General features: G+C 49.0%; 39 protein-coding genes and 1 pseudogene (1 of these 40 running past the window's edge). 20 read left to right on the forward strand and 20 right to left on the reverse strand.

The features are described from left to right. Positions 1-499, reverse strand: the 5' portion of a protein-coding gene (locus L3556_RS13255) for a response regulator transcription factor (RefSeq protein ID WP_277867809.1). 179 nt of this gene lie to the left of the window's left edge; 499 of the gene's 678 nt are visible here — the first part of the coding sequence; its start codon is at positions 497-499; the stop codon falls past the left edge of the window. A gap of 207 nt (positions 500-706) precedes the next feature. Here L3556_RS13255 and L3556_RS13260 point away from each other — a divergent pair, with 207 nt between their 5' ends. Continuing rightward, on the forward strand, positions 707-1,210 hold the full coding sequence (locus L3556_RS13260; RefSeq protein WP_277867810.1) for a hypothetical protein: 504 nt from the start codon (positions 707-709) through the stop codon (positions 1,208-1,210). 171 nt (positions 1,211-1,381) lie between these two features. Here L3556_RS13260 and L3556_RS13265 read toward each other — a convergent pair whose 3' ends face one another. Continuing rightward, positions 1,382-2,677 carry an endo-1,4-beta-xylanase gene (locus tag L3556_RS13265; protein WP_277867811.1) on the reverse strand — a complete coding sequence of 432 codons (1,296 nt, stop codon included), beginning with the start codon at positions 2,675-2,677 and terminating at the stop codon, positions 1,382-1,384. A gap of 381 nt (positions 2,678-3,058) precedes the next feature. Here L3556_RS13265 and L3556_RS13270 point away from each other — a divergent pair, with 381 nt between their 5' ends. The 6 genes from L3556_RS13270 (at position 3,059) to aroB (ending at position 11,019) form a co-directional block, all read left to right on the forward strand. Next, complete coding sequence (locus L3556_RS13270) at positions 3,059-4,477, forward strand: NAD-binding protein (protein ID WP_277867812.1); 1,419 nt, start codon at positions 3,059-3,061, stop codon at positions 4,475-4,477. Positions 4,478-4,487: 10 nt separating this feature from the next. Next, positions 4,488-5,018, forward strand: coding sequence for a hypothetical protein (locus tag L3556_RS13275; RefSeq protein ID WP_277867813.1), 531 nt, complete (start codon positions 4,488-4,490; stop codon positions 5,016-5,018). 142 nt (positions 5,019-5,160) lie between these two features. Beyond that, positions 5,161-6,225, forward strand: coding sequence for an SLBB domain-containing protein (locus L3556_RS13280; protein WP_277867814.1), 1,065 nt, complete (start codon positions 5,161-5,163; stop codon positions 6,223-6,225). A 38-nt stretch (positions 6,226-6,263) separates the two neighbouring features. Then, positions 6,264-7,535 carry a glycosyltransferase family 4 protein gene (locus tag L3556_RS13285; RefSeq protein WP_277867815.1) on the forward strand — a complete coding sequence of 424 codons (1,272 nt, stop codon included), beginning with the start codon at positions 6,264-6,266 and terminating at the stop codon, positions 7,533-7,535. A 10-nt stretch (positions 7,536-7,545) separates the two neighbouring features. Further along, positions 7,546-9,903, forward strand: a complete 2,358-nt coding sequence (locus tag L3556_RS13290; protein WP_277867816.1) for a GumC family protein — start codon at positions 7,546-7,548, stop codon at positions 9,901-9,903. After that, a complete protein-coding gene (aroB, locus tag L3556_RS13295; protein ID WP_277867817.1) occupies positions 9,904-11,019 on the forward strand; it encodes a 3-dehydroquinate synthase in 1,116 nt (371 codons plus the stop codon). A 118-nt stretch (positions 11,020-11,137) separates the two neighbouring features. On the opposite strand, the gene L3556_RS13300 is transcribed toward aroB, so the two are convergent. From L3556_RS13300 to L3556_RS13340, 9 genes and pseudogenes are all read right to left on the reverse strand, one after another. Further along, positions 11,138-11,890: a phycobilisome rod-core linker polypeptide gene (locus tag L3556_RS13300; protein WP_277867818.1), complete on the reverse strand. Its 753-nt coding sequence runs from the start codon at positions 11,888-11,890 to the stop codon at positions 11,138-11,140. A gap of 44 nt (positions 11,891-11,934) precedes the next feature. Beyond that, on the reverse strand, positions 11,935-12,675 hold the full coding sequence (locus L3556_RS13305) for a phycobilisome rod-core linker polypeptide (RefSeq protein WP_277867819.1): 741 nt from the start codon (positions 12,673-12,675) through the stop codon (positions 11,935-11,937). A 4-nt stretch (positions 12,676-12,679) separates the two neighbouring features. Then, positions 12,680-13,513: a phycobilisome rod-core linker polypeptide gene (locus L3556_RS13310; RefSeq protein WP_277867820.1), complete on the reverse strand. Its 834-nt coding sequence runs from the start codon at positions 13,511-13,513 to the stop codon at positions 12,680-12,682. A 14-nt stretch (positions 13,514-13,527) separates the two neighbouring features. Next, positions 13,528-14,208 (reverse strand): HEAT repeat domain-containing protein, encoded by a 681-nt coding sequence (locus L3556_RS13315; protein ID WP_277867821.1) that lies wholly within the window; start codon positions 14,206-14,208, stop codon positions 13,528-13,530. Between the two features lie 2 nt (positions 14,209-14,210). Next, positions 14,211-15,029: a HEAT repeat domain-containing protein gene (locus tag L3556_RS13320; RefSeq protein WP_277867822.1), complete on the reverse strand. Its 819-nt coding sequence runs from the start codon at positions 15,027-15,029 to the stop codon at positions 14,211-14,213. 23 nt (positions 15,030-15,052) lie between these two features. Next, positions 15,053-15,289, reverse strand: a pseudogene (locus L3556_RS13325) (phycobilisome linker polypeptide); the annotation flags it as partial. 37 nt (positions 15,290-15,326) lie between these two features. Next, positions 15,327-16,190: a phycobilisome linker polypeptide gene (locus L3556_RS13330; protein ID WP_277867824.1), complete on the reverse strand. Its 864-nt coding sequence runs from the start codon at positions 16,188-16,190 to the stop codon at positions 15,327-15,329. A gap of 114 nt (positions 16,191-16,304) precedes the next feature. Further along, entirely contained in the window at positions 16,305-16,793 is a 489-nt protein-coding gene (gene cpcA, locus L3556_RS13335) for a phycocyanin subunit alpha (protein ID WP_277867825.1), read from the reverse strand. Between the two features lie 74 nt (positions 16,794-16,867). Then, positions 16,868-17,386: a phycocyanin subunit beta gene (locus tag L3556_RS13340; RefSeq protein WP_277867826.1), complete on the reverse strand. Its 519-nt coding sequence runs from the start codon at positions 17,384-17,386 to the stop codon at positions 16,868-16,870. A gap of 332 nt (positions 17,387-17,718) precedes the next feature. Between L3556_RS13340 and L3556_RS13345 the strand changes: the two genes are divergently transcribed. Continuing rightward, positions 17,719-18,474 carry a uracil-DNA glycosylase gene (locus L3556_RS13345; protein ID WP_277867827.1) on the forward strand — a complete coding sequence of 252 codons (756 nt, stop codon included), beginning with the start codon at positions 17,719-17,721 and terminating at the stop codon, positions 18,472-18,474. Between the two features lie 39 nt (positions 18,475-18,513). On the opposite strand, the gene L3556_RS13350 is transcribed toward L3556_RS13345, so the two are convergent. After that, complete coding sequence (locus L3556_RS13350) at positions 18,514-18,909, reverse strand: PadR family transcriptional regulator (RefSeq protein WP_277867828.1); 396 nt, start codon at positions 18,907-18,909, stop codon at positions 18,514-18,516. Positions 18,910-19,532: 623 nt separating this feature from the next. On the opposite strand from L3556_RS13350, the gene L3556_RS13355 reads away from it, so the two are divergent. From L3556_RS13355 to L3556_RS13375, 5 genes are all read left to right on the forward strand, one after another. After that, the gene (locus L3556_RS13355) at positions 19,533-21,077 is read left to right on the forward strand and encodes a serine/threonine protein kinase (protein WP_277867829.1); all 1,545 of its coding nucleotides are present in this window, start codon (positions 19,533-19,535) and stop codon (positions 21,075-21,077) included. A gap of 110 nt (positions 21,078-21,187) precedes the next feature. Beyond that, entirely contained in the window at positions 21,188-22,021 is an 834-nt protein-coding gene (budA, locus tag L3556_RS13360; protein WP_277867830.1) for an acetolactate decarboxylase, read from the forward strand. After that, entirely contained in the window at positions 22,021-23,757 is a 1,737-nt protein-coding gene (locus L3556_RS13365) for an ABC transporter ATP-binding protein (protein ID WP_277867831.1), read from the forward strand. The genes budA and L3556_RS13365 overlap by 1 nt, the downstream gene beginning before the upstream one ends. A 54-nt stretch (positions 23,758-23,811) precedes the next feature. Then, positions 23,812-24,468 carry a class I SAM-dependent methyltransferase gene (locus L3556_RS13370; protein WP_277867832.1) on the forward strand — a complete coding sequence of 219 codons (657 nt, stop codon included), beginning with the start codon at positions 23,812-23,814 and terminating at the stop codon, positions 24,466-24,468. Positions 24,469-24,773: 305 nt separating this feature from the next. Continuing rightward, on the forward strand, positions 24,774-25,850 hold the full coding sequence (locus tag L3556_RS13375; protein WP_277867833.1) for a chlorophyll a/b binding light-harvesting protein: 1,077 nt from the start codon (positions 24,774-24,776) through the stop codon (positions 25,848-25,850). A gap of 120 nt (positions 25,851-25,970) precedes the next feature. Here L3556_RS13375 and L3556_RS13380 read toward each other — a convergent pair whose 3' ends face one another. From L3556_RS13380 to hpf, 4 genes are all read right to left on the reverse strand, one after another. Continuing rightward, positions 25,971-26,198, reverse strand: coding sequence for a hypothetical protein (locus L3556_RS13380; protein WP_277867834.1), 228 nt, complete (start codon positions 26,196-26,198; stop codon positions 25,971-25,973). 584 nt (positions 26,199-26,782) lie between these two features. Continuing rightward, the gene (locus L3556_RS13385) at positions 26,783-27,178 is read right to left on the reverse strand and encodes a response regulator (protein WP_277867835.1); all 396 of its coding nucleotides are present in this window, start codon (positions 27,176-27,178) and stop codon (positions 26,783-26,785) included. Next, on the reverse strand, positions 27,171-28,622 hold the full coding sequence (locus L3556_RS13390) for a sensor histidine kinase (RefSeq protein ID WP_277867836.1): 1,452 nt from the start codon (positions 28,620-28,622) through the stop codon (positions 27,171-27,173). Before L3556_RS13390 ends, L3556_RS13385 begins: the two co-directional genes overlap by 8 nt. A 101-nt stretch (positions 28,623-28,723) precedes the next feature. Then, complete coding sequence (hpf, locus tag L3556_RS13395; RefSeq protein WP_277867837.1) at positions 28,724-29,347, reverse strand: ribosome hibernation-promoting factor, HPF/YfiA family; 624 nt, start codon at positions 29,345-29,347, stop codon at positions 28,724-28,726. A gap of 241 nt (positions 29,348-29,588) precedes the next feature. Between hpf and lipB the strand changes: the two genes are divergently transcribed. From lipB to L3556_RS13410, 3 genes are all read left to right on the forward strand, one after another. After that, positions 29,589-30,260 carry a lipoyl(octanoyl) transferase LipB gene (lipB, locus tag L3556_RS13400; RefSeq protein ID WP_277867838.1) on the forward strand — a complete coding sequence of 224 codons (672 nt, stop codon included), beginning with the start codon at positions 29,589-29,591 and terminating at the stop codon, positions 30,258-30,260. 233 nt (positions 30,261-30,493) lie between these two features. Further along, positions 30,494-31,477 (forward strand): RNA polymerase sigma factor, RpoD/SigA family, encoded by a 984-nt coding sequence (locus L3556_RS13405; RefSeq protein WP_277867839.1) that lies wholly within the window; start codon positions 30,494-30,496, stop codon positions 31,475-31,477. Between the two features lie 91 nt (positions 31,478-31,568). Then, a complete protein-coding gene (locus tag L3556_RS13410) occupies positions 31,569-32,081 on the forward strand; it encodes a cupin domain-containing protein (RefSeq protein WP_277867840.1) in 513 nt (170 codons plus the stop codon). On the opposite strand, the gene L3556_RS13415 is transcribed toward L3556_RS13410, so the two are convergent. From L3556_RS13415 to L3556_RS13430, 4 genes are all read right to left on the reverse strand, one after another. Next, on the reverse strand, positions 32,078-32,608 hold the full coding sequence (locus L3556_RS13415; protein ID WP_277867841.1) for a hypothetical protein: 531 nt from the start codon (positions 32,606-32,608) through the stop codon (positions 32,078-32,080). The genes L3556_RS13410 and L3556_RS13415 overlap by 4 nt on opposite strands. After that, the gene (locus L3556_RS13420; protein ID WP_479682448.1) at positions 32,608-33,258 is read right to left on the reverse strand and encodes a ParA family protein; all 651 of its coding nucleotides are present in this window, start codon (positions 33,256-33,258) and stop codon (positions 32,608-32,610) included. Before L3556_RS13420 ends, L3556_RS13415 begins: the two co-directional genes overlap by 1 nt. A 3-nt stretch (positions 33,259-33,261) precedes the next feature. Then, entirely contained in the window at positions 33,262-34,272 is a 1,011-nt protein-coding gene (gene pheS / locus L3556_RS13425; RefSeq protein ID WP_277867843.1) for a phenylalanine--tRNA ligase subunit alpha, read from the reverse strand. Between the two features lie 158 nt (positions 34,273-34,430). After that, a complete protein-coding gene (locus L3556_RS13430; protein WP_277867844.1) occupies positions 34,431-35,033 on the reverse strand; it encodes a plasmid pRiA4b ORF-3 family protein in 603 nt (200 codons plus the stop codon). 271 nt (positions 35,034-35,304) lie between these two features. On the opposite strand from L3556_RS13430, the gene L3556_RS13435 reads away from it, so the two are divergent. From L3556_RS13435 to L3556_RS13450, 4 genes are all read left to right on the forward strand, one after another. Further along, positions 35,305-35,409: a DUF4351 domain-containing protein gene (locus L3556_RS13435; RefSeq protein ID WP_277867856.1), complete on the forward strand. Its 105-nt coding sequence runs from the start codon at positions 35,305-35,307 to the stop codon at positions 35,407-35,409. A 95-nt stretch (positions 35,410-35,504) separates the two neighbouring features. Beyond that, entirely contained in the window at positions 35,505-40,877 is a 5,373-nt protein-coding gene (locus tag L3556_RS13440) for a beta strand repeat-containing protein (protein WP_277867845.1), read from the forward strand. A gap of 45 nt (positions 40,878-40,922) precedes the next feature. After that, positions 40,923-41,168, forward strand: coding sequence for a hypothetical protein (locus tag L3556_RS13445; protein ID WP_277867846.1), 246 nt, complete (start codon positions 40,923-40,925; stop codon positions 41,166-41,168). 261 nt (positions 41,169-41,429) lie between these two features. Further along, positions 41,430-41,873 (forward strand): nuclease-related domain-containing protein (locus tag L3556_RS13450; protein ID WP_277867847.1); only part of this gene is annotated, 444 nt, incomplete at its 3' end.

The raw sequence follows: 41,873 nt of genomic DNA on the forward strand, positions 1-41,873 counted from the left end.
GCCGCGATAGCAGATAACTCAACAAATCAAACTCCTTCACCGTTAGCTCAATCGCCCGATCTCCCCGATATACTTCCCTTGTTCGTGGATTGACCCGGAGATCCTCAAACTCTAGCCATTCACTTACTTCGTCGGTTTGTCGTCGCAGTTGGGCACGCACTCGGGCTAAAAGCTCCTCAATACTAAAGGGCTTAATCACATAATCATCAGCCCCTGCATCTAGTCCAGCCACGCGATCGCCAATCTCATCTCGCCCTGTCAACATAATAATCGGTGTTTTTTTGCCCGTTGAGCGCAACCGCCGACAAATTTCCACCCCCGTCAAACCTGGTAACATCCAGTCTACGATCAGTAAATCAATGGGCATTTCTCTGGCAACCATTAAACCATTGTGACCGTCATAACTGACACTAATGTCATAGCCTTCACTTTGTAGTTCTAGCTGAACAAAACGAGCAATTTTCTGTTCGTCTTCGATTAACAAAATTTTGGCAGACATAGGATTCTCGAAGGCATATAAACGTAGCGTAACAGCGTTACCTTAACCAATCCTGAAAATTTTCTAGATCAGGGGGCGGAAATTTATGAGTTTTATGTATAAAAATTTTAGTCCAGTCTCAAGGGTTTCTCAGTTTTTTTTAAGGTCGCTCTTCCATTCTGGAGACATCGACTGACTTCGGTCTTCACTCATTTAGAGATTAATGGTATGAAACACTTTCTGGCCACTGGCTCCTTCACTGCGCTCTCGTTTCTTTGCTTGACGACTGCTGCTTTTGCCTCTCCTGCTCCCTCCCTTGATTCCGACGGGACTCAATCTACCTACGTTACTGCATCGGTCAAATTTCCATCCATTGTCGGAGCTAAAATTTCTGGTAGTAACCATGTAATCACCATTTCGGGCAATGGTATGAGTCTGCGGGGATTGGCGATCGCCCTGCCCAAGCAAATGGAAAACTTTACAGATGTTACGATTCAAAATGGTTCGGGTGGATTCATTCCGGCAATGGTAGAGCGTCAGGATGGGCGACTGATGATTTTATTTGCTGCCCCCGTCGTGGCGAATAGCATCCTGAATGTGCAACTCAATGATGTGCAAATGCGGACAAAGGGTGGGGAGCAACTCCCCTACGGCGTTAAAGTGATGCAAACGGGAACTAATGGGGATATCAGTATTGGTACTGCCCTAATCAGTGTTCCCAATCGAGACTAAGACACAGATCGCTTGATCAAGGGGGCTTCTGCCCCTATGGGTTTATTCTTTTTGAGAATTTGCCAAACCTCAGGGAAGTTGGGCGACGGGGTTCGATGGGGCATGCCACCGGACTCACCAAGAGCATCAAGCAACCTGAAGTACTCTAGAGTCTTCAAGAGAGAGTGTTAACTAAGGTAGTCTAAATGTCAGGTTGGCACCTGATCGGGTTAACTCAATGTTCTCCCTTAATTCCTGGCCATTGGCAGTAATCCTAATCTGATACTGACCCAAAAAGCCGCGATCGCTCCAATGGCCCTCGTCATTGGTCTGCCCCTGAATCTCTGTCCACCACTCTTCAAAAATAAGACTTCGATAGGCTTCAGCCGCTGGCTTGGGCGAAAAATCTTGTCGATAAAGGGCCGCTTGGGGTCGCCAGTGATTGCCCTGCCAAAAGCCCCACAGTAAAATTTCTTCTACCGCAGGATGGGCAAAGGCAATGCGATAAATGTTCCGCAGCGTTTCCGCCTGCTCCGCTTCTGAGTCCAGACTAACGCTGATCTCCGTGAGTTTGATGGGTAGGTTGAATTGGGCCAAGGTATTTAGGGCCCGCTGCATTCGTTCCTCATTCAAGGGATACTCTAAGTGGGCTTGAATACCAATGCCACCAATGGGTACACCCTGATCCAGCAGATCACGAATGAGGGTAGCATAATCATCCAGGCGATCGCCCTCAATAATGCCAAAGTCATTCACATAGAGAACCGCATCGGGATTTCCTTGATGACACCATTCAAACATCTCTTTAATAATTCCTGGCCCCAGACGACTGCGGTAAAAATCGCCGTGAAGTAGCTCGTTATTTACATCAAACTCATCAATTTTGCCGCGATAGCGACGACACACCTCCATGGCACGCTTTTGAACAGCTACCCGTAGTTCCTGGGGCGGTAGATCCTTCAGCCAGGATTGATTAAACTGCTCATCTTCCCAAAATAGAGTATGGCCACGCATTGTCCAGCCTTGCCCCTGACTCCATGCAAGAATGCGATCGGCATCATCGTAACTCACCTGACCCCGCTCCGGTTCAGTGGCATACCATTTCAGGGCATTTTCATGAACCGCCGCATTAAAAAGCTCTTGGGCAATTTTCCTATAGGATTCTTGTTGGCTCTTATTGCCGCCATCCTCAAACATATCCGTACTCAGGGCAACCCCAAGGGGAAAATCATGGCTCAACTGTTCTAGATGAACTTGGGCTTGGCTGACAGGTTCATTTTGGCCATTGACAACGGTGATGTTGATGGGAGCCTTCCGCAATTGCTCAATAGCCACCCGCAGCCCATCCCCTTGGGCGAGTTCAGGATAAGAGCTTGTGACATTAGGGGCTGGGTCAGACGTACTAGAACTAGAATCTAGACAGGCTTGGGACGTTAGCAGCGTAAAAATTGTAACGCAGGTGATGGGTAAGGCAGAAAAAGACATCATAAACAAACGAGGGAATCCAACAAAGGGGCTGTCAATTCAAGAATGACTTACCACAATGGGGACAGCCCAACAAAAGTCAAAAAGCTATAGAAATGAAAAACCCTGGGAGTCTTGCCGTGTTTCGACCCCAGGGCTTTCGTTTGCGAATCACTCCTCACTGATATAAACGTAACGTGAACGCCACAGGATTGTCACACGACACATGACACTTTTATGACTGTCCCTAATGGGTTCCCTCACCTTTTCGGCAGATTCGGTTCTACCGTGAAGCTTTCCCCCAGAAAGGCTTCATCCCTGCACCCCGTCCTACAATAAGTCACGATAGTTATAAATAGTAGGGTGGGCTTGCAAACCCATCAGAGGTATTTTTGGAAACGATATATGGGTAAAGGGCATCTCAACCAACGCCTTGATCGCCTCATCCACTCTGCCCCGATGGAGCTAGCTTTAGTTGCTCTCATCCTCGTCATGGCTTTGCTGGTAGTCTTTCAAGTTATACTGGTTCGTCAGCAGGAAAGTATCTCCTGGGTCATTCTCCTAAAATTGCCGATTCGCATCTTCTTTATCATTGAACTTTTGATCCGGTTTAGCCTTGCCCGCAAGAAAAAACGGTTTTTCCGCCACTATTGGCTGGATTTAATTGCTATTCTGCCGCCCCCTCCCCAGATCAGCCTCCTTCAACTCCTGCCACTCCTCCGCCTACCTCGCGCCGCCATCCTCATTAATCGCAATCTATACTACCTATCTCCCCGTATCACCGGCACCTATAGCCTGCAAATCTCCGCCATCTTGATGATTGTTTTGATTATGCTGATGGGTGGATTAGCCATGTACATGCTAGAGGGACACATTAATCCTGAATTTGCCTCCCTCGGAGATTCCCTTTGGTATAGTTTTTTTTCCTTAATGTCATCGGAACCCATTGGCGGTTATCCTGAAACTCATCAAGGACGGATCGTCACCATGGTGATTGTCCTGTCAGGATTGACCCTATTTGCAGTCTTTACGGGAATTGTTTCTGCCTTAATGGTGCAACGCTTGCGAACTGCCATGGATATTAAAAACCTAGACTTGGACGAATTACGTCACCATATTATTATTTGTGGTTGGAATCGTAGTGGCGGTCTAGTCCTCCAGGAACTGCAAGTGGATCCGGCCATTCAGCATAGCCCTATCGTTGTTGTTGCCGAACTTGAGACAATCCCCATTCTGGATCTGCACCATGTTGATCAAAATCGTCTTTATTTTTACTCCGGTGACTATACCCGCATTGATGTCTTAGAAAAAATTGCCATCTACCATGCTGACCGTGCCATTCTCCTTGCGGATACATCCCACCCCCGTAGTGACCAAGACCGAGATGCCCGTACTGTTCTAGCCGCCCTAACCATTGAAAAGCTTAATCCCAGTATCTACACCTGTGCCCAACTTCTAGATCGCCATAATAATGTGCAATTGCACGTTGCCGGTGTGGAGGATGTGGTGATTGCCGACGAAATGGCTGGCCACCTAATTGGCAGTGCGGTGCGAAATCAAGGTGCTATGGATGTTTTTGCCGAGCTATTAACGGCCCAAGTGGGCAATCAGTTTTATCGCCTCCCCTTACCGGTTCACCTAGCCAATCAATCCTTTTGGGATGTCAATCACTACCTGAAGACCCACCATGATTCGATTCTGATTGCCATTGAGCGACGGGTGGATGGGCGTCGTCAAACCCTTGTTAATCCCCCGGAAAGCCATCCCCTTCTTTTGGGGGATTATATCGTTCTCATTGCCCGTAGTTGTCCTCACCTCACCTGAACCCACTATCATGCATATTTCCTCTTGGGTCAGCCTTCCCTTTCCCCGCAGCCTAGTGTACCCCACCTATCGGGATAAACTAGTTGAGCTAACTCCCTACCTCGGCAATGTTCGTGAGATTGAACTCAAAGAACGACACCCGGTAGATCATGGACTCGATATGATTTTGATCTGGCATGGTGGTGGCGAGATTCCAGCCGCTGCCCGTGCCCTGCTAAGTGATGCCATGCTTTCGTGGACAGACCACACCCACTGGGATGACCAGAACCACCTCACCCTTTGGCGCATTGAACCCCATGCCTTTACCGAAGCGGTTCATTGCCATGGGCGTAATCTTTTTCTGGAAGATGGGGAACAAACGGTGATTAAAAGCGACGGAGAGTTAGTGATTGATCCAGGATTAATTTCCGGGGTTCCCTCTTTTCTCTCAGGGATTGTGGCTAAGGCAGTGGAGGATTATTTAAGCCAGAAAATTGAGCCTAACTTTCGTCAACTCGCCCAAGGAGTAGAAACCTATTTGACACAACAGCGGTCTTCATAAACTATCATTCTCTTGTCCATGGAGAGGTAAATTTATGATATAACGGATGTCTTGACAGTTTAGATAATACATCGATAATCTAAGTTGACGTTGATATTGATTAAACTTTAGCTATAATTAAATTCAGGAAAGGGGGTAGTCATTGGCTCACATCAAAAATATTGCCTCTGGATTTGGAGCTTCTTTATTTGCCCTAGGCGTTTTGATGGGTGGGGCCTATGGTGACTTGGTAAATGCCTCTACGGACACCCCCATCAACCTTGCCATTAACCCCCTAGAAGATTATCTGCTTGGCCCCGGTGATGTTCTGTTTGTGGAGGTCGTGAATCTACCCGATGATGTTACTAGGGAAAAACGTTTCCGAGTTGCCCTAGATGGTTCTATCACCCTACCTCTAGTGGGACGTTTGATGGTCGCCGAGAAAACCATCCCCCAAGTTCAACGGGAAGTCTTGGCAGCCTATGACAAAATTATGCGTTATCCTTCCGTTACGGTTGCTTTGGAGACACCGCGCCCCCTGAGAATTCTGGTTTCAGGGGAGGTACAGCGGCCAGGAACCTATAATCTCCGTTTAGATAATACAGGGGAATGGCCAACCTTGACCCGTCTTTTGTCTGAAGCCGGGGGCATTACCCAATTGGCGGATGTTCGTAATGTGGAAGTGCGCCGTTCCTTGGGCCAAGGGCGGACAGCGGTGACAAAGGTTAATCTTTGGGATCTAATTCAGTCCGGGGATGCCAGCCAAGACCTTACGGTGCGTAGTGATGATGTGATTGTCATTCCCAAAGCCGAGGTTGTTAACGCCGCCGAAGCGGTGCGGGTCGCCTCCGCCAATTTTTCGCCGGCAGCTATTCCGGTTCAAGTCATTGGTGAAGTCATTCGTCCGGGGTTAGTACAGGTTCCAGCCAATGCCACCCTCAATCAAGCCTTGGGAGCCGCAGGTGGGTTCAATATGCGTCGGGCTAATCGTGCCTCTGTTGTGCTTGTGCGTTTAGATCGGGATGGGAACGTTACAAAACGGACAATACCTGTTAATCTAGCTGACAATCCCAATGATGTTACCAATCCCGTTTTGCGGGAAAATGACATTGTTATGGTAGGTCGTTCTGGCTTAACCCAACTGGGAGATAGTTTAGCCGATGTCTTTCAGCCCCTCAATTCCCTGGGAGCCTTAACGTTGTTTTTGCGTGTGTTTGGTGATCTTTAAAAATTAGTGAGATTTGATGTTCGTGTGTGGGACTAAGCATGCCTCTTGACTCTGTGCAAAATTTATGTATTGTCACCCAGTACTACCCACCGGACTATGCGGCCACAGGGCAACTCATTGAAGAACTTGCCAAGTATCTCAGTGATCAAAATGTTCGCGTTAAGGTTTTTGCAGGCCAACCGGGTTATGCCTTTAGTCGACTCATGGCTCCTCGCTACGAATCCCAAGATAATCTCACCATTAAGCGCACACGCACAGCACGTTTTTGGCCCCGACGAATTCGGGGACGCTTAATTAATGGCTTACTTTTTTGTGTGCGATCGCTCCTGCATATCATAAAATCCCATCGACAGGTGGATGTTCTCCTGTTGACTACTGAGCCGCCCTACTTGACGTTTATTGGTTATCTGCTCAATCGACTATTGGGCATGCGTTATATTTGTCTACTGTATGATCTCTATCCCCAGGTTGCCGTTGAACTCAAAGTGGTTCAGCCCCACCACTGGCTCGTTAAGCTGTGGAATCATTGTAATCATTTGGCATGGCAGCGATCGGATTCGATTATTGTTTTGAGTGAATCCATGCGGCAACGGGTCATTGCGGATTGTCCTGATATTGCCCATAAAGTTAATGTCATTCCTAACTGGGCCAATCCCAGTCAGATTGTGCCCATGGCAAAGGCCGATAATTGGTTTGCCCAGGATCATCATCTTGTCGATAAATTTACTATTCTCTATTCTGGCAATCTGGGGCGCTGTCATGATGTGGATACCATTTTGGCCGCAGCGGCAAAGTTACGGCATAAGCCTGTTACTTTTGTGTTCATTGGTGGCGGTGCGAAAAAAGCAGATTGTGTCCAGAGGGTTGAAGAACTAGGACTAGAAAATTGCCTATTCCTGCCCTATCAGGATAAGGATGTGTTGCCCTACTCCCTAACTGCCTGTGATCTATCACTAGTTAGCATTGACATCGGAATGGAAGGATTAGTTGCTCCCAGTAAGCTGTATGGAATTTTGGCTGCGGGACGACCGGTTCTGGCCATTTGTCCACCCACGTCTTACTTACGACAAGTTCTCACCGATGGTCAGTGTGGCATGGCCGTTAATAATGGTGATGCGGACGCGCTAGTTGACTTTGTGGATTACTTAATGGAAAATCCTCAGGTGGGCGATCGCCTGGGACAGGCCGGACGTAGCTATTTATTGAGAAATTACACCTTAGATGTCGCTGGGCAACAGTATGCAGATGTTGTGAAAGGTCAAACAAACCAGTCATCCTTAAAAACTCACTTTGTAAAACAAAATACTTAGGAGTCTTCTGGTGTCAAATGCTCAGCCAATATCCTCAGAAAATCAACGCCCTGCTATGGATATAAATTCAAATATTCAAAACAGTAATCAGAATGGCTATTCTTTAGAAGATATCGAGAGGATTGATCCTGACATTGATGAATCCAAAAGTGATCTTGCAAAGTTTTTTGATCTTCTTAAACGTCGTTGGTTTGTTCTTTTTGGTGCGGCGGGGGCAACGGCTGCTTTCATGGTGGTTTCCTATCTGGTGAATCCCCGAATCTATCAAGGGGAATTTCGCCTATTAATTGAACCGATCGCCCAGGGGGGTGGGGGGGCTGCGGGGGCGGGCACAACGGCCCAAGTGTTATCGCGACTGCAATCTGTGCCGGGTCTGTTGGTTCCCAGTCAAGGACGGGATATTGGCTCCCAAATCCAAGTTTTAGCCAGTGACTCCGTTTTAGACCCAGTCGCTGAAAAAATTGAGGAACAGTATCCTAACGTCACTACAGGTTCGTTGCTGTCCAATATGAAAGTGACGAATGTCTTAAATGGAAATTTACCGACAAAACTCGTTAATGTTAGCTATAGAGCCACGAATCGAGAACAAGTAGCCTACGTTTTAGAGCAGCTTGCCCAGGGCTTTATTAACTATAGTGAGGACGAACGTCAAAATCAAATCGAAGAAAATCTCCGCTTTATTAATGCTGAAATCAGTCGACAAATTAGTAATTTAGATGGCTATGAAGCGGACATGGCCCAATTTCGCACTGGAAATGAAATCTATCTTCCGGCAGAGCAGGCCACTGCCCTGAGTGCCCAACTAGATGAGTTAACTCAAGCCCGGCAGCAAAATCGTGCCGCCGCTGAAGCAGCCCTAGCAACCTATCAAAATATTCAAGCTCAGTTGCAGATGACTCCCCAAGAGGCCCTGGTTGCTACAAATTTAAGTGCTTCAAAGTCTTATGCAACTCGACTGGAAGAACTTCAAAAAGTAGAGCGGGATTTGGCGGAGCAGTTAGGACGATTCCGGGAAGATACGCCGATTGTGCAAGCGTTGCAGGAGCAGCGCCGAGTAATGCTCGAACAAGTAAAAGCTGAGGCCCAAAATGTGGCGGGGGCCAATGCCGATCTGGTACAATTCCCTGAAAATCTAGGGTATCAAAGCCCAACTTCTGCTGGAATTATTGGACAATATATTGAGGCAGCGATTGAATACGACGCGCTGCGGCGCACGGATCAAATTCTCGCCCAGGCGGAGGAGCAGGTTCTATCGGAAATTCGTCGCTTTGCAGATTTAGTTAAAGACTACAACCAAATTGAGTTGCGATTAAAAACGGGGATTGAATCTTTAGGGTTATTATTGCAATCTCGGCAAGCCTTGCAAATGCAGCTCGCCCAAAATGATTTTTCCTGGCAGTTATTGACGGATATTAGTGAGGCAAGGGTTTACCCCGTTCGCCCCTTTTCACGGGTTTTGCTTTTTGCGGCGATCGCCAGTGTCATTGTGGGCATTGCGGCGGCCTATATAGTAGATGCCCTAAATAGCTCCTATGTTTCCCTAGAGCAGTTAAAGGAAAAAGTAAAGTTACCGATTCTGGGTATCATTCCCAAGCATCGGAGTTCCATTCAGTCTAAATTCCAGCAATTTTCCAGTCCCACTCCCTCAGTCTCCTTTTGGGGCTTAAATCATTCCCTGGCATCGGTGGGGCAGAGGGCCCTTTTTGATGAAAGCTTTAACGCATTGTTGAGTAATCTCCAACTTCTTGACAGTGGCAAAACAATGGCCATTACTTCCCCAGCGAGCAAGGATGGGCGGACAACGATCGCCACAAATCTTGCCCTTGCGGCGGCGGCCATGGGCAAAAAAGTGTTACTGGTGGATGCTGACCTGCGCCGGCCAGGAATTCACCGTGAATTAGGCCTACCCAATCAAGTGGGTTTGTCCGATATCTTAGGAGCAGATCACCTGTGGACTAAATCAGCCTTGGAGGAATCCCTCGGCTATAGTCTGTCCAATCTAGTGGTTCTAACGGCTGGATCACCGCGACCGGATGCCATTGGTTTGCTAACATCGGAGTCCATGGCAGACCTTCTTGCCGTTAGCAAAGATGTGTTTGATCTGGTGATTTTTGATACGCCACCCTTGGTTTTATTTGCTGATGCAAAACTGATTACAACTCGTGTCGATAGTGCCCTATTAGTTGTGAATATGGGACGGACAAAACGGGATTACTTGCAACAGGCAATTCAAGATTACCGCACTAGTCTACGGGGTAAATTATTAGGCTTAGTTGTAAACCGCTGTAATGCAACCGGTATGAATCGGCTGTATCGCCAATACAATACAGAAAGTGAACAACGCCCTCTCTTAGCCAAGCTTCCCTAGATGGTCGTTATTCCCGTTAAATTACCCAGCCAATCCTACGAAGTGGTGATAGCAGCCGGTGGGCGTTATCAGGTTGGTTCATACTTAGAAAAATTATCTAACATTGCTTCTGATGTGCCCCTATTAATTGTTTCCAACCCGAAAATTTGGCAACTTTATGGTCAGGATATTCAATTAGCCTTAAAAAAAGCAGGATTTAAGAGTGCCCATTGTGTCTTGCCAGCGGGGGAACGGTATAAGACCCTGAAAACATTGCAAAAAATCTATGATGCGGCTTTAGCCCATCGCCTAGAGCGGCGATCAACCCTTATTGCCCTTGGTGGTGGAGTGATTGGGGATATGACGGGTTTTGCGGCGGCAACTTGGCTCCGGGGTATCAATGTTGTTCAAATTCCCACTAGTTTACTGGCCATGGTCGATGCCTCCATTGGCGGCAAAACGGGGGTTAACCATCCTCAGGGCAAAAATTTAATTGGTGCATTTCACCAACCGCGTCTAGTTCTCATTGATCCCGATGTCCTGAAAACCTTACCTCGGCGAGAATTTCGGGCGGCGATCGCCGAAGTGATCAAATATGGGGTGATTTGGGATCCACAGTTATTTAGCCAACTAGAAGCGTTACCCCGATTAGATGATCATCGCTATATTTCCCCTGAGCAATTACTAGAAATTTTAGAACGTTCCTGTCAGGCGAAGGTGGATGTTGTCACCAAGGATGAGCGGGAAGCGGGGTTACGGGCAATCTTAAATTATGGTCACACCCTGGGCCATGCCCTAGAAAGTATTGGCAACTATCGCCTCTTTAACCATGGCGAAGCTGTTGCCTTGGGAATGATTGGGGCAGGGGCGATCGCCACGGCGTTAGGCTACTGGTCAGAAGCAGAGGAAGCAGCCCAGTTACAATTAATTCAAAAAGCTAAATTACCGACATCCATTTCCGCCAAGCTAGATCACTCAGATATTATGACCCTCTTAAGTAGTGACAAGAAAGTTCAAGGGGGGCAAATTCGTTTCGTTTTACCCAAAGGAATTGGTCAAGCTGAAATCACTGACCAAGTTCCCCAGGACATTATTGCCCAAGCCCTAGCAAAACTCTGCTCAGTCGTTGCTACCTAAACGTCCCTTAATCCTTACAAAAACTGGCCCCCTAGAAGCTCTAGGATGGCCAGCTTGAATTATTGAATTGGTGAAATTCTAATTCTCTAAAATTAGAAAAGATGAATGAGCCTTAGGTTTAGCGACGGGGTACCTTGCTGAGATAATCCAGATCGGAAGCCCGTAGTTGCTGGGCATAGCGAGTCTTGGGGGCGATCGCCGCGGCCAAGTCCCGATATTTCCGTGGATCTCCCTCGGCCAATTGCCGTTCCTGGAATTTGCGACTGTAGAATTTCTCCACCGTAAATCGCCAGTCGGTGGTTGTTGTACCCACTTTATCCCGATACTCATAGCCATAGCGGGGCGTTACCAGGTTAAAGGGACGGCTCTCCATCCGCTTCCGCTGGTAAGGTACGGTGAAATCCCCAAAGGCTTGGGTATACTCATCACTATCGATCAGAGCATCAATAAACCCAGCAAAACCAAGGGTACCAATTTTAATCGACCAGGCAATTTTCTCCGCTTCATTGTATGCACTCCGCCCCAAGAAGCGACGCAGGCAGATATCCACCAGTCGATAGTTGTCGTTGACAGCAACCACGGTATTATAGAACCGCTCCGATTTTGCCAATTCCCGAATAAAGTCACGCACCGTTAGGGAGCGATTAGCAAACCGGGTCTCTAGGGTAATCTGACGATTGAACTGAATCGTAGCATGCTCACTAAACACCTGACGGTAACTGGCCCAAATAATCGAGCGAATTTCACCAGGGGAAGCCGCATCCTCAATTCGATAGATATAGGGGGTATCTTCATTTAAGTCAGCCGTACCAAAACTAACCACACGGTGGTTTTGACTGGTCGGTTTATAGGCTAACAAGGGCAAATCCATTGGCATCTCCCAAAATCAAATTGCTAAATGAACAAAAGCTCAACCTAGATCAACGGAAAGGCCGCTGTCGGGTTAATGGACGCAGGCACTGCACTACCCTCGGCTCGGCTCGTATCAGGAATCTGGATAGAGTCCGTCTGCACAGAGGTGAAGGGAACGGGAACGATAGTAACCGTGCGGGCCATGGCGAGAAAATTATTAATGTCTCCCCATTTGTACCGGCTGTCTTCTAACTTATCGCGCCAGTAGGCCCCATAGCGCGGTGTGACTAAATTAAACGGCCGATCTTTATAGCGTCGCCGTTGGTAGGGGACGGTGCTATCCCCAAAGTTTTGGCTGTATTCGTCGCTGTCAATGAGAGTATCGACAAATCCCTGCCAGCCCTCAGTGGCAATCTGAATCGACCAAGCCAGTTCCTCATCTTTACCGTAGGGAGCGCGGCCCAGCAGCCGTTTTAGGGATAGCTCCACAATGCGATAGTTTGAGTTTGTTTCCACCACTAAACGGCGAAAGGTCTCAGACTTGGCCAAGCCACGTACAAAATCCCGCACGGAAATGGCTCGATTGCGTAGCTGGGATTCAAGATGGGGTTGGCGGCTCGTCTGAAGTAAGACATGCTCACTAAAGACTTGCCGATAGGCTGCCCAGATTAATTCATCAATACTGCCAAGATCGGGGCAATCCTCTAGGCGATAGAGGCGAGGCGTTTCTTCGGTGCCGACATCATAACCCGCAACCCGTTGATTTTGGGAACTGGGGCTATAGTCAAGGAGAGGAATGGACATAGGATTACACCTTGGGCTGGGTGGGCAAATAACGGTAAGGAAGGGCAACTCCAGTAGCTTTGATCGGGGTTGGGGATAGATCGCGATCGCAGGTGCTATCGGGCACTTTCACTAAACTAGAGGTAGCCCGGGCCACATGACGCTGACTGTCAATGGTCGGAACCAAGACACTGCGGGCTAAGGATAGGAAATTCGCCGGAATTGCCCCGCGAATCACTTGTTTATCTAAGGGGCCAGAGGAATAGTAGCGCACCTGATAGTAAGAGCGGCCAGACATGGCCATTTCCTGGTTGCGCCAGTAGTCACCATAGCGGGGATTCACCAAGTTGTAAGGACGACTCATCCGCCGCCGCCGTTGGTAGGGCACAATATCCGCACCAAAATTGCTCTGGTATTCATCACTTTCAATCAGGGCATCAATAAAGCCCTGGAGACCCTTCGTTGCCAGAATAATAGACCAGGCAATTTGTTCATCTTTGTTGTAGGTGGGGCGACCCAGGAAACGCTTAAAGGAAATATCCACTAAGCGATAGTTTGAGTTTGTATCGGCGACTTGCTGGCGATAAACCTCTGATGTTCCCAGACCGCGAATGAAATCCTGGACGGAAATGGCTCGGTTTCGTAGTTGAGACTCTAAAAACCGCTGGCGATAACTCTCGATAATCAAATGCTCACTAAAAATCTGGCGATAGGCCGCCCAGATCAAAGCATCGATCGCCGCATTATCTGTGGCATCGGTTAAGCGATAAATGACGGGGTCATCATCGGCGGGGACTTCAAAACTAGTGACTCGTTGATCCAGAGTTTTGGGTTTAACACCCAACAAGGGCAAAGACATAGGATACCAATCCTCTATAGGGGACGCATGGACACAGGGGAAACAGCTTGAAAAGGTTGTAGGGCTAATTGGGCCCGGGCCCGCACCGCAATATCCACATCGGCTTGACTGATCTGCTTTAATCGGGCCAGTATCTCGGCGGCAAGAGGCCCGCTCACCGTCGATCCATTCATCGTAAAAACAAGCAGTTCAGCAAGTGCTACGACAACGGCATAGCGCAAAGACCAATCCGATTCTTGAATCAGTTGGCTGAAGGCGTTCAACACTTGGGTTTGGGCGGCAACGGCTTCCCGATCGCTCAGTTCTTGCCAGCGAAGGTGGCCCAAGCCCTTAATGGCAGCCCGGCGAACACTGGGGGCAAAATCTGTGAGGGCCGCTTGCAGAAGTAAATCTAAGGACTGGGGATGACCGATCGCCCCTAGGACACGAATGCTATAGGCCCGGGCCCCATAGTTATACTCATCTAAGGCTGCTAGGACTGGGGCAACGGCACAATCCCCTAGGTTAATTAAACCCTGAACCGCCGCTAGGGCAGCCCCCGGATTATTATACCCGAGAACCCTAATTAAGGTGGGTATGGACTCAGGATAAACTAAGTCCGCTAGGGCCTTGACGGCACTGCTTAAAGACTCAGGGGAATCTGCTTGATCAACCGCCGTTATCGCCGCTGCTACCGTTGTCGCTGCTGTTGTCATTTTTATAACAACCCATCCATCAAGGTAAATAGGGTGGTCACCCGTGGGGTGATCTCCCCAGACTGGGCGATCGCGGTTTGAACTAATCCCCGCAGGGCAATGAGCTTAAAGCTATTTTCCACCGGAGCTTGGGCGATCGCCTCGGCCCCTGGAACATAGCCCATGGCCCCTAAATCCAAGAGGGCACTGCGCCGTAATTGCACATCCTCTGCCCTTAGGGCCGGCAGCAATCGCTCACCGTAGGAGTCATTTCCCGTCAACTGATACAGGGCCCGGGCCGCAGCAAACTCAATGCGTTCACAGTCATGGCCGAGGAACGGCTCAATATCTGCGATCGCCTGACGAGCGCCCAATTGCCCCAGACTTTCAATGATGGCTTCGTAGGGTTGTACCAGATGGGGACGACCGGGAACAAACTGGGCCACCTCAATGCCGCCGGCCAATAATTCCAACAGGGGAGTAATCCCTTGGGGATCAGCCAACTTACCGAGGGACTGGGCCGCCGCTTCCCGAACGTAATAATCCTCACAGTCTAGACAATGAATCAATGGCTCTACGGCCCGGAGATCTCCGAGCTTACCGAGGGCCCGGGCCGCATTCCGCCGCAGAGGATAGCCTCCCAACGCCGTGCGATCGGATTCATCCCCTAGGGCAGCAATTAATGCCCCAACTGCGTCCCCCCGCTCCGATGGTGTGCCATCAGAGCCAAATTTACCCAGCCACCAAGCGGCATAGTAACGAAGACTGGTATCCTCGTGACTCAATTGTGCCGTCATTGCGGCCATGGTTAGGGTGACATCAGCAGAGGCAAGGGCTGTCATGAACTGTGAATCATCCTCAATTAACTATCAGCGGATAACGCAGTAATACTCAGGATTTTGCCGCCCATGCGATTAATCCGTTGCATTTCCTCATTCATCCGGCTGTAGGCTACCGTGATAAATGTACTGCCACTCCGACGAATGGGATAACCCATTTTGTCCGTTTCATCATTTTGACGTAGGCCAGAGACTTCATAGCGGAAGACCCGACCGCCAGAAGGACTATTGGCGGTGCTGCCCGATGTCGTTTGACCAAACATGGATACTGCCTCCGAAAGAACTAAGCAAACTAATCCCTTAAGCCGGGTTAATACTGATAATCCGAGCACCTAGACCCTTTAACTGCTGCATTTTGCTCAACAGTTGCTCATAGGGGACTAGGAACGCATTGCTACTGCGGCGAACACTAGGGTATCCCGGCTGGCGGATTCCTGAGACTTCAATGCGGTACACACGACCACTTTTACCGTAGGAACCACCTAGGCAGGCCCGAGGCGGCGTATCGGAACTGGCAGCATAGTGGGACCAGCTACCATCGCTACTGGAGGGAGCAACCACGGTGGATGGCGTATTGGTGGCCAAATCCCGGGCGAGGCGAGACATGGTGCCTTCGGACTGGGCGCGATCGCTATTGGCATAGCCCCGATAAAGCCGGAACATACGACTAAAGCCGAGGCTAATTTGGCCCGTATGGAATTCAAAATCCCGATAGTGAGGAACAACGGAATCCCCAAAGGCATCGGTATATTCCTGGGAATCAATGTAAGAGTCAATGTCGGCATCAAACCCTTCATTTTCATAAAGGTTGAGATGAAAAGTGACCTCAGACTCGTCGTAGGGGGCCCGCCCCAAAAGATGTTTGTAATTGAGTTCGATTACACGGGTTTGAAAATTGCCGTAGAAAAACTTGACTTTATAAAGTTCGGATTTGGCAACGGCACGGACAAATTCCCTTACCGTAATTTTGCCATTCCGTAAAAGGGACTCGGCACTGGTGAGCCGTTCCGATTTCATCAGATAATCATTGCCCAAAACCTGGCGATAAACGGCATTGATTACCGTTGTAGCATCCTCATCACTCCAGTTGGGGCGTAGTTCTACGCGGGGGGCATCACTGAAGGCGGAGGTACCCAGGCGAGAGGCGGCGGTAGTTATAGCCACGGTACAAAACTCCTATGACATCAAAGGTGGGTATAAACAAGCCCGGTGCTGTAAACAAAGCGTCAGCCATAACCGACTTCTGCTTACCTCACCGGGCCTCATCAAACGCTACTACTAGCTCAGGGCATTGATAGCGTAGTCGATGTAAGCGTTGGCTTCCACGGCTGCTTGGCCGCTGAGACCATGGCTAGCTTTGATGTTCTTCAGAGCTTCAACATACCAGCTAGGGGCAAGATCAAAGGTGCTGTTGATCTCGGCCAAACCAGCCACTAAGAACTCATCCAAAGGACCGGTACCACCAGCAACTAAGGAGTAGGTGATAATCCGCAGGTAGTAGCCGATGTCACGGGCACACTTGGCTTTCCCTTCGGGGGTAGAAGCGTACTGAGAACCTTGGGTTGAGGTGGTGTAAGGGAACTTTTGGTACACTGCTTGGGCAGCCCCATCAATTAAGCCTTGGGCGTTGCTGGTTAGGGCACGGGCAGCTTCTAAACTTGCTGTGGCCCGCTTGAAGCGACCGTCAGCAGCTTGTAGCTCAGTGTTGCTTAGGAAACGGCCTTGGGTATCGGCAGCAGCGATGGCTTCAGTAATCGGGGTCTTCATAGTTTTGAGATGTCTCCCTATAGTTTGCGTTTTACAATGCGGTCAATGTGACGTTGGAATGAGCTAACGATAGCTTAGGCAACAGCAGCAGCAGCGCGATCGAAGTAGCCAGCCACTTCGGAAACCAAGGCACTGCAATCCCCAGGGGTAATGCCATTGGGATCGTTAGCAATGGCGATAGCAGCATCTTTCATTTTTTGAACGCCAACAGCCACGGAAGAACCAGGGGTTCCCAGGGCTTGGTAGGTTTCCCGCAGACCATTCAAGCAGCGATCATCTAGGACACTGGAGTCGCCGGCCAAGGTGGCGTAGGTGACATAGCGTAAGATGATTTCCATGTCGCGCAGGCAAGCAGCCATACGACGGTTGGTGTAGGCATTTCCACCGGGTTGGATCAACTGGGGTTGCTCAGCAAACAACGCACGGGCTGCATTGGCAACGATGGTCGAGGCATTGCTGGTGATCCGGTTGACGACATCCAACCGCTTGCTGCCTTCTTTTACCAAGCCGGACAAGGCATCGAATTGGGCACTGGTGAGAAATTCACCCCGGGCATCGGCCTGAGCCACAACTTTGGCAAATGCATCTAGCATGGATCAATTCTCCTTAATTAAAGAAGTCAGAACTTCGTTTGCAAGTTTCTAATAAAACCAAGCTGTATAAACAGCCGGGAAGGGAAAACACGATTTAACGATATCGGTACTCCACTTGGTAGCGAGGATGACATCTGTGAGTGTGAGACCCTTCAGGTATTTCTTATACAATGCCGTGGGAATCGTGTTTATTGGAAGTTATTAATTCGTAAAACAACTGAAGAAATGAAAATATTTTTCCGGCGATCGCCACTAATGGGAGCCAAAAATATTAAATTTTTTATAAATTTGGTTAAGTTTGTTTAAGTTATCCCCGACGGAATCTTGCATTTATGAATGAACCGCAGCAATTTAGTCTCTTTGAGGAAATATCGCCCTTGGCATCCGACGTTGCCCCGAATATTTCTGAGGGGGAAGCGGTCAAGTTGTCCCCTGATGATAAAATCGCCCCTGAAGACTACGATAAAATTCCCTCTTCAAGCAGTATTTCTATTCCCCCGGGAACCTACGAAAACTTGGAAGCGTTAGGGGAGCATTGTCAGGTTTGCCAGCGGTGTGACTTGGGAGCAACCCGTACCCATGTGGTGGTGAGTCGGGGGAATCCCCAGGCAAGGCTGATGATTATTGGCGAGGGGCCCGGGCAAATGGAGGATGAAACGGGGCTACCCTTTGTGGGTAAGGCGGGCCAACTCTTGGATAAAATCTTGGCATCGGTAAATTTAGATCGCGATCGCGACGTTTACATTTGCAATATCGTGAAATGCCGGCCACCGGGCAACCGTGTCCCCACCCCCGAAGAATCAGCGGCCTGTTTACCCTATCTGTTGGAGCAAATTCGCCTTGTGGATCCAAAAATTATTCTTTTAGCAGGGGCAACGGCAGTGCGGGGACTCTTGAACGAGAAACAAGGCATCACAAAACTGCGGGGAAAATGGCTGGAGTGGAATGGACGGCTGTGTATGCCCATTTTGCACCCAGCGTATCTTCTCCGTAATGCATCACGGCAACCGGGAAGTCCAAAGTGGTTGACCTGGCAAGATATGCAGGCCGTGCGCGATCGCCTCCACCAACTCACATCGCAACCTTAATCAGGTATGAAGGCTTAGTCAGGCATTAGGGCGTAGACATTAGGCTTCTTCGGCGTGTTTTGCCCGGGCTGAGGGGGATTTTTCAAAGGTACTTTCGTCCTGAAGATAATCCAGCCATAGTTTTGCCAAGCTTTCGGCCTGTTCTTCTTTGGCCTCTACCACATGGTACATACGACGCGGCCGACCCCGACCTTCAACTTTTTTCCAGTAGCCACTGATGATTTGTTCGTCTTCTAGGAATTTCAGGGCACTGTAGAGCACCGTATCGGAAAGGCGATAGAAGGGATAGTCGGACTCAATGGACTGAATCAGAGCCGTGCCATAGGAGTCTCCCTTGGCAACCAGGGTATGGAGGACGTAGCAGACAGCGACCTCTTTGCTGAGATAAACGGGCGGTGGCTGACGGAAAAAGCTATAGATATCGTCTAATTTCATAGCAAACCATCCCAATAGGGTTTAAGTAGTCAACAGATGAACCAACACTCTCCTATGACCAGGAAACCGCACTACCACTAGCGAATAAACCAGAGAATATAAAAAGGCTCAAGGATATAACAGCAGGTTAAGATGTGCGATCGAAATAGGAGAGTACACCAGGAAACTACAGGGAAATCATAAATGCTCAGCAACAGCAAAATCAAGAGGTCAGAGCCATTATCTAAAAAATAAACAGATATTTCGCCTCTTTTTACTACGGCTCCTAGGTTTCAGGGATAGGGAAAACCAGGGGCGATCGCCCCATTCCCATTGCCTATTTTTGTCTGTAAGTGATCTAAACCAAGCAGATTCTGGGAAAACCTTACTGCCATAGTTTAGTGGAAATTGAAAATTACCTGACCTACAGTTAATCCCCATTGATAAAATCTATTTTACAAAGGAGAAATAAACACTATGGATAAAGTAAAATATTCTACGGCTTAACTCCCCAGTGAGTTGTCCCAGTTTAGAAAATCATAACCCCGAAAATTTGCCATCGAATCACTAGGAATAAGCCAGATACCGTTAGCATAAATACAAGAGGATGCTCATGGGTCAATCATCAAAGCTGGGGATAAGCCATGCACGATAGCCACAACGATACAAATGTTGGTCAGACATTAATGAATCGCTATCGCCTAGCAGAATTGATCGGCAAAGGCTCCATGGGGCGAGTCTATCGGGCGGAGGATGTTCTCCTGGGGGGGGTTCCCGTTGCGGTGAAATTTTTAGCCCAAGCCCTAATGAATGAGCGAATGAAGGTGCGTTTTGCCCAGGAAGCTCGGGCAGGAGCCCTGTTGGGTCAAAAAAGTATCCATGTTGTCCGTGTCATTGACTACGGCGTTAATCCTGAAGATGTGCCTTTCTACGTGATGGAGTACTTACAGGGAGAAAACCTGAGTGATTTACTCCTAGAGGAACCCTTGCCCCTAGCCCGTTTCCTGCGCCTTGCTCGCCACATGTGTTTGGGCCTTCAGGTTGCCCATGAGGGGATCATGATTGAGGGCCAAAATTGTCCCATTATTCATCGGGATATTAAACCCAGTAATGTTTTGGTGGTAACGGATCCGGCCCTAGGGGAATTGGGCAAAGTTTTAGATTTTGGGATTGCCAAATTTCTCAGCGATCGCCCCGACGATAATCAAACCTCATCCTTTATGGGAACCCTTGCCTACTGCTCTCCCGAACAAATCGAAGGGCGGGACTTGGATCATCGCTCCGATATTTATAGCTTGGGCATCACGATGTATGAGCTACTCACGGGGAAGATGCCCCTACAAGCGGAAACCCATTCCATTGGCAGTTGGTTTAAGGCCCATCACTTTCAGCAGCCGATTCCCTTCCATGTGGCGAGTCCGGGTTTAAACCTGCCGAAAGAATTAGAAACCCTGGTGATGGACTGCCTGGCCAAATCCCCGGTGGAACGGCCCCAAACCATGGCGGATATTCTCAAGGCCTTAATTCCCATTGAAGAACGCTATGGCACGGGCCGGATTACCCAACCCGGCATTGATCTACCGCCCCTCGACTCCGACACGGACGAGCCACCCCAGCCGCAAGTTGCCCTGCAATCCGTCGAAGAGGCCTGTTGGCAAGCCACATGGCCAAAGGATAAACCCCTAGCGGAAATTGTTTTTCCCCAAGCCATTCATGCCCAACGGGAATCCTCCGCATCGGTATGGGTGATGTTGCCCCGCAACGAAATTGATCGCCGGATGTTAAATACCCGCTACAACCAGTTTTTGTTTACCATGTCCCCCCACCCGATGATTCTCTGGATCACCACCATTTATGATCCCCAGCAGGGGCCCCGTTGGTTGCCCTGCTACTTAGATATGAAGCAAGCCCGCAATCAAGACCTGTGCATGTTATTGGCGGCCACGGGCTACTATCCGCTGCTATTCTTTTCTTTGGAAGACTCTAAACACTGTATTAATGTGATGACAATTACGATCGCCACATTTCAGCGGCAATTATTGCGGGACTGGGTACAGTCGAGTAAAAACTTGCCCAGTAGCTCCACTGCGGCCATTAGTCGCAACTTGCTCAAGACCGAGTTTGAAAACTATAAACCTAAAATCTTAGCTAAGCTGGAACATGTCCGGGGAGGCGTACTCATTGACTAAGGGCCGCTCATTGACTAGAGTCCGTTGTGGCCGTTATGTTTGCTGCATTGAGTTTTAGCTAAGTGATCTGATTCTGATTCGATTCCATTTCTATTTCCCCACCATCACCCATGAATCATATTCTCCATTGCGCGATCGCCCCCCATCTGAAAACCGCCCTTGACCTTCATCAACGGACTAGCGGCCTAAGTCTGAGTGAAATTTTAGAGCAAGCCCTCTCCCAATACCTAGAGGTGGGGGAAGAAACCCTCTTTCAAACTTCGACGATTAATGCCTTGGTGGAGGGGGTGTACCGGGGTGACTTAACCGTAGCGGAATTAAAGGAACATGGTGATTTTGGCCTGGGCACCTTTAATGATTTAGATGGGGAGATGGTGGTACTAGATGGCCAGGTCTATCAACTCCGCAGTGATGGTACCGCCCATGTGGTGGAGGATGGGATTAAAACTCCCTTTGCTACCGTAACCGTCTGGAATCAGGATATTTTCGCCAAAAGCCAAGATCCCCTCACCTACGATCAATTACAGAACCATTTGAGTCGATTACTCCCCTCCGAAAATATGTTCTATGCCATTCGGATTGAGGGAACCTTCAAGCAAATTAAAACCCGTACCGTCAGCCGCCAAACCGAACCCACTCGCCTTATTGATGCCGCCGCCCAAGCCACGATTTATACATTCAATAATATTGGGGGAACACTGGTAGGTTTTTGGGTTCCCCTCTATATGCAAACGGTGAATGTCCCTGGGTTTCACCTGCATTTTCTTAGTAAAGATCTCAGCGTGGGGGGGCATTTATTGGACTGCTTGACGGATGACATTACCATTGCCCTAGACGAAACCCCCTTTACCCAGATTGCCTTGCCGGATACTTCAGCATTTCGTAGCGTTGATTTAACAAAAGATACCCGCCATGAACTCGAAGCTGCGGAACAGGATCGCTAATGTCCCTGAGGTTGAGTTATCGCCCCCTGGTTCCCTACGTCCTATCCCATGGCAAAAAACTCACCTTTGCCTTTATCTGCACCCTAGGCTTTGTACTGACGATGCCGGCGATCGCCTACCTGATTGGCCAAGCCGCCACCTTTATTGCCGAAGGTGATTTACCGCGCCTCATTCGCTGGTCTGCGGCCTCCTCCCTGTTGTTTGTGGGCCGTGGACTCAGTCAATTTGGCCAAGACGCGCTGATGGCGGATATTTCCCTACGCATTGTCTTAGATATTCGTCAGCGTCTCTATCGTCATTTGCAAAGCCTCGGCCTGGACTATTTTGAAACCGCCGCTACGGGGGATCTCACCTATCGCATCACCGAGGATATCGATCGCATTGGTGAGGTAATTAACCGCAGTTTCCATAGTTTTTTCCCAGCGGTACTTACTCTAATCACCGTTTTGATCTACATGATCTATCTGAATTGGCAGTTAACCCTGGGTACCCTAATCATTGCCCCCTTGATGGCCCTGCTGATTGGCTCCTTTGGCAATCGGTTGCTCAAGTTTTCCCACCTGAGCCAGAGCCGTATTTCCGATTTGTCTTCCCTTTTAACGGAGGTTTTTAGCGGCATTCGCCTCGTCAAGGCCTTTGCCGCCGAAGATTATGAAGTAGAGCGATTTCGCCAAGAGGCGGAAAATAATCGTCGCGCCCGTTATGCCACCGAACGGGTAAAAGCAATTCAATATCCAGTGGTGGGGTTTCTGGAAGCCCTCAGTGTCATTTGTCTGTTTATTTTAGGAGCGTGGCAAATCGGCCAGGAACACCTGACGGGGCCAGAATTTCTCAGTTTTATTACCGGGGTTGCCCTCCTGAGTAATCCCATCTATGCCATTACCTCAGACTATAACGAACTCAAGCAGGCAGAGGCTTCCGTTGATCGAGTGTTTGGCCTGTTTGATTTACAACCGAATATTCGTGAACAGCCCAATGCCCAACCCCTTCCCCCCATCAGTGGCAAAGTGGAATACCGCAATGTCACCTTTTCCTATAGGTCCGAACAGCCGGTTTTACAGCACCTAAATGTTTTGGCCCTCCCCGGTGAGATGATTGCCCTTGTCGGCCATTCTGGAGCGGGAAAATCTACCCTGGTGAATCTGTTACCTCGGTTCTATGATCCCCAGGCTGGACAAATCTTGATCGATGGCATTGATATTAAAACCATTACCCTGAAAAGTCTGCGTCAACAGATTGGGATTGTTCCCCAGGAAACAATTTTATTTTCCGGCACGATTGCCAACAATATTGCCTTTGGCCAAAGAGCTATTCCCCTAGAGGCGATCGCCGCTGCGGCCAAAATTGCCAATGCCCACGATTTTATTCTTGGTTTTCCCGACGGCTACCAAACCTGGGTGGGGGAACGGGGAGCAAATTTATCCGGGGGACAACGCCAGCGGTTAGCCATCGCCCGGGCCATCCTCCTGAATCCACGAATTTTAATCCTGGATGAAGCCACCTCCGCCCTTGATTCCGAGTCAGAAGCCCTCGTACAAGAAGCCCTAGAGAGGGCCACAGAAGGTCGAACAGTTTTTGTGATTGCCCACCGTTTAGCCACAGTACGTCGCGCCGATCGCATTTTAGTGCTTGACCAGGGCCGTGTCATTGAATCCGGTAGCCATTGGGATCTTTTGCACCAGGATAACGGTACATCCCGCTACGCCCAGTTCTATGCCCAACAATCTGAGGGTTGAAAAGTTGTCATTTTACTACCCCAAAGGATCGGGTTTCAGAATTAGGAGCTTGCGATGAAAATGTCCGCCAGCGATCGCCACAAACTTGATCAAACCGATGATGCGCTGTTCTATCAACTGCCTCGATTTGTCACCCATGTGGATCAGGGTTTTATTGATCAGTTAACCCAACTCTATCGCCAATACCTGAGATCAGGAATGCGCGTTTTAGATTTAATGAGTAGCTGGGTATCCCATTTGCCCGCAGAGATGACCTTTGATCAGGTTTGTGGGCATGGTCTTAATCAAGAAGAGTTAGCCAAAAATCCCCGCCTTGATCATTATTTTGTCCAAAATTTAAACCAAACCTTAGAACTGCCCCTGGAAGATGAATCCTTTGATGCCGTACTCATTGCCGTTTCTGTGCAATATCTCCAGTATCCCGAAGCCATTTTCAAGGAGATTCAGCGGGTTTTATGTCCAGGGGGTGTGGTGATTGTCAGTTTTTCTAATCGAATGTTTTTCCAGAAGGCCATTCAAATTTGGCGCGAGGCTAGGGATGGCGATCGCCTACAACTGGTGCAAAATTACATCAATCTCGTACCTGGCTTCAGAGAGCCGATAGTTTATAAAAACCCTGGTGCTAGTTTCCGTTTACCCTGGTTTCCAGAACCCGACCCCTTTTATGGAGTTGTGGCCTTAAAGTCATCGTCCCTACCTGAGCCTGCTTGATCGTTTAGATATTGAGAATAATTTTTATCCCTTTCTCCTTCTAGCGCCTCTGACTACTGCAAACCTGCTCCCAAGCTTCCCCCTAACTAGCGATCGCTAATTTTCCCTGAAATTTGCGGAATCAAGAAAAGGATTAACCACACATTCGCCTAAATTAAGTAAAAAAAGAAATTAAACTTAATAAATCTCCCCTAACCTATTGCAAGTAAATCTCAATAGCTATGCTAGGATTGTCATCGAGCTTATTGAATTATTTTCTTAATAAGCTACTGACTTTATCCTTGAATATTGATAGGAGATAGCTTATGGCGATCGCAACAGGGGAATTGAACTCCCCGGCCAGTGCAGCCTTACAGACCTATGGGGAATCAGAGGTTACCTACGACTGGTGGGCAGGAAATGCCCGATTTGCCAGTAAATCTGGGTTATTTATTGCGGCCCATGTGGGACAAGCTGCCCTGACAACCTTTTGGGCCGGGGCCTTTACCCTCTACGAAATTTCTATGTACAACCCCGACCAGGCAATGGGAGAGCAGGGCTTAATTCTGTTACCCCATTTAGCCACCCTAGGATGGGGAATTGGCAGTGGAGGTCAAGTGGTGGACACCTATCCCTACTTTGTCATTGGGGCTGTCCATCTCATTGCCTCCGCCGTATTAGCCGCCGGTGCTCTTTTCCATGCCTTTCGCGCCCCAGAGGATCTGCGGGAAGCCAAGGGCCAGGCCCGCAAATTTCACTTTGACTGGAATGATCCCAAGCAATTGGGATTAATTCTTGGTCATCACCTCTTATTTTTAGGCATTGGCGCACTCCTGCTCGTCATGAAAGCAATGTACTGGGGAGGTCTGTATGATGCCACAATTCAAGAGGTTCGCCAGGTCGTCTCTCCCACCCTGGATCCCTTTATTATTTACGGCTACCAAACCCACTTTGCTGGGATTGATAACCTAGAGGACTTGGTGGGTGGCCATATCTATGTTGCCCTACTACTGATTGGAGGCGGAATTTGGCATATTTTAGTTCCACCCCTGAATTGGGCCCGGAAAGTTTTGATCTTTTCCGGTGAGGCCATTCTGTCCTACTCCTTGGGTGGGATCGCCCTAGCGGGTTTTGTGGCCGCCTATTTCTGCGCCGTCAATACCTTGGCTTACCCCGTAGAGTTTTACGGCCCACCCCTAGAAATTAAGCTCGGTATTTGTCCCTACTTTGCCGACACCATTGACTTACCCCTAGGGCAGCATACACCCCGGGCTTGGTTAGCCAACGCCCATTTCTTTCTCGCCTTCTTCTTTTTGCAGGGCCATCTTTGGCATGCATTACGGGCGATCGGTTTTAACTTCAAACGAGTTGAAAATTTACTCAATGGGGCCATGGAAACCTAGGTTGATCACCTAAGGAAGCCAACCTAAGAAAGCCTGGAGGTAGGATAGAGTCTCAACATTCAAAAAAGACTCCGTTCTATCTCCTCTTTTCTGAACTGAATAAACCCTCCGTGATTTTACTTATTTTTCACAGTTAGCTAAACAAATGGTTCGTGTTTCTGCACAGGTGGCAAGGGTAGCCGCATTGTTGTCTGCTTGGCGAACACAGCGTGTATAACGAGATTGACAGGCTTGTTCTGGAGACTGATTGAGGACAACGGTAGCACCAATATGCATCGTCGAACTACTGAGTAATAAACTGGCAACTAAGGCAGTAAGAGAGAAAAATATCGCCTTTGTTGCAAACATCCCCCTATTCATATCTACCCCCTAGGTCATCCATCGGACCGAAGACGGCAGTTGATTAACTTCATCCTGTATTGGATGATGGATCGAATGGGTGATTGGTTTTCTAAAACCGCAAGCTAATCCTGCACTCGCCAGATCCTAGTGGTCTGAACGAATACATTCTGCACAGCAAGCTAGATAGGCTCATTCCAGTCGTGACCGGTGAAGCATACCTGCGATCGCTATGTACTTTGGAACTATCTCAGGCTAACGACTTAGGTAGAAAATAGAATGGCAATACCTTTGTCGCACACATCCCCCTATTCATGTCCACCCCCTATATCAGTTTCCTGATAGAAGATGAAACCTAATCAACGTAATCATAGATAGACTAGAGCTTTAACGCTTTTCGCTAGAGGCTTTGAACGTGTATCTTCAATTCGTTAAACCCTAGACCTCTATACTTAAAATCATAGATCGATGGAATGAGGGGATACCAACCCCTGTAACAATCCCTTACGCAAACCAGCCCCGAAAGGGGTCTAAGGATACGTCTCTTCGTTAATGTACATGGTTCTTAATTTTTGCAAAATAATTAATAGGAACTAACTGGGCGTTAAGCCCGATTTGATCGTTTCCACTAATTCATCACTATGCCAGGGTTTATATAAACAACGATGAAGGTTAGCCTCATCAACGGCCCGCTGGATTGCCGCCTCATCAGCCTGGCCCGTTAGCATCACTTTCACCACTTTCGGAAATTTTTTGTGAACTCGGATCAGAAACTCGTCACCGCGCACCTTGGGCATGAGCCAATCCGAGACAATGACAATCACATCCGCAGAATCATCCTGAAGCTCATCAATGAGTTCCATGGCCTCGTCGGCACTCTCCGCCGTTTCGTAGAGGTATTGCTCCCCAAATGCAGTTTTAAGCTGGGTACGCAGGCTTTCAAGAATGACCCGCTCATCATCCACACATAAAATAACTGGCTTAGCCATGATCGCCATGATCCTCAATGAGAGGTAGGGTGACCGAAAAGGTTGTTTTCCCGGGCTGGGAGTCAACCTCAATGGTTCCCTGGTGTTTATCGACAATTTTATGAACAATATCTAACCCTAGGCCATTTCCCTCACCAGAGGGTTTGGTCGTAAAGAAGGGTTCAAAAATGTGGGGCAGAACAGAGTCGGGAATGCCACAACCACTATCGGTAATGTCCACCCGTAAGGCCCGTTCCTGCTGCCGGACCCTAATCCGTAGCTCTCCCCGCTCGTCCATCGCCTGGAGGGCATTGTGCACCAAGTTTGTCCATACCTGGGTCAGTTCATCGGGATAGCAGGGAATGGCGGGGATGGCATCGTAGTGGCGCACCACCTCTACCCCATGCTTTATTTTATTGTGGTAGAGGGTTAAGACAGTTTCAATGCCGTCAATAATATTAGCCGTCACCTTTTCACCGCTTTGATCAAATCGGGCATAGGTTTTTAAGGCAAAGACGACCTTGGCGGCCCGTTCAATGGCGGTGCCAATGGTATGGGTGCTACGCTCTAGGAGAGCTAACTGATGGGCAAGTTCCACCACCTGTTCTCCTTGCTCACTCTGCAAGAGTAGCAAAAAAGGATCGATGTCCCCGAGGACACCAATATCAATGAAGGTATCGGCCCAGCCATCACTATTCTGGATATCCTTATCATTCAGCACCGCCATCATTTTCCGTTTATACTGCCGCCGTTCCCGACTCGACAATTGCAGGGTGTCCTGAATGGGTAATTGACGCAGGGCCGTAAACCGCTCAAATAGTTCTGGGGGTAACTCCCGTAAAATATCTGGCAGGTTGGGTAAGGTGCGCTGGGAAAAGAGGCTAATGGTTTCGATGGAGGAGCGAATTGCTCCTAGGGGCGTATTAATTTCATGGGCAACCCCTGCCACTAATTGCCCCAGGGCCGCCATTTTTTCTGAGTGGATGAGTTCTTTCTGGGTATTTTGTAATTCATTCAGGGTGTCTGCTAGTTCACGGTTTTTTTGCTGCAAACTCGCTTCGGCCATCTTGAGTTGCTTGAAGGCACTCTGTTGTTCACTGATGTCGCGGACAAACCCTTCGTAGTAAATAATATTGTTTTTGCGATCGCGCACGACTCGACAGGTTTCGGCAATCCAGATAATGCTGCCATCCTGACGATACACCTGGGACTCAAAGTTAGACAGCACATCCTGCTGGGCCATCAAGTCAATGAACTGCTGTCGCCGCTGGGGATCAACGTACAAACTAGCGCGAGCATTGGGCTGAACAGCAATCAGTTCGTCCGCAGAGGCATAACCATAGATCTGCGCTAGGGCTTGATTGGCGCGAATGTAGTTTCCCTGGAGATCCGTTTGAAAAATCCCCTCGACCGCATTTTCAAAGATGCTGCGAAAACCAGCCTCAATGGCCTGGGGGTCAGACATGATCATTTCAGGCAATAGCAGGGGTATGACGTACATTCACAACTATACGACATTCCACCTGCTACAGCTAATCTATGTAATCTATAAGATAGGTGGATCCCCTAGCTAGATTTGGCCGCCCGTTTACTCTGGCTGACACCCTGGCCCTGACCATTACTGGATGTATTGCGGGGCTGAATGACCCCAAACCCACCATGATTCCGCTCGTAGACCACATTGATTTCGTCGCTATCGACATTACGGAAAACGTAAAAATCATGATCGACCATCTCTAGATGCTCTAGGGCATCCTCAATGGTCATGGGGGGCATGGCAAAGTATTTCATCCGCACCACTTGGGCCGGAAGTTCCGGGGTGCGATCGCTGATCAAGTCACTGACGATAGGGGCTGAAATGTCCTCGGGAATATCCTTTGTCCGGGATTGATCCTGACGTTTCTCTTTGAGCTTGCGTAATTTACGGGCAATTTTATCAGCAACTAAGTCAATACTGGCATAGAGATTCTCGCTGCTTTCCTCGGCCCGGATAACAGAGCCATTGACAAACAATGTGACTTCTGCGGTTTGCTTCGGGGCTGTACTGCGATTACGCGCAACGGAGAGATGGATATCGATTTCGTTGATCACATTTTGATAGTGGTTGGCAGCCCGATCAATTTTTTGATTGACATAGCTGCGAATGGCATCCGTGATGTCAATGTTTTTTCCATGAATCACAAGCCTCATAGGGTCGCCTCCCCTAGGTTTAATTATCTTATCTAAGATCACCTTAGCACTTTCCCATTAGCTTACGTATTGGCGACAACATTCCTTTGCTAGAGTCTTCACTATAGTTTGTGTTCTGTGATAATTCTTAGCTTGAAGCCCTTGACAGTCGCTACCTTCCTGCGCTCTTTTTTGCGATTTTCCTATACCCGTTTGGCTTTATTATTTTTTTATTATTTCATTTCTCTGATTTCGTTTAATTTTGCCCTCCCCTCCCCGTCCATGTTGGCTGTATTGCCCTGGAATTGTTCCCTATGCCCAGGCTTGGCAATGGCAGCGTCGCTTAGTGGGCGATCGTCGGAATCAGCCTGATTTAGCCGATGCCCTCATAGTGCTTCAGCATCCGCCGGTCTATACCCTGGGTCAGGGAGCCAGTGAAGTCTTTCTCCAATTTGATCCCCAGAGGGACGTAGAACTGTATCGGGTGGAACGGGGCGGGGAAGTCACTTACCATAATCCGGGTCAGTGGGTTGCCTATCCCATTTTGAATTTACGTCACCATCACCCGGATCTCCATTGGTACCTCCGCCGATTGGAGGATGTGCTGATTCAAACCTTAGGGGTATACCAAATAAAGGGAGAACGAATCCCTGGCTTAACTGGCGTTTGGGTGGAAGGAGTCAAAGTGGCCGCCATTGGTATTAAAGTGAGTCGCTGGCTGACCTGGCACGGCATTGCCCTCAATGTCACCAATGATCTCCGGGGTTTTCGCCAGATTGTACCCTGTGGGATTGGCGATCGCCCGGTGGGGAACCTTTTGCAGTTCAAATCCGACATAGATGGTGAAGATGTCCGCGATCGACTCATCGAAGCCTTTGCCCAGGTTTTTGGACTCTCCATGGTGCCCCGGCCCATCTCTGATCTAGAAACCTAACTTAGCAACCTAAAAGGATTCCTCAGGAATCAGGAGAATTTATCGATGCTCAGGTTTAATCTTTTCTTCATAACCTCATCGGTGTTTCTTGGTAATTTTCAAGGCAAAATATAATATTGAGCCTCATTTAGGCAATAATGAAGAATGAAGTCATACCGACATTAGTTTATTTAACCCTACTTCCTCAATTATCGCTCTGCTCCTTTCCCATTAACTAACCGTTGCCCCAGATCATGACTAACCAGCCAAACAAATCCCAATCGTCGTCATTGCCCCTTAGTACGGATATGGTGCGGACATACCTCCATGAAATTGGTCGTGTCCCCCTTTTGACCCATGAACAGGAAATTGTTTTGGGCAAACAAGTCCAACAAATGATGATTCTGCGACAGCTCCAGGATGATCTAGGGGATGATCTCGGTCGTTTCCCTACGGATCAGGAATGGGCTGCCGCCGCCAAGATGGATATTAAGGAACTTCAGAAAACATTGCAGCGGGGTCAGCGGGCCAAGCAAAAGATGATTGAAGCTAATCTGCGATTAGTGGTATCTGTTGCTAAAAAATATCAAAAACGCAACCTAGAGTTGCTGGATTTAGTCCAGGAGGGAACCCTGGGTCTAGAGCGGGGTGTGGAAAAATTTGATCCGACTCGGGGCTATAAATTTTCCACCTATGCCTACTGGTGGATTCGTCAGGCCATTACCCGCGCCATTGCCCAACAGGCCCGCACAATTCGATTGCCGATTCACATCACTGAGAAGCTCAACAAAATTAAGCGTACCCAGCGGGAACTCTCCCAAAAGCTCGGACGAAGTGCCACCCCCAACGAAGTTGCCGCCGAATTGGAGTTAGAACCCGCCCAAATTCGCGAGTATCTCACCTTGGCTCGGCAGCCGGTGTCCTTGGATCTGCGGGTTGGCGATAATCAGGATACGGAACTGGGAGACTTACTGGAAGACAACGGCCCCTCACCGGAGCAGTTCACGACCGGGGAATCCCTGCGGGATGATATTCATCATTGGTTAGGGGAATTAACGACCCAGCAACGGCAGGTGTTGACCCTGCGCTTTGGCCTCAGTGATGGCCAGGAGCTTTCCTTGGCTAAGGTGGGGGAGCAGCTAAACCTCAGTCGGGAACGGGTACGCCAACTGGAACGGCAAGCCTTGGATCATCTGCGGCGGCGACGACGGCAAATGCATGAGTATCTTGCCAGTTAAAGCACCTTGCCAGTTAAAGCACCTTGCCGGTTAAAGTACCTAACAGGTTAAAATACCTGGGGTGTCCAGAAAGGAGCATGGCTTGAATTCCATGGATAATGGTGACAAATGGGTTAGGGATCTGGGTTTACAGGCCCATCCTGAGGGGGGCTATTACCGGGAGATCTATCGATCTCCGGAATCCATTCCTGAGGCGGCCTTACCCAGTCGATTTCGGGGGGGCGATCGCGCCTATGGAACTGGCATCTATTTCCTGTTGCCGTCGGGTCAATATTCAGCCCTACACCGCATCCAATCCGATGAACTCTGGCATTTTTATGCTGGCTCCAGCTTAGTGATCCATGTGATTCAGCCCGATGGAGTCTATGAACAACTCAAATTAGGGCCGCGGACTGATCTAGGAGAGCAATTTCAGCTTTGCGTGCCCGCGGGTTGTTGGTTTGGAGCCACGGTCACGGAGTCTGACAGCTATACCTTGGTGGGGTGTACGGTCACGCCAGCCTTTGATTTTCGTGATTTTGAACTGGGAGATCGCCCAACATTGCTGGCCCTGTATCCCCAACATCAAGCGTTGATTTGCGCCTTAACGCCTGAGGTAGATTAATCAAACCAACCCATATCAGTATCTTTCAGTTGTTTATCTTCGGGAGATGGCTCAGGGATATAGTTCACCATCGGCTTAAAGCCAATATCTTCAAAACGGTAGGGTTTGGGAACGGGGGCCGTCAGGTTGCGGATTGTTTCCTTAGCTTCTTCCAGTTCCTTCTCTAGATCGTGGAACTGTTCTAATTGACTGGCTAAAGCCTCAAGCTGCTTCTGTTGCTCACTCACCTGGGCTTCTAGGCGTTCTATCTCATCGTTGCGATCGCTCAATTGCTGCTCTAGGGCTTGGGATTCTCCCTGTTCCTGGGAAAGCTGATGTTGCAGGCGTTGCACCTCATCGTTGCGATCGCCCAGTTGGGCTTCTAGGACCTGATACTGTTCCTGAAGGGAGGTCAAGGCAGCTTGGAGTTGGGCCTGCTGGGCCTCCAGATCAGCCTTAGTTGGGCTACCTCGGCGGGATGACTTTTGGGGAGTGGGTTTTGCCACTTCTTCACGGAGTAAATCCCCTAATTTTGGATGATCTACCACTAGCTTCTCCAATCTCGTTGTAACTCTTCTGCCACTAGGCGATAATCCGCTTGGGCTTCCTTGGCCTGCTTTCCGCGCCACTGGGTAATGGGAACCCCCTCCAGGGCCGATCGCTCATGGGCCTTATAGGCACGAATAAAGGAATGGCAGGCAGCGATCCCCAACTGCAACAGCGTATTCTGGGCCTCCAGGGCTTCAGCGACACTGCGGGGATCTACCCGTGTCAGTAGCACCCGATGGGGAACCTTTGCGGGGTGAACCACCACCTTCACCGTTTCAATCAGGGCGGCCAAATCAATGGGGGCTGGGGGGGTGGGCAAGACTAAATAATCGGAAATAGGCACCACCGCTGCCAGGGATGAGGAGGCTAAGGCCGGGGGCGTATCCACCACAATTAGATCATAGTTCGTTAACTGGCGCACATTACTGAGGAGCTTGGGATTGACCTCCTGGGCTAGATCAAAACCCATGTCCCGCTCATTTCGCTGAAACCACCACGTCGCTGATCCTTGGGGATCCGTATCCACCAGTAATACCCGCTGATGTTCGGCATAGGTTGCCGCTAGATTAATCGCTGTTGTGGTTTTACCCACGCCCCCCTTGCCATTCAGAACTGATATTAAGCGTGGTGAAGTCAACGACCTTTGCACTCCCTAAAACTGATTCAAAAAACGTAGGTCACTGGTATAAAATCGGCGAATATCATCGATCTGGTGCAGCACCATGGCAAATCGCTCTACCCCAAAACCTGCGGCAAAGCCCGTATAAAGATCGGGATCATACCCCACATTTTTAAGCACCTGGGGATCCACCATGCCACAGCCCAGTACCTCTAACCAGCGGCCCTTCCACTGCACATCCACTTCCGCTGAAGGCTCGGTAAAGGGAAAATAACTGGCCCGAAAACGAATGGGCACATCCCCAAATAGTTCCGCCAGAAATGCTTTCACCGTTCCCTTGAGATCCGTAAACGTCAAGCCTTGATCAATGGCTAAAATTTCAATTTGATGGAAAACCGCAGCGTGGGTTGCATCTTCATTGTCGCGGCGATAACAACGGCCCGGAGCCACAATGCGAATGGGTGGATCATTGAGTTCCATGTGACGAATTTGAACCGAAGAGGTATGGGTACGCAGTAAATTGCCATCGGGCAAATAGAACGTATCCTGCATATCCCGGGCCGGGTGATCCGCTGGCGTATTCAGAGCCTCGAAATTGTAATAATCCGTTTCCATCTCCGGACCATCATCCACGGTGTACCCCAAACCCACGAAAATATCTAAAATTCGATCCATGGTGCTATTGAGGGGATGGATATGACCCTGGGGACGAAAGTAGCCCGGCATGGTGACATCTAGGGTTTCTGCCTCTAGTTGGGCCTGAATTTGGGCCGCCTGTAATTTATGCCGTTGCTGCTCAAGGGCCGTTTGCAGGGTTTCCTTAAGGGTGTTGGCTAGGGTACCAATGGTGGGGCGATCGCCCGCAGGTAGTTTACCCATCGTCCCTAAAATTTTCGAGAGTTCTCCCTTTTTACCTAGGTAGTGAATTCGTTGCTGCTCTAGGGTATCCAAGGTCTCAATCTCGGCGATCGCCTTGAGGGCCGTAGCCTGTAATTCCTGGAGTTGGGCCTGTAACTGCTGCCCATCTAGGGTTGATGTGGTCATAATCTCGGTGATGTCAATGTGATGTCAATGGTTCTAGGGGAATATAAACTCTTAAATCATGTAAATAATTATCTAAATTCTACTGTAGAACATTTTGCCCTCAACCAGCGTTTGTCCCAGTAGTTGCCATTATCTCCAAGGTAGTTTCCTGCCGATATTCAAAAATAGCCTTCAAAATGCGTTGTATCCTTAGGGATCCTCTTCAACCGGGACGTGATCTCATCGAATTCAGGATCTTCTGGGTCAAAAACTCCCCCTATCCATTCAAGCATGTGCTCATGATCTGGGTGTTCTGGGTCTTGAAGCCTCTCGATAAGCTCCTGATACCCCCAACTTCCTCCACAGTCTTCCGGTGGACAGGCACGTTTAGCCTTAATGCAGATAGGATAGGCGATGCCAGCTTCAGGTTCAAGCACCTTCTCAAGCAGAATTTCATGTTCCCAGGAATCCCCAAAGTCGTAGAGATAGGAGAACTTAGACTTTTCCCATAGAATAACTTTGCTCAATTTGACCAGCCGTTCATCCTGTAACTCCATCCCATCAAAGCCGAATTCAGGCATTGGTATCCCGTATTCCACCCCTTGAATCGAAAAAGAATGAAGATGGGAACCTGACCAGCCCATGGAGAACTGAATGACCCAGTGTAAATAGTTCAGGGTGACATCGCTAGGCACCTGCACCCGCCGCCAGATCGGGGGCCGGATATCCTTCAGAGTGATTTTAAGTTGGTAGATAGACCGAGTTTTTTTGCGAGAAACCATTCTAGACCGAGGAGGGGAAAAACTAGGGTGACTAAATTCGGACAGTCTAACGATTGTTACTTAGCTTAGGACGAGGCCCGCACTGATTCTCAATATCCTAGGTGAAAAAAAGAAAGCAATCATAACAATGCTTATGATGCTTGAGTACAATTGCAATGTCAATCTGTGGGCGTCGGCTGCACATTAATTGCTCCATTTGGGGAAAGAGTGACGACGGCCCCTAGTTTTTCAAGATTTACTAGGGCTATTCACGGGTGCGATCGCGACCCAAATCAATCATCTATCCCTAGAACAATTAGAAGCCCTAGGGGATGCTCTGCCAGATTTCGGCGAACTTAACGATTTAGAGCAGTGGTTTCAGGCATTAAATAATTAAGATATAAATAATAATTATAAGAATAATAACAAATTATTGACACAAAAAGGCGATCGCTATATTTTAGGTATTACCTATTTCCTGCCCTAAATTAAATGCTCAAAATAATCCGTCGGTGGTTTGCTCCTCTTGCCGTGTTGGGTTGTCTTCTTCCCTTACCTGCGATCGCCCAGATTACACCAGCCGTTGGGGGTACAGGTACGACAGTCACCGTGAATGGTCAGCAGTTTGACATTGGCGGCGGTGCATTTTCCAGGGATGGTAAAAATTTATTTCATCTCTTTAAGCAATTTGGTCTCAGTGATGGTCAGATTGCCAACTTTTTATCCAATTCCAAGGTACAAAATATCCTGGCAGGCGTGAATGGCGGCGATGTCAGCTACATCAATGGCTTAATCCAGGTAATAGGGGGAAATAGTAACCTCTATTTGCTCAATCCTGCGGGAATTGTCTTTGGGCCCAATGCCCAGTTAAACGTACCGGCAGCGTTCCATGCCTCCACCGCCCAACGGGTGCATTTTGACGGCGGTATTTTTGACATTAATGGGTTTAATGACTACGCCAACCTAGTGGGAAACCCCACCGGATTTGAGTTTTTAAGTACGGGCATTATTGTCAACGAGGGAAACTTAGCCGTTGGCCCAGGGCAGAATTTAACGTTGATGGGTCATCAGGTGTTCAATACAGGAACCCTATCGGCTCCAGGGGGAACCATTACAATTCAAGCAATCCCTGAGACAGGCATGGTACGGATTTCCCAGGAGGGAATGATCCTTAGTTTAGAGATTCCAGCGGATCGGATTCCCGAAGATGGAGTGATTGAAGCGGTGGATTTACCCCGATTGATCACTGGAGGAGAAGATCGTCCACGGGTGAATAGTGTGGTACACAATGCCGATGGCACGATTAGCTTGGTTCATGACCCCAATAGGGTGAATGTGCCAGTGGACGGAGCAACGGCGGTTGCCAGTGGCACGATGGATGTGTCGAGTCCTGAGGGAGTGGGGGGACAGATTAATGTTCTTGGTTCCAATGTTGCCTTCGTGAATGCCCAACTCAATGCCTCTGGGGGTGCGGGGGGCGGCACGATCCTTGGAGGTGGGGATTACCTAGGGGGAAGCACGGGCACAGGTCGCCTAGATAGTAGTTTCAATACCCAGAACTTGTTTGTGGACAGCAACACCGTTATGAATGCGGATGCGCTGATCCAAGGGGATGGCGGCACGGTGATTAATTGGGCCGATAACAGCACCATCTTTCATGGATTTATTTCAGCCCAAGGCGGGATATTAGGCGGAGATGGCGGCTTTGCCGAAGTTTCGGGACGGGAAACACTACAAATGTCTGGGTTTGCAGATTTGCGTGCCCCCCAAGGAGCCTTTGGAACGCTATTGCTAGACCCCGGTAGTGTCACGATTCAAGCAGGTTCTAATACCTATGTAGATAAAAATACCTTTTATGACCTTTACTTAAATTCTCAATTAAGCGCTGCCAGTGTCACGATCGCCACCTCAGAAGCAACCAATAGCAACCCTGAAACAATTACGATCGGCGGAAGTACCTATATTATTTGGAGTGCGGCAACGACCTTAACCCTGACGGCAGGGCGCAATATTTTCATGAATGCGGGGGCGGTGATCCGAAATACCCATACCGGCACATCCTTTGATGCGATTGTGTTTAATGCTAATACCGCAGGGACAGCAACGGGCAGCTTTGCAGGGATCCAATTAAATGGTGCGGGTGCGACCCTCGCGGCGCAAGATGGCAATATTCGGCTAACGGGACACGGTGGAAATAGCGGAGCAAATGACTACGGTATTTATCAACTGGGTTCAGCCCAAGTCAGTACCACGGGAACTGGCAACATCACCTATATCGGTACAGGGGGTAATGGCACAAGTAGCAACTACGGTATTCTTCTAAACGGTGCAAATACCACTATTAGCAGTAGTGATGGGTCGATCGCCCTAACTGGAACTGGGCGAGGTAATGGAACAGGAAACTACGGCATTTATCAACTGGGTGCAGCCCAAGTCAGTAGTACCAGTGGAAATATCACCTATACCGGTACAGGTGGCAATGGCACAAGTAACAACTACGGCATTCTTCTAACCGGAGCAAATACTACTATTACTAGTGGAAATGGCACGATCGCCCTGACCGGAACCGGACAAGGGAACGGGAACGGGACACGTAATCGCGGGATTAGTCATGAATTCGGTGCCCAAGTCAGTACCACGGGAACTGGCAACATCACCTATATCGGTACAGGGGGTAATGGCACGGATTTTAACTTCGGTATTCTTCTAAGCGGAGCAAATACCACTATTAGCAGTAGTGATGGCACGATCGCCCTGACCGGAACCGGACAAGGGAACGGGAACTGGACAAGTAATCGCGGGATTAGTCAAGAAAGTGGTGCCCAAGTTCGTAGTACAGGCAATGGCACCATTACCTATACCGGGACAGGCGGCAATGGCACGGATTCTAACTTCGGTATTCTTCTAAGCGGAACCAATACTACCGTTAGCAGTAGTGATGGGGCGATCGCCCTGACCGGAACTGGGGGAGGGAATGAAACATCAAACTACGGTATTTATCAATTGAGTGCTGCCCAAGTTCGTAGTACAGGCAATGGCACCATTACCTATACCGGGACGGGCGGAAACGGCACGGATTCTAACTTCGGTATTCTTCTAAGCGGAACCAATACTACCGTTAGCAGCCAGGGTGGTGAGATTGCCCTGACCGGAACCGGACAAGGGAACGGCTCCTCTAATCGCGGGATTAGTCAAGAATTCGGTGTCCAAGTCAGTACCACGGGAACTGGCAACATCACCTATATCGGTACAGGGGGTAATGGCACAAGTAGCAACTACGGTATTTATCTAGGTGGAACCAATGCCACCATTAGTAGCCAAGGTGGGGCGATCGCCCTGACGGGAACCGGACAAGGGAATGGAACATCAAACTTCGGCATTTATCAACTGAGTGCTGCCCAAGTTCGTAGTACAGGCAATGGCACCATTACCTATGAGGGAACGAGTGGGAATGGCACAAATAACAACTACGGTATTTATCTGATCGGAGCAAACACAAGAATTACGAGCGAGACTGGGAATATCTCGCTCACGGGGAATGGTGGTAGTGGTAGCAATAGTACCAATGACAACTACGGGATTTGGCAACGGCTTGGCGCACAGGTCTTTACGTCAGGGGATATCACGCTCACGGGGAATGGTGGTGGTGGTAGTAATAGTACCAATAACAACTACGGGATTTTTCAAGAGTCTGGCGCACAAGTCTTTACGACAGGAAATGGCAATATTACCTACAGAGGAACTGGCGGAAATGGTACAGACAGAAACTATGGAATCTTGTTAGAAGATGCAAATACGACCATTGCTAGCGAGACTGGTATTATCCACCTCACAGGTAATGGTACGGGTAATGGGATTTATAACTATGGGATTTTTCAAGGGTCCGGCGCACAAGTCTTTACTGGAAATGGAACCCCAGCAACCAGCTTAACGGGCGGCGGCAACATTACCTACACAGGCACCGGCGGTAGTGGCACATTCGACAACTATGGAATCTTGTTAGAAGATGCAAATACGACCATTGCGAGTGGGGCGGGGGCAATTAACCTCACGGGGAATGGAAGTGGGACTGTCGATGGCAACCATGGGATTCGGCAACGGGATGGCGCACGGGTTTTTACGACAGGGAATGGCAACATTACCTACACAGGCACTGGCAGTAGTAGTGGCACAAGTATTAACTTAGGAATCTATTTAGAGGGAGCAAATACGACCATTGCCAGCGGGGCTGGAACTATCACCCTCACAGGGAATGGACGTGCGACTGGTGCTGACAACTACGGGATTCTTCAACGCTCTGGCGTACAGGTCTTTACCGGGACTGGAACCCCAACAACAAGCTTAACGGGCGGCGGCAACATTACCTACACAGGCACTGGCAGTAATGGCACAAGTTCTAACTTTGGAATTAATTTAGAAGGGGATGTAAATGGAACTCCGATAATTGCAAGCGGGTCTGGGAATATCACGCTCACGGGGAATGGTGGTAGTGGTAGCAATAGTACCAATGACAACTACGGGATTTGGCAACGGCTTGGCGCTCAGGTCTTTACGACAGGGGATATCACGCTCACGGGGAATGGTGGTGGTACAACCACTAACAACTACGGGATTTTTCAAGAGTCTGGCGCACAAGTCTTTACGACAGGGAATGGCAATATTACCTATACCGGAACAGGAGCCAATGGAGCCGATGCCATTCGAGTACAAACAGGTACTAATTTGATTGGCAAGGGTACAACCGGAAATATTACCCTCATGGGCGACACAATGACATTGAATAATGTTTCTATTCAAGGAACTGTCAATTTACTTATTCAACCCCTAACACCAGCGACCACCATCGGCATTGGAGATGGCGCAACAGGAATCTTAAACCTAAATGCAACGGAACTCGGTAATATCCAAGATGGCTTTAGTTTAATCACGATTGGCCATGGGAATGGTACTGGGCTAATTCAAGTTGCTGGAACTGTCCATCCCTTTAATGACAATTTGCAGTTACGGAACAGTAGCGGTGGTATTCAAATTAATTCTGCCCTAAATGTTGGTGCCAATAATCTCATACTGAATTCCGGTGGAACGGTTACTCAAACGGCCCCAATTATTGCACAAGGCGTTGCGATTACGGGTTCAGGCGATACCACGTTAGATCATCCTAATAATCAAATCCAAACCATTGCAGCCAATACCATAGGCAATATTACTGTGGTGACAGGAACCGATTTGGCAGTGGATACGGTGAATCCAGATGGGATTGAAAATAGTCAGACGGTGGTGTTGCAATCCACTACCGGCAATATTACGCTGAATCAACCGATCAATGCCACCCAAAATATTACCTTGGCTGCCGACCAAAACTTTATCAACAATGCCGGAGTGAATGCGTTAATAGCAGGGGGACGTTGGCTGGTTTATGCCACGAGTCCAGAAGGAAATATCAATGGCTGGTCAGTCTTGGGAGGCTCACAACAGTTTAGTACGGCCTATCCCACACCATCAGGGTTTGCTGGGAATGGTTTTGTTTATAGTGTGGCAGCACCTCCCTTACCTCCGGTTACATCCAGTCCGGTGATTCTTTCAACCGCACCAACGATCAATGTACCTGCCGTACCATCTCCACCATCTTCGCCAGCACCTCCAATGGCTCCAACTAGCTCAAGCTCAGGTTCTGCACCCCCGATCATTTTTACTCCGACAGATTTGCCCCTACCCTCTAACCTATCCACCATTTTGCAAGGTCAAGAAGAGGAGGAGATGCCCTTAGAGCAGAGCCTCTGTCAATTGCTCGAAGAAGGAGAAGAGACAGTCTTAGAGATTAATGGTGTACCCGTAGAGTCTGTCCTAGCGGAGCAGTGCCGTTAGGTATCCTAGAAGATAGACAAGCCATAAAAATCTAGGGTCAAAGCCATGGCAACCACTGCCGATGATGTGTGGCGTTTATTGGGTGAACTCGCCGTAGCCCAAAAAGAAACCGAACGCCGATTTCAAGAAACAGAGCAGCTTCTCAAGGAGCAATCCCAGGAAGCAGAACGTCGATTCCAGGAAGCAGAACGCCGCTTTCAGGAAACGGAGCAAGTTCTCAAAGATCAGGCTCGCAAGACCGATCGCCAAATCCCCACCATCTTCGCCAGCACCTCCAATGGCTCCAACTAGCTCAAGCTCAGGTTCTGCACCCCCGACTCATTTTACTTCCGGTAGATTTGTCCCCTACCCCTCCTAACCTATCCACCCATTTTGTCAAGGTCAAGAAGAGGAGGAGATGCCCTTACGAGCAGAGCCTCCTGTCAATTGCTCGAAGAAGGAGAAGAGACAGTCTTAGAGATTAATGGTGTACCCGTAGAGTCTGTCCTAGCGGAGCAGTGCCGTTAGGTATCCTAGAAGATAGACAAGCCATAAAAATCTAGGGTCAAAGCCATGGCAACCACTGCCGATGATGTGTGGCGTTTATTGGGTGAACTCGCCGTAGCCCAAAAAGAAACCGAACGCCGATTTCAAGAAACAGAGCAGCTTCTCAAGGAGCAATCCCAGGAAGCAGAACGCCGCTTTCAGGAAACGGAGCAAGTTCTCAAAGATCAGGCTCGCAAGACCGATCGCCAAATCCAGCAAGTGAATCAACAAATTGGTAACTTAGGCAACCGCCTCGGCGAATTTGTCGAATGGCAAGTCCGTCCCGCTGCTGTGCGTCTCTTTCGAGAGCGGGGTATTGCCGTGCGTCAACTTGCCAGTGATGTCACCATTGAAGCAGGGGAAGATAGCCTAGAAATTGATTTACTCGTGGTCAATGGGGATGAAGCCGTTGCCGTCGAAGTCAAAAGTAAACTCAGCCACACTGATGTGAATGAGCATCTCGAACGCATT

Origin of the sequence: Candidatus Synechococcus calcipolaris G9, assembly GCF_029582805.1 — a bacterium.
GTDB lineage: Bacteria > Cyanobacteriota > Cyanobacteriia > Thermosynechococcales > Thermosynechococcaceae > Synechococcus_F > Synechococcus_F calcipolaris.

Excerpts from the sequence above, each read along its gene's own strand:
- L3556_RS13260 (WP_277867810.1), top strand. The coding sequence starts at position 707 with ATGAAACACTTTCTGGCCACTGGCTCCTTCACTGCGCTCTCGTTTCTT.
- L3556_RS13265 (WP_277867811.1), bottom strand. The coding sequence starts at position 2,677 with ATGATGTCTTTTTCTGCCTTACCCATCACCTGCGTTACAATTTTTACG.
- L3556_RS13270 (WP_277867812.1), top strand. The coding sequence starts at position 3,059 with ATGGGTAAAGGGCATCTCAACCAACGCCTTGATCGCCTCATCCACTCT.
- L3556_RS13275 (WP_277867813.1), top strand. The coding sequence starts at position 4,488 with ATGCATATTTCCTCTTGGGTCAGCCTTCCCTTTCCCCGCAGCCTAGTG.
- L3556_RS13285 (WP_277867815.1), top strand. The coding sequence starts at position 6,264 with ATGCCTCTTGACTCTGTGCAAAATTTATGTATTGTCACCCAGTACTAC.
- aroB (WP_277867817.1), top strand. The coding sequence starts at position 9,904 with ATGGTCGTTATTCCCGTTAAATTACCCAGCCAATCCTACGAAGTGGTG.
- L3556_RS13300 (WP_277867818.1), bottom strand. The coding sequence starts at position 11,890 with ATGGATTTGCCCTTGTTAGCCTATAAACCGACCAGTCAAAACCACCGT.
- L3556_RS13305 (WP_277867819.1), bottom strand. The coding sequence starts at position 12,675 with ATGTCCATTCCTCTCCTTGACTATAGCCCCAGTTCCCAAAATCAACGG.
- L3556_RS13310 (WP_277867820.1), bottom strand. The coding sequence starts at position 13,513 with ATGTCTTTGCCCTTGTTGGGTGTTAAACCCAAAACTCTGGATCAACGA.
- L3556_RS13315 (WP_277867821.1), bottom strand. The coding sequence starts at position 14,208 with ATGACAACAGCAGCGACAACGGTAGCAGCGGCGATAACGGCGGTTGAT.
- L3556_RS13320 (WP_277867822.1), bottom strand. The coding sequence starts at position 15,029 with ATGACAGCCCTTGCCTCTGCTGATGTCACCCTAACCATGGCCGCAATG.
- cpcA (WP_277867825.1), bottom strand. The coding sequence starts at position 16,793 with ATGAAGACCCCGATTACTGAAGCCATCGCTGCTGCCGATACCCAAGGC.
- L3556_RS13340 (WP_277867826.1), bottom strand. The coding sequence starts at position 17,386 with ATGCTAGATGCATTTGCCAAAGTTGTGGCTCAGGCCGATGCCCGGGGT.
- L3556_RS13345 (WP_277867827.1), top strand. The coding sequence starts at position 17,719 with ATGAATGAACCGCAGCAATTTAGTCTCTTTGAGGAAATATCGCCCTTG.
- L3556_RS13350 (WP_277867828.1), bottom strand. The coding sequence starts at position 18,909 with ATGAAATTAGACGATATCTATAGCTTTTTCCGTCAGCCACCGCCCGTT.
- L3556_RS13355 (WP_277867829.1), top strand. The coding sequence starts at position 19,533 with ATGCACGATAGCCACAACGATACAAATGTTGGTCAGACATTAATGAAT.
- budA (WP_277867830.1), top strand. The coding sequence starts at position 21,188 with ATGAATCATATTCTCCATTGCGCGATCGCCCCCCATCTGAAAACCGCC.
- L3556_RS13365 (WP_277867831.1), top strand. The coding sequence starts at position 22,021 with ATGTCCCTGAGGTTGAGTTATCGCCCCCTGGTTCCCTACGTCCTATCC.
- L3556_RS13370 (WP_277867832.1), top strand. The coding sequence starts at position 23,812 with ATGAAAATGTCCGCCAGCGATCGCCACAAACTTGATCAAACCGATGAT.
- L3556_RS13375 (WP_277867833.1), top strand. The coding sequence starts at position 24,774 with ATGGCGATCGCAACAGGGGAATTGAACTCCCCGGCCAGTGCAGCCTTA.
- L3556_RS13380 (WP_277867834.1), bottom strand. The coding sequence starts at position 26,198 with ATGTTTGCAACAAAGGCGATATTTTTCTCTCTTACTGCCTTAGTTGCC.
- L3556_RS13385 (WP_277867835.1), bottom strand. The coding sequence starts at position 27,178 with ATGGCTAAGCCAGTTATTTTATGTGTGGATGATGAGCGGGTCATTCTT.
- L3556_RS13390 (WP_277867836.1), bottom strand. The coding sequence starts at position 28,622 with ATGTCTGACCCCCAGGCCATTGAGGCTGGTTTTCGCAGCATCTTTGAA.
- hpf (WP_277867837.1), bottom strand. The coding sequence starts at position 29,347 with ATGAGGCTTGTGATTCATGGAAAAAACATTGACATCACGGATGCCATT.
- L3556_RS13405 (WP_277867839.1), top strand. The coding sequence starts at position 30,494 with ATGACTAACCAGCCAAACAAATCCCAATCGTCGTCATTGCCCCTTAGT.
- L3556_RS13410 (WP_277867840.1), top strand. The coding sequence starts at position 31,569 with ATGGATAATGGTGACAAATGGGTTAGGGATCTGGGTTTACAGGCCCAT.
- pheS (WP_277867843.1), bottom strand. The coding sequence starts at position 34,272 with ATGACCACATCAACCCTAGATGGGCAGCAGTTACAGGCCCAACTCCAG.
- L3556_RS13430 (WP_277867844.1), bottom strand. The coding sequence starts at position 35,033 with ATGGTTTCTCGCAAAAAAACTCGGTCTATCTACCAACTTAAAATCACT.
- L3556_RS13440 (WP_277867845.1), top strand. The coding sequence starts at position 35,505 with ATGCTCAAAATAATCCGTCGGTGGTTTGCTCCTCTTGCCGTGTTGGGT.
- L3556_RS13445 (WP_277867846.1), top strand. The coding sequence starts at position 40,923 with ATGGCAACCACTGCCGATGATGTGTGGCGTTTATTGGGTGAACTCGCC.